This window comes from Nostoc sp. (genome assembly GCF_036919675.1).
GTDB lineage: Bacteria > Cyanobacteriota > Cyanobacteriia > Cyanobacteriales > Nostocaceae > Nostoc.
The window spans coordinates 1-57671 of the sequence record NZ_JBALCP010000022.1 but is presented as its reverse complement, the minus strand read 5'-3'; the positions used below and the strand labels follow the sequence as shown (position 1 = coordinate 57671).

At 41.8% G+C, this 57671-nt stretch carries 55 protein-coding genes and 3 pseudogenes (1 of these 58 running past the window's edge); 31 read left to right on the top strand and 27 right to left on the bottom strand.

What is annotated here, in order from left to right; translation table 11 throughout:
- The 5 genes and pseudogenes from V7K49_RS02270 to V7K49_RS02250 all read left to right on the top strand — a co-directional run.
- Positions 1–80, top strand: the 3' portion of a protein-coding gene (locus V7K49_RS02270) for an SH3 domain-containing protein (RefSeq protein WP_335204353.1). Its footprint begins 460 nt before the window's first position; 80 of the gene's 540 nt are visible here — the last part of the coding sequence; the start codon falls outside the window, past its left edge; its stop codon occupies positions 78–80.
- A gap of 159 nt (positions 81–239) precedes the next feature.
- Positions 240–446: pseudogene (locus V7K49_RS02265) on the top strand (DUF4058 family protein); the annotation flags it as partial.
- 224 nt (positions 447–670) lie between these two features.
- The gene (locus tag V7K49_RS02260; protein ID WP_335204351.1) at positions 671–2737 is read left to right on the top strand and encodes a tetratricopeptide repeat protein; all 2067 of its coding nucleotides are present in this window, start codon (positions 671–673) and stop codon (positions 2735–2737) included.
- A 102-nt stretch (positions 2738–2839) separates the two neighbouring features.
- A complete protein-coding gene (locus V7K49_RS02255) occupies positions 2840–3115 on the top strand; it encodes a hypothetical protein (RefSeq protein WP_335204349.1) in 276 nt (91 codons plus the stop codon).
- 221 nt (positions 3116–3336) lie between these two features.
- Positions 3337–4974 carry a tetratricopeptide repeat protein gene (locus V7K49_RS02250; RefSeq protein ID WP_335204347.1) on the top strand — a complete coding sequence of 546 codons (1638 nt, stop codon included), beginning with the start codon at positions 3337–3339 and terminating at the stop codon, positions 4972–4974.
- Positions 4975–5102: 128 nt separating this feature from the next.
- On the opposite strand, the gene V7K49_RS02245 is transcribed toward V7K49_RS02250, so the two are convergent.
- Positions 5103–7013 carry an acetate--CoA ligase family protein gene (locus tag V7K49_RS02245; RefSeq protein ID WP_335204345.1) on the bottom strand — a complete coding sequence of 637 codons (1911 nt, stop codon included), beginning with the start codon at positions 7011–7013 and terminating at the stop codon, positions 5103–5105.
- Positions 7014–7328: 315 nt separating this feature from the next.
- Between V7K49_RS02245 and V7K49_RS02240 the strand changes: the two genes are divergently transcribed.
- From V7K49_RS02240 to V7K49_RS02230, 3 genes are all read left to right on the top strand, one after another.
- A complete protein-coding gene (locus V7K49_RS02240) occupies positions 7329–7532 on the top strand; it encodes a hypothetical protein (protein WP_334872357.1) in 204 nt (67 codons plus the stop codon).
- A 378-nt stretch (positions 7533–7910) separates the two neighbouring features.
- Positions 7911–8765, top strand: a complete 855-nt coding sequence (locus V7K49_RS02235) for a cyanophycinase (RefSeq protein WP_335204343.1) — start codon at positions 7911–7913, stop codon at positions 8763–8765.
- 527 nt (positions 8766–9292) lie between these two features.
- A complete protein-coding gene (locus V7K49_RS02230; protein ID WP_335204342.1) occupies positions 9293–10372 on the top strand; it encodes a tetratricopeptide repeat protein in 1080 nt (359 codons plus the stop codon).
- Positions 10373–10651: 279 nt separating this feature from the next.
- Here V7K49_RS02230 and V7K49_RS02225 read toward each other — a convergent pair whose 3' ends face one another.
- A complete protein-coding gene (locus V7K49_RS02225) occupies positions 10652–11350 on the bottom strand; it encodes a phosphoribosyltransferase (protein WP_335204340.1) in 699 nt (232 codons plus the stop codon).
- Positions 11351–11538: 188 nt separating this feature from the next.
- On the opposite strand from V7K49_RS02225, the gene V7K49_RS02220 reads away from it, so the two are divergent.
- The 3 genes and pseudogenes from V7K49_RS02220 to V7K49_RS02210 all read left to right on the top strand — a co-directional run bounded on the left by V7K49_RS02220 (position 11539) and on the right by V7K49_RS02210 (position 13475).
- Positions 11539–12219, top strand: coding sequence for a uracil-DNA glycosylase (locus V7K49_RS02220; RefSeq protein ID WP_335204429.1), 681 nt, complete (start codon positions 11539–11541; stop codon positions 12217–12219).
- Between the two features lie 157 nt (positions 12220–12376).
- Positions 12377–12832 (top strand): annotated as a pseudogene (locus V7K49_RS02215) (endonuclease domain-containing protein).
- A gap of 385 nt (positions 12833–13217) precedes the next feature.
- Positions 13218–13475 (top strand): hypothetical protein, encoded by a 258-nt coding sequence (locus V7K49_RS02210; RefSeq protein WP_335204339.1) that lies wholly within the window; start codon positions 13218–13220, stop codon positions 13473–13475.
- A gap of 189 nt (positions 13476–13664) precedes the next feature.
- Here the strand turns inward: V7K49_RS02210 and V7K49_RS02205 are convergent, their stop codons facing one another.
- The 5 genes from V7K49_RS02205 to hetZ form a co-directional block, all read right to left on the bottom strand.
- Entirely contained in the window at positions 13665–14480 is an 816-nt protein-coding gene (locus V7K49_RS02205; RefSeq protein ID WP_335204338.1) for a hypothetical protein, read from the bottom strand.
- Between the two features lie 121 nt (positions 14481–14601).
- Positions 14602–14976, bottom strand: coding sequence for an IS1595 family transposase (locus tag V7K49_RS02200; RefSeq protein WP_335204336.1), 375 nt, complete (start codon positions 14974–14976; stop codon positions 14602–14604).
- A gap of 155 nt (positions 14977–15131) precedes the next feature.
- Positions 15132–17441, bottom strand: coding sequence for a transglutaminase TgpA family protein (locus V7K49_RS02195; RefSeq protein WP_335204334.1), 2310 nt, complete (start codon positions 17439–17441; stop codon positions 15132–15134).
- Positions 17442–17757: 316 nt separating this feature from the next.
- Positions 17758–18735 carry a PatU gene (locus V7K49_RS02190; RefSeq protein WP_335204333.1) on the bottom strand — a complete coding sequence of 326 codons (978 nt, stop codon included), beginning with the start codon at positions 18733–18735 and terminating at the stop codon, positions 17758–17760.
- A complete protein-coding gene (gene hetZ / locus V7K49_RS02185; protein ID WP_334872339.1) occupies positions 18728–19933 on the bottom strand; it encodes a heterocyst differentiation protein HetZ in 1206 nt (401 codons plus the stop codon). The genes V7K49_RS02190 and hetZ overlap by 8 nt, the downstream gene beginning before the upstream one ends.
- Positions 19934–20138: 205 nt before the next feature.
- Here hetZ and V7K49_RS02180 point away from each other — a divergent pair, with 205 nt between their 5' ends.
- Complete coding sequence (locus V7K49_RS02180; RefSeq protein ID WP_334723704.1) at positions 20139–20612, top strand: hypothetical protein; 474 nt, start codon at positions 20139–20141, stop codon at positions 20610–20612.
- Between the two features lie 303 nt (positions 20613–20915).
- On the opposite strand, the gene sds is transcribed toward V7K49_RS02180, so the two are convergent.
- A complete protein-coding gene (gene sds, locus V7K49_RS02175) occupies positions 20916–21887 on the bottom strand; it encodes a solanesyl diphosphate synthase (RefSeq protein WP_334872335.1) in 972 nt (323 codons plus the stop codon).
- Between the two features lie 948 nt (positions 21888–22835).
- On the opposite strand from sds, the gene V7K49_RS02170 reads away from it, so the two are divergent.
- Positions 22836–23033, top strand: coding sequence for a hypothetical protein (locus V7K49_RS02170; protein WP_273768477.1), 198 nt, complete (start codon positions 22836–22838; stop codon positions 23031–23033).
- 327 nt (positions 23034–23360) lie between these two features.
- Here V7K49_RS02170 and murI read toward each other — a convergent pair whose 3' ends face one another.
- The 6 genes from murI to V7K49_RS02140 all read right to left on the bottom strand — a co-directional run bounded on the left by murI (position 23361) and on the right by V7K49_RS02140 (position 31359).
- The gene (gene murI / locus V7K49_RS02165; protein ID WP_334967666.1) at positions 23361–24227 is read right to left on the bottom strand and encodes a glutamate racemase; all 867 of its coding nucleotides are present in this window, start codon (positions 24225–24227) and stop codon (positions 23361–23363) included.
- A gap of 129 nt (positions 24228–24356) precedes the next feature.
- On the bottom strand, positions 24357–26258 hold the full coding sequence (locus tag V7K49_RS02160; RefSeq protein WP_335204332.1) for an N-acetylmuramoyl-L-alanine amidase: 1902 nt from the start codon (positions 26256–26258) through the stop codon (positions 24357–24359).
- Complete coding sequence (locus V7K49_RS02155) at positions 26255–26410, bottom strand: hypothetical protein (protein WP_334793089.1); 156 nt, start codon at positions 26408–26410, stop codon at positions 26255–26257. Before V7K49_RS02155 ends, V7K49_RS02160 begins: the two co-directional genes overlap by 4 nt.
- Before the next feature lie 501 nt (positions 26411–26911).
- Positions 26912–28789 (bottom strand): N-acetylmuramoyl-L-alanine amidase, encoded by a 1878-nt coding sequence (locus V7K49_RS02150; RefSeq protein WP_335204330.1) that lies wholly within the window; start codon positions 28787–28789, stop codon positions 26912–26914.
- 594 nt (positions 28790–29383) lie between these two features.
- Positions 29384–30862: a cation:proton antiporter gene (locus tag V7K49_RS02145; protein WP_335204329.1), complete on the bottom strand. Its 1479-nt coding sequence runs from the start codon at positions 30860–30862 to the stop codon at positions 29384–29386.
- A gap of 83 nt (positions 30863–30945) precedes the next feature.
- The gene (locus tag V7K49_RS02140; RefSeq protein ID WP_335204327.1) at positions 30946–31359 is read right to left on the bottom strand and encodes an EVE domain-containing protein; all 414 of its coding nucleotides are present in this window, start codon (positions 31357–31359) and stop codon (positions 30946–30948) included.
- Positions 31360–31698: 339 nt separating this feature from the next.
- On the opposite strand from V7K49_RS02140, the gene V7K49_RS02135 reads away from it, so the two are divergent.
- Positions 31699–32439 (top strand): SIMPL domain-containing protein, encoded by a 741-nt coding sequence (locus V7K49_RS02135; RefSeq protein ID WP_335204326.1) that lies wholly within the window; start codon positions 31699–31701, stop codon positions 32437–32439.
- A gap of 187 nt (positions 32440–32626) precedes the next feature.
- Here the strand turns inward: V7K49_RS02135 and V7K49_RS02130 are convergent, their stop codons facing one another.
- On the bottom strand, positions 32627–32989 hold the full coding sequence (locus V7K49_RS02130) for a single-stranded DNA-binding protein (protein ID WP_298911815.1): 363 nt from the start codon (positions 32987–32989) through the stop codon (positions 32627–32629).
- Positions 32990–33361: 372 nt separating this feature from the next.
- Between V7K49_RS02130 and V7K49_RS02125 the strand changes: the two genes are divergently transcribed.
- The 4 genes from V7K49_RS02125 to V7K49_RS02110 all read left to right on the top strand — a co-directional run bounded on the left by V7K49_RS02125 (position 33362) and on the right by V7K49_RS02110 (position 36875).
- A complete protein-coding gene (locus tag V7K49_RS02125) occupies positions 33362–34369 on the top strand; it encodes a rod shape-determining protein (RefSeq protein WP_273769527.1) in 1008 nt (335 codons plus the stop codon).
- A 101-nt stretch (positions 34370–34470) separates the two neighbouring features.
- Positions 34471–35280 carry a rod shape-determining protein MreC gene (mreC, locus tag V7K49_RS02120; RefSeq protein ID WP_334872312.1) on the top strand — a complete coding sequence of 270 codons (810 nt, stop codon included), beginning with the start codon at positions 34471–34473 and terminating at the stop codon, positions 35278–35280.
- A gap of 26 nt (positions 35281–35306) precedes the next feature.
- Entirely contained in the window at positions 35307–35924 is a 618-nt protein-coding gene (gene mreD, locus V7K49_RS02115; RefSeq protein WP_334872310.1) for a rod shape-determining protein MreD, read from the top strand.
- 654 nt (positions 35925–36578) lie between these two features.
- Entirely contained in the window at positions 36579–36875 is a 297-nt protein-coding gene (locus V7K49_RS02110) for a hypothetical protein (protein WP_335204325.1), read from the top strand.
- Here V7K49_RS02110 and msrB read toward each other — a convergent pair.
- From msrB to V7K49_RS34480, 4 genes and pseudogenes are all read right to left on the bottom strand, one after another.
- Positions 36862–37356, bottom strand: coding sequence for a peptide-methionine (R)-S-oxide reductase MsrB (gene msrB / locus V7K49_RS02105; RefSeq protein WP_335204324.1), 495 nt, complete (start codon positions 37354–37356; stop codon positions 36862–36864). The two genes, V7K49_RS02110 and msrB, sit on opposite strands and share 14 nt — an antisense overlap.
- 194 nt (positions 37357–37550) lie before the next feature.
- Positions 37551–37820: pseudogene (locus V7K49_RS34490) on the bottom strand (GTP cyclohydrolase I); the annotation flags it as partial.
- A 510-nt stretch (positions 37821–38330) separates the two neighbouring features.
- A complete protein-coding gene (locus V7K49_RS34485; protein ID WP_442948628.1) occupies positions 38331–38732 on the bottom strand; it encodes a hypothetical protein in 402 nt (133 codons plus the stop codon).
- A gap of 157 nt (positions 38733–38889) precedes the next feature.
- Complete coding sequence (locus V7K49_RS34480) at positions 38890–39603, bottom strand: FAD/NAD(P)-binding protein (RefSeq protein WP_442948627.1); 714 nt, start codon at positions 39601–39603, stop codon at positions 38890–38892.
- A 448-nt stretch (positions 39604–40051) separates the two neighbouring features.
- Between V7K49_RS34480 and ssuD the strand changes: the two genes are divergently transcribed.
- From ssuD to ssuE, 3 genes are read left to right on the top strand one after another with little or no spacing between them, the layout of a single operon-like run.
- The gene (gene ssuD / locus V7K49_RS02085; RefSeq protein ID WP_335204323.1) at positions 40052–41212 is read left to right on the top strand and encodes an FMNH2-dependent alkanesulfonate monooxygenase; all 1161 of its coding nucleotides are present in this window, start codon (positions 40052–40054) and stop codon (positions 41210–41212) included.
- A gap of 27 nt (positions 41213–41239) precedes the next feature.
- Positions 41240–41857 (top strand): beta-class carbonic anhydrase, encoded by a 618-nt coding sequence (locus V7K49_RS02080; RefSeq protein ID WP_335204322.1) that lies wholly within the window; start codon positions 41240–41242, stop codon positions 41855–41857.
- A 17-nt stretch (positions 41858–41874) separates the two neighbouring features.
- Positions 41875–42441 (top strand): NADPH-dependent FMN reductase, encoded by a 567-nt coding sequence (gene ssuE, locus V7K49_RS02075; protein ID WP_334872301.1) that lies wholly within the window; start codon positions 41875–41877, stop codon positions 42439–42441.
- A 413-nt stretch (positions 42442–42854) separates the two neighbouring features.
- On the opposite strand, the gene V7K49_RS02070 is transcribed toward ssuE, so the two are convergent.
- Together V7K49_RS02070 and V7K49_RS02065 are read right to left on the bottom strand one after the other, a co-directional pair.
- Positions 42855–43475 carry a TenA family protein gene (locus V7K49_RS02070; RefSeq protein WP_334872298.1) on the bottom strand — a complete coding sequence of 207 codons (621 nt, stop codon included), beginning with the start codon at positions 43473–43475 and terminating at the stop codon, positions 42855–42857.
- Between the two features lie 63 nt (positions 43476–43538).
- Positions 43539–44309: a pentapeptide repeat-containing protein gene (locus tag V7K49_RS02065; RefSeq protein ID WP_273768495.1), complete on the bottom strand. Its 771-nt coding sequence runs from the start codon at positions 44307–44309 to the stop codon at positions 43539–43541.
- 563 nt (positions 44310–44872) lie between these two features.
- Here V7K49_RS02065 and V7K49_RS02060 point away from each other — a divergent pair.
- The gene (locus V7K49_RS02060; protein ID WP_273768496.1) at positions 44873–45139 is read left to right on the top strand and encodes a type II toxin-antitoxin system HicA family toxin; all 267 of its coding nucleotides are present in this window, start codon (positions 44873–44875) and stop codon (positions 45137–45139) included.
- Positions 45123–45335: a type II toxin-antitoxin system HicB family antitoxin gene (locus tag V7K49_RS02055; RefSeq protein ID WP_335204321.1), complete on the top strand. Its 213-nt coding sequence runs from the start codon at positions 45123–45125 to the stop codon at positions 45333–45335. The genes V7K49_RS02060 and V7K49_RS02055 overlap by 17 nt, the downstream gene beginning before the upstream one ends.
- A gap of 303 nt (positions 45336–45638) precedes the next feature.
- Here the strand turns inward: V7K49_RS02055 and V7K49_RS02050 are convergent, their stop codons facing one another.
- Positions 45639–45809 carry an NblA/ycf18 family protein gene (locus V7K49_RS02050; RefSeq protein ID WP_334872289.1) on the bottom strand — a complete coding sequence of 57 codons (171 nt, stop codon included), beginning with the start codon at positions 45807–45809 and terminating at the stop codon, positions 45639–45641.
- Positions 45810–46454: 645 nt separating this feature from the next.
- Between V7K49_RS02050 and V7K49_RS02045 the strand changes: the two genes are divergently transcribed.
- Entirely contained in the window at positions 46455–46655 is a 201-nt protein-coding gene (locus tag V7K49_RS02045) for a hypothetical protein (RefSeq protein WP_442942305.1), read from the top strand.
- Between the two features lie 461 nt (positions 46656–47116).
- On the opposite strand, the gene V7K49_RS02040 is transcribed toward V7K49_RS02045, so the two are convergent.
- Together V7K49_RS02040 and V7K49_RS02035 are read right to left on the bottom strand one after the other, a co-directional pair.
- On the bottom strand, positions 47117–48178 hold the full coding sequence (locus tag V7K49_RS02040; RefSeq protein ID WP_335204319.1) for an L-histidine N(alpha)-methyltransferase: 1062 nt from the start codon (positions 48176–48178) through the stop codon (positions 47117–47119).
- 59 nt (positions 48179–48237) lie between these two features.
- Positions 48238–48774, bottom strand: a complete 537-nt coding sequence (locus V7K49_RS02035) for a pentapeptide repeat-containing protein (RefSeq protein ID WP_334864757.1) — start codon at positions 48772–48774, stop codon at positions 48238–48240.
- A gap of 149 nt (positions 48775–48923) precedes the next feature.
- On the opposite strand from V7K49_RS02035, the gene V7K49_RS02030 reads away from it, so the two are divergent.
- The 4 genes from V7K49_RS02030 to V7K49_RS02015 all read left to right on the top strand — a co-directional run bounded on the left by V7K49_RS02030 (position 48924) and on the right by V7K49_RS02015 (position 53997).
- The gene (locus V7K49_RS02030; protein WP_335204318.1) at positions 48924–50711 is read left to right on the top strand and encodes an ABC transporter ATP-binding protein; all 1788 of its coding nucleotides are present in this window, start codon (positions 48924–48926) and stop codon (positions 50709–50711) included.
- 326 nt (positions 50712–51037) lie between these two features.
- Complete coding sequence (locus V7K49_RS02025; protein WP_335204317.1) at positions 51038–52837, top strand: ABC transporter ATP-binding protein; 1800 nt, start codon at positions 51038–51040, stop codon at positions 52835–52837.
- Between the two features lie 39 nt (positions 52838–52876).
- Entirely contained in the window at positions 52877–53131 is a 255-nt protein-coding gene (locus V7K49_RS02020; protein ID WP_334864750.1) for a TIGR03643 family protein, read from the top strand.
- Between the two features lie 245 nt (positions 53132–53376).
- On the top strand, positions 53377–53997 hold the full coding sequence (locus V7K49_RS02015; RefSeq protein WP_334864748.1) for a dihydrofolate reductase family protein: 621 nt from the start codon (positions 53377–53379) through the stop codon (positions 53995–53997).
- A gap of 144 nt (positions 53998–54141) precedes the next feature.
- On the opposite strand, the gene trxA is transcribed toward V7K49_RS02015, so the two are convergent.
- Both trxA and V7K49_RS02005 read right to left on the bottom strand, forming a co-directional pair.
- Positions 54142–54495 (bottom strand): thioredoxin, encoded by a 354-nt coding sequence (gene trxA / locus V7K49_RS02010; protein ID WP_334864746.1) that lies wholly within the window; start codon positions 54493–54495, stop codon positions 54142–54144.
- Positions 54496–54737: 242 nt separating this feature from the next.
- A complete protein-coding gene (locus V7K49_RS02005) occupies positions 54738–55049 on the bottom strand; it encodes a hypothetical protein (protein WP_335204316.1) in 312 nt (103 codons plus the stop codon).
- Positions 55050–55787: 738 nt separating this feature from the next.
- On the opposite strand from V7K49_RS02005, the gene V7K49_RS02000 reads away from it, so the two are divergent.
- Entirely contained in the window at positions 55788–56000 is a 213-nt protein-coding gene (locus V7K49_RS02000) for a hypothetical protein (RefSeq protein ID WP_334723537.1), read from the top strand.
- Between the two features lie 496 nt (positions 56001–56496).
- On the opposite strand, the gene V7K49_RS01995 is transcribed toward V7K49_RS02000, so the two are convergent.
- Entirely contained in the window at positions 56497–56820 is a 324-nt protein-coding gene (locus V7K49_RS01995) for a hypothetical protein (protein WP_335204315.1), read from the bottom strand.
- A 217-nt stretch (positions 56821–57037) separates the two neighbouring features.
- Between V7K49_RS01995 and V7K49_RS01990 the strand changes: the two genes are divergently transcribed.
- Positions 57038–57295, top strand: a complete 258-nt coding sequence (locus V7K49_RS01990) for a hypothetical protein (RefSeq protein WP_335204314.1) — start codon at positions 57038–57040, stop codon at positions 57293–57295.
- Between the two features lie 62 nt (positions 57296–57357).
- Positions 57358–57600: a transposase gene (locus tag V7K49_RS34475; RefSeq protein WP_442948629.1), complete on the top strand. Its 243-nt coding sequence runs from the start codon at positions 57358–57360 to the stop codon at positions 57598–57600.
- Positions 57601–57671 lie beyond the last annotated feature (71 nt).

Sequence of the window (57671 nt, the reverse complement as noted above, 5' to 3'; positions counted from 1 at the left end):
CGCAGGTAGAATATCAAGGTGTTAAAGGTTGGTTAACAAGGAAAGATCAATGTGGTGCAGCCCTTACCAGTTGTTCTTAGAACCGCACCCCCAACCCCCTAAGAGGTTGTTTGAAAAGTGTTTCGCTGTGACTTTAGGCACTTCTAGATCCCTCTAAATCCCCCTTTTGAAGGGGGATTTAGAGGGATCTAGAACGTTTTGCTACCGACAAGAGGACTTTTAAAACATCCTCTTATACTGACTTATATGCTTTTAATTTACAAGATATAATTCCACCTTTTTCCGTACCTTTGCGTTCTGGAGATACGGAACCAGTTATAGATTTGCAGACATTGTTAAATGATGTATATGATATCTACGGGTATGATTTGGTAGTAAATTATAGTCAACAGCCAGTACCAGCGTTGTCAGAAGTTGATGTAGCTTGGGCGGATGCACTGTTATAGGAAAAGGGTTTACAGTAGTGCGAGTTTTAATTGGAATTTGAGAGTTTTATTACTTAACTGGGAATACTAACTTGAGATTCCTTGTAAGGTAAGACTGGATTCCTAAAAGCATGAACTTGACTACACTACAAAAAGCAAAACAAGCTGTATTTATAAAATTTTATAATGTATTGCAGCACCTCTATAAACTTATACTTTGTATTTTACTCGCATCGATTCTGAGTATGACAGAGATTGTTTTACCTAGTATACTTATAACAAAGTACGGAGTAGCTGAGGCAGTTCCTATAAATAAATATCTATCATCCTTACAGGTAGAAAAGACACTCGCAGTTTTGGAAAAAGCTACAAATTTTATTGCCACAGGGAGTTCTTTTATCCCAGATATTTCTATTTTAAGGGCAACATTGGTGCCAACTATTGCTCCTACTTTCGCACCAACTTTTGCGCCAACTTTTGCGCCAACTTTTGTGCCTACTTTCGCTCCTCTATCTTTAATTGGCAGAGTAGATTTCTTTTTTGAAGTTCAAGAGCTTAACTTAGTTAAGATTAATATAGGTGATAAAAAAGATTCCTTTGTGTCTGCTGCTCTAGAATCTTATAAATTAGGAGTTGAAAAGGCTCAACAAAAAGCAGATTATAAGGCTGCTGTTAAGCATTACAGCGATGCTTTGAGTAAAGATGGTAAATTTGCAGAAGCCCATGCAAGCCGAGGTCGTGCGTATTCAGAGTTAGGAGATCAGCAAAGAGCTATTGCAGATTATACTATGGCAATGAATGTTAGTCCCAAATTTGCTGAAGACAAAGACAGATATGTTGAGCCATTACTAGGACGAGGTACTGTTTACATCAAACTTGGTAATTATCAGGCAGCACTTGATGATTTTAATTTAGCAGTTAAACTAAATCCTGACTTTTATGATGCTTATTTAGGCAGAGCTATTATCTATATTGAACAAAAAGATTATCAACAAGCGATTAAGGATTTAACAGAATCATTAAAGTTAACTGCTGACAATTATCCTGCTGCTTTTCTGAAACGTGGTTCTGTTTGGGCTGAATTGGGTGAATATGAAAAAGCCATTGAAGACTTTACCCAGGCTATTGATAATCAGGCAGACGATGCTAGGACATATTATCCAGATGCCTACTATAAACGCGGACTTATTAATTTAAACTTAGGGGAACCAGAAAAAGCAATTAAGGATTTCAATAATGCTATTAATCTGGATTATAAGTATTATGAAGCATATTATAAACGTGCGATCGCTCACGATAAAATTGGAGAATATGAAGCAGCAAATCAAGATTACATCAATGCCGATTACAGTAAAGGATTATTAACATATAACCTCACAGGACATTCAGGAATGTTTGCTGCGGTTCGCTCAGTAGCTATCAGTCCTGATGGAACAACTTTAGCCAGTGGGAGTGAAGACTCAACTATCAAACTATGGAATTTAAAGACAGGACGAGAAATTAAAACACTTTCTGGAAATTCAGGTTCAGTTCTTGCTGTAACTTTTAGCCCTGATGGTCAAACTATTGCCAGTTCCGGTACTGAAAAAACTATTAAACTTTGGAATGTAAGCACAGGAGAAGAAATCCTTACTTTATCAGGGGATTCTGATTGGATTCTTTCCCTTGGTTCTAGTCCAAGTGGAAGTTATGACAAAACCATATCAGGGCATTCTGGTTGGATTCGTTCCCTTGCTTTTAATCCAGACGGACAGACCATAGCTAGTGGAAGTGATGACAAAACCATTAAATTTTGGAATATAGAAACTGGAGAACAAATTCGCAGCTTCTCTGGTCACTCGGATTATATTCAGTCTTTGAGTTTTAGTCCAAACAATAATATTATCGCCAGTGGAAGCAGCGACAAAACTATCAAACTATGGAATGTACAAACTGGCACAGAAATTAATAGCCTAGAAGGACATCAACAAAGTGTTCGTGCTATTGCTTTTAGTCCAAATGGTCAGACTCTGGCTAGTGGTAGTCAAGACAATAACATCATACTTTGGGATTGGCAAAATAATAGGCAGATACGTACTTTTAAAGGTCACTCTAATGCAGTGACATCCTTGGCTTTTAGCCCTGATGGTCTAATCCTTGTGAGTGGTAGTGATGACAAAACGATTAAACTATGGGATGTGCAAACTGGACTACCAATTATCACTCTTTTTGGGCATGAATCCTATGTGGAGTCAGTAGCTTTTAGTCCAGATGGTAAAAATATTGTTAGTGGTGGTTATGACAAAACTGTTAAAGTGTGGCAAATGCCTTGACAGTAAAATGTAAAGAGTGCGATCGCACTCTTCCCCCAACTTTTCAAAACTCTGGCATAATCAAACATGGCCGCACCTTCAAAACTGATGTAAATCTTGCCAATGTCCAACGATGAATATGACAGCCCTTGGAAAGAAGCTATAGAAACCTATTTTCAGGAATGCATTGAATTTTTCTTTCCTGTTGCTGCGGAGGGAATAGACTGGAAGCGAGGCTATACTTTTTTGGACAAAGAGTTACAGCAAGTCGTTCGGGATGCAGAACTAGGGCAAAGATTCGTTGATAAACAGATACAGAACGTAGAGATATTAAGGGCTATTCTCACTAGTATCAAAACTGTGAATACTCTAGAAGAACTCCGGCAAATCTATCAATAATTTACTACTCATATTCAACCGTAAAAAGTAGCGATGTCAGACGCGAGGCTACTATGTCCTAATACACTCCCTTTGGGCAAAACTAATTTAGTTAAATTAAATTAAGATATAATACATAATATTAAGCAATTTTTGAGAATATCACCCAAGCTAATTAAAAGGTTTACGCCGAATGGATATTTTAATAGAATAATCTCATCAAAAGATTCGCAGAAACATAAATGGACTGGATTACACTACTGCGATCGCTACAGTCTGATTTTATTAAAAGGTTAACATCTGGTTGTCTGCTTCATTGTGAAACAGAAGGTCAATATAGTGAATTAACTATAATCTCTGGAGATAGATTAAAGGCACTACGGGAATTTTGCTGGCTGATGGCTGAGAAATATAAGCGTGTTTCGCCAGTGCGTGACGTTTTTATTAGCTATCTCAAAGGGAAGTTGGGTGAGGAAGTTGTCAAAGAACGTTTAGCTGATTTTATTACCGAAGTCGATTATGAAAAGCGATTCGGCGGCGATGGGAATATAGATTTTACCTTGACTTCTGACCCATCTATTGGTATCGAGGTGAAATCTCGTCATGGGAATATTGATAGAGTTAGATGGTCAATTAGTTCTGAAGAGGTTGAAAAAAATGCAGTTGTAGTTTGCATTTTGATTCAAGAAGATGTGAGTGAAGCACAATCTGAGTATCACCTTTTTTTGGCTGGCTTTCTGCCAACCCAGATGATTAAGTTGAAGACTGGGAAAATTTCATTTGGGATAGAACAATTACTGTATGGTGGTGGTTTATGGTGCTATCTAGAACAGTTACAATCTTCTATAAATAATTCTTCTAAGCAACAACCATCAATTTACAAATATCTCCCGAAGCAGCAAATTGCACCTAAGCCAACTAATAATCAGTTGCTCAAATCTTCCTTTCAACCTGAATTAGAGAATTCTTTACAATATCGTGATGAAGATTTAAATATACTTTATGTAAAATTAGGTGATGAATGTTTTGAAAAAGGAGAATATCCCAATGCGATCACCAACTATAATCAAGCCTTACAAGTTAAATGTAGCGATGTTGATTTATATTATAAACGAGGTTTGGCTCACTATCAAATAGGAGATTATGAAGCGGCGATCGCAGATTATTCTCAGGCAATTCAGATGAATCTACATGATGCTAAATCTTACAATAAACGAGGTTTAGCTCTGTCTCAACTGGGGCGATTAGAAGAAGCAATTAATGATTATACCCAGGCTATCATAATTAATCCTAATGTTGCTGTAGCTTATAAAAACCGGGCTGAAGCTCGTTCTCATGTAGGAGATAATCAGGGAGCTATTGAGGATTATACTCAGGCTATTAAAATTAACCCCGATTATGCTGATGCTTATAAAAACCGTGGGATTGCTCGTTATTTATTAGGCTCTCAACCGGGATTTCCTCAAGCAATCAAGATTAATCCTAAAGATGCGATCGCTTATAAAAAACGTGGTAATGCTCGTTCTGATTTAGGAGATTTTGAAGGAGCAATTGAAGATTATACCCAGGCAATACAGATTAATCGTAATTATGCTGATGCTTATTACAATTGTGGTAATGCTCGTTCTGATTTAGGAGATTTTCAGGGAGCAATTGAAGATTATACTCAAGCGATACAGATTAATTTAAATTATGCAGATGCTTATTACAATCGTGGCAATATCCGTTTAGAAATAGCAGATAAACAGGGAGCAATTGAAGATTTTCAAAAAGCGGCAGACATCTATCGTCAAGAAGGTAAACTAGAAGCACTCAAAGATACACGGGAAAGAATATTAGATTTAGAAATAGAAGAATCATTAGATATTTTAAAGTTCTAGAAAATCCATAAATTCGGAGAAATAGCAATTTTCAGCTACGCTCCACATCCCCGACTTTTTTGAGAAGTCGGGGATCTAACTTTTCAGTTAAATTCAGAAATATTGGTATGAGCGCCTATTTACTTAGCTCACAAAATCGCTCCACTTTCTTTCAAATAAACCCGTGCAAATGGTTCATCTTCAGCCAAACTATAATCCTCAATTAACCCTTTACGACGCACAGAAATGTCGTTGCCTTTTCTAATCACCACAGTAGAACCATCGAAGACATCCCGCACTAGTATCATCTCTGTTTCGGTGGGATTATCCAAAACTACGATATTACTACTCCGGTAAAACATGCCCTCTTCATTTAATATGTCTTCCGCATACTCGGCAATCAGCAAATCAAGTTTTGGATGACGCAGCAAAGTTTGGACGTTGCTGTTGTAATTTTTGCTTAATACTTTTTTCGAGCGATTTACAAAAACTGCATCACGACAAACAGCACCTATTGTCCAGTTGGGATGTTGTAAAAGGATATGGTCAATTGTTGCTTGCAGTTCTTCAACTGAGATTTTATTAAAGGTAATAATTGGTATCCTGGCATCTGTACCCGACTCAAAAAAGGTTTCTAAGATATGGGAAGGCACATCAACGCTTTCACCAACAGAAGGTTTTAGATGCATTAAAACGCCTGGTGCAGCGTTGATTTCCAAGATGGCAAAGTTACTGGACTTCCAAGATTCTGAGAGACTTTTGGTAATCACATCAATACCAAGGCAAGTCAGCCGGAAGTATTGGGCAATATCTTGCGCCAAGATAATATTGTCATCATGAACTGTCTGGGTTGCATCGATGCTTATACCTCCGGCTGAAAGATTGGCGACTTTACGCAGATAAACAGTGCGTCCCTTCTCAATCACGCTGTCTAATGATAAGCGCTGTTCATCTAGGTAGAGTTCCATCGCTTCATCTATCTGAATTTTACTCATCGGCGAGGTGGGTGAGTCTAAACGTGCAGGTTTGCGGTTCTCTTGGCGAATTAATTCTGCAAGCGTTAAATACCCATCACCGACAACCGATGCTGGACGGCGTTCTGTGGCGGCGACGAATCTACCATTGACACACAACAAGCGAAAATCTGATCCGGAAATACTTTTTTCAACAATTATCCGAGTTAGCTGGTCTTCGGGAATCGCTGCCAGTGCTCTATTATAAGCAGATAGCAGTTCTTTTGAGTCTTGTATGTCAGCCGTAACACCAATTCCTTTGTGACCAACCACTGGCTTAACTGCCACTGGGTAACCAATTTGTCTTGCTGCTGCCAAGGCTTCCTTTTCAGAAAAGACGATATTGCCTTCAGGGACTGGGAAACCCAAAGTTTTTAAAAATGCCTTGCAGTCATCTTTGCGGGTGGTAAACTCCGAATCTAGATGACTATCACAGTTAAATGTTGTTGCTACCCCCCGCACTTGTTTTTTTCCCAAGCCGTATTGCATCAATCCTTCTTCCCACAAATAAAAGGCGGGAATACCTTTTTCGTAGGCTGTTCGTAATAGGGCGTAAACTGTGGGGCCACCATAGACAGATGCGCGGAATCTATTTTGCAGCTTCACTAACTGCTCATCAAAGTTAAAGTCTTCGTCTTGGGTAATGGCTTCAAACCAATCCCAAACAAAATAAGCTACTTCTCTAGTTGTGCGTTCATGTAGTGATTGGACGCTAATCCGCACCAAATCTGGATATGGCTTAACACTCCAATGGTTAAGGTGCAAATCCATGTCCAGTTTTCCAACTTCGGATACAACTTGGGCAAATAGATGAGCATAAGATTCATAGGTTTGGCTGCCCAAGTGTGGATAGCGATCGCCAATCCTTGTAATATAATCTTCAATGGGCAAAGGCTTTCTAGACTCAATTAGAGCAAAGTCAAATACTAGTGCCCCTGTATCTAAATAGGGGTTGAGCCCAATATAATGCTTGAAGTTGAAAATATCGAATACATCCGTTCTTCTAGCATTAATGCGGACTAAATCACTGCTTTTTTGTAGAACCATTGATTACGAACCTTTGGCTAAACACCCTGAAATATAGATCCTGAGTTATGGTTACTCAGACTTATTGATTGTAGATTGATTCAGATTAATTTTGAAGAGTGATGGCAAAGCCATTGAGCTAATCAGAACTCACCCTAACTCTATTAGTAAGCATTTTCAACTATCCCAAGGCATAATTAAACCCCCCTTCCTTAGCAAAGATAAAGAACAGTCTATTCATCCTCATGATTAGTCAAAAATATAACCTTTGAAAGGTGCAACACCCACCCAATTTTTTGTAGAATCAAATCTGCGGTATTGAAAAGACAGCAAAGTATGAATAGCACACAAGCTGCTCTAAGAGATGAAATTCGAGAACTTGCTGAGGAAGCTTTTCACCAAAAGCTGATCTCTGGGCATGGTGATGGCCCAGACCTGAATGAGTATCAAATTGTCTACCAAGGCAAACCCAGGCATCTCCCACTAGAACAAGCACGTTTTTTCTTAACTAACTTGCTTTACAGAAGTCGCATTCATTAGGACTTGTTATTAGATATATAATTGCATCCAGCCAGAGTTAATACCAATTACTCACAATTGCACGATCAATTTCCAATCGGCAATTAGCAGAATAGTCAATAATGCCTCTAGAAAATTTCTCTAGAGGCAATTGATGCTGTGGATTTTATTAAGTTAACGAAAATTAACGAGTATAGTTATTTGTCTGTAATTTTTCAAAAAAATCTTTTGGTCTAATTGCGATGTCCAACGACAAGCCGCTTCTCTACGAGACGCTCCGCGAATGCGTCTACGCAAATTTTAATACTACCTTCTATCAGGTAATCTACCAAAGGGATGTTTGTGCAGTTTTAATTGTCATGGTTTAGTGAAATTTATTAACTTAAATCAGGAGGCATCATGGTGCAGAGTAATATCAAACGGCAGTTGGTAATTATTGGGGGGGCTGAAGACAAGGATGGAGATTCCATAATTCTGCGGGACTTTGTGCGACGCTCTGGGGGTATCAAGGCTCACATTGTAATTATCACGGCGGCGACAGAATTACCAAAAGAAGTGGGAGAAAATTATATTAAAGTATTTGAGCGGCTGGGAGCCGAGAATGTTCGCATTCTTGATACAGAAACCCGTGAAGATGCATCTTCATCTACCGCATTGGAAGCAATTAATAAAGCAACTGGGGTATTTTTTACTGGGGGAGACCAAGCTCGCATTACCAGCATCCTCAAGGATACCGAAATTGATGCGGCGATTCACAAACGGTTCTCTGAAGGTGTAGTTATTGCAGGCACCAGCGCGGGTGCCGCCATAATGCCAGATGTAATGATTGTGGAAGGCGACTCAGAAACACATCCAAGGATTGAAACTGTCCAAATGGGTCCTGGTCTAGGCTTTTTACCAGGGGTGGTAATTGACCAGCATTTTTCCCAGCGCGGACGCTTGGGACGCTTAATTTCAGCTTTGATACTACAGCCTGCTGTTTTGGGATTTGGTATTGACGAGAATACCGCTATGGTAGTGACAGATAACCAAATTGAAGTGATTGGCCAAGGCGCTGTCACTATTGTTGATGAATCAGAAGCTACATACAATAATATGGGCGAAATTTTGAAGGATGAATCTTTGGCGATTTGCGGAGCAAAGCTTCATATTTTGCCACATGGCTTCAAATTTGACTTGAAAACCCGTCAACCTATCCTAAATAATAGCTCTGTGGCAAATGTCTCTGTACCTGTTGGTGCAACCAACACTTAACTTTTAGCAAGTGCATTTAAATTGAGTAAGTAATTAATACTTGAAGATTAGTGACATTTATCTCTTGAATATCCTCCCAATTACTCTCAAAAATAGCGGACATAGCCCGCTTTTTCTGGAGGAAAGGGGGGATTAATTATTAATATTCCTTATCTTAACTTCAGCAAACTTCTACAACTAATATAAAACTCCGATTTAATTTTTGAAAACATACTAAGACTGAAAAACCCATTTAATCAGAGTTTTATCTGAAATCTTGTTCAAAAATGAAAGATGAGTCCTATATCATGTGCGCTTGATTACTTATCAAACCCCAAGAACCCCACCCCGCCAAAGCGTAGCATAGTTCTTACTCTTCATGATTGGTAATCTCAAAGCCTCGATCAACGATTCAATAGCGAAGCGATCGCTTCATTGATCAACTCTCACCCCAGCTTAACCTACGCTCTGCTAAACCAACCTGATGAAAGATACCTTCTGGTTTTGGGAACACTAGATTTACCAGCAGACTTAACAGGAAGGGGTTGATGTCTAAAGGCGAATGGAATAACAGATCGAAAAATACAGTTCCCCTGCAATTACCTATAACATACCTAAAATCAGTGAAGCGTAATACAATTACCCATGAATTTGACTCTGGTTCACAAGCAGAAATACTACCTTTACAGGAAAGTGACGACATATCGGAAGCGTCCAAGCTACTACGGCAAGGAATTCAACAGCAGCAAGCTGGTGAATTCCTTACGGCGATGAAATCTTTACAACAATCCTTGGGGCTGTTTCAGGCAATTGGGGATTTGCCAAAACAGGCACAGGTGCTTTGTTTTTTAGGATTGGTAACTTACACCGCCGGAGACTACAAGGCTGCTATCTCTCACTCCCAACAGTGTTTGTCTTTGCTCAACAACACCTCAGATTTAGCATTGCAAATGCAAGCACTTTCCCATTTAGGCAATTCATACCGTCACCTAAATGACCATAGCAAGGCTATTGAGTTTCTGGAAAAGTGTTTGAAAATAACCCAACAGCTGCAAGACAAACGGAGTCAACTGGCAGCACTGAATAATTTGGGATTGGTTTATAAAGCTTTGGGCAACTTTACACAGGCAATTGAGTATCAGCAGCAAAGCCTAGAAATTGTGCGGGAACTCAAAGATAATTGGGGTGAGGAACAGGTACTCAAGAATTTGGGTAATGCTTGGTATGCTTTGGACAATTACCCAAAAGCGATCGCCTACTATGAGCAATGTGTAGTAATAGCACGCTCCTTAAAAAATGTTCGTAGTGCTTCTCAGGTGCTAAAGAATCTAGGTAATGCTTGTTATGCCTTATATGATTATGTCAAAGCCATTAAGTATTATGAAGAGCGGTTGCAATTAGCTAGAGAAATTCAAGACAACCGTAGCGAGGAACAGTCTTTAGGTAGTTTAGGAGTTGCTTGTGAAGCTTTGGGTGACTATAACAAAGCAATTACATATTATGAAGAACGTTTACTGTTAGCTAGGAGTATGAAAGACCGGCGCAGTGAAGAAGAAGCTCTTGCTCGTTTGAAAGCTGCTTGCTATGCCTTGGGCGATTACGCCAAAGCTATGCAATACCCTGGTTGACTGATAAATATGAATGCGTTCCACCCTAACCCGCCCTGCAATAAATTGATTGCTCATAGCTCCAGTCCACTAAAGTGGACTGGATATGCTTTTGAGTCTACTTTAGTAGACTTAAGCTATTAGCTTGGGAATTGATTCCCAAACTGGATGAAAGCGAAAGGACAAGACTTTGAGGACTTTTGTCAGTCAATCAGATGCAATATCAGTAAGGAAAATCTCCAAATAATTAAAAAGGAAGAGAGGGAAACAATTTAAAATTTACTCATTCCAAATTTAAAATTACTCGCACAGATCCATTCCCCCCATTGTCTTTTGTTGCTGGAGATATCCGATAACTTCTAATGTATCTACTTGAGGAAATTGGGCGTAAAAATTACTCACACTCCAGAAGGGTTCCGGTGTTTCCAAGACAATTGTGCGATCGCCCCACTGTTCTAACCAGGGTAGCAATTTTTGTGGCGCTACTGGAGTACATAGCCAAACGGCTGCTGGAGAAAGCGCTTTCATGGCAGTTGCCGCTACCGCTATTGTCATACCTGTGGCAATGCCATCATCAACTAAAATGAGCGTAGCATTCTCGGCATTCACCTGTGGACAAGCAGGAATTAATTGAGCTTCAAGAGACTTAGCTTGGTTGATAGCTTTATTTAAAGCCACTTCCCGCCACCGCGCATCATGTTTAGGGCGAAATAGCTTTTGATCAGTCCAAAGAACATTTCCAGAAGTAGTCACTGCACCAATTGCTAACTCTGGATTTTCTGGATGGCTAATCTTTTTTGCCACAATGATTGTCAACGGACAATCCAAAAGACGGGCTATTGGTGCTGCTACTGGTACACCCCCTCTTGGCAAAGCATAAACAATTGGTACAGGCTTCACCCCAGAATCAATAGCTTGCTGAGTTAAAACATCATAAATCACTCGCGCCAATTGCTCACCCGCATGGGTGCGATCGGCAAAAAGTGGGGTATGTGACATGGTTTCCCCCAGCATCTTAAGACGGCACTACTTTTATCATGACTGAATTTTGTCTCAAATTAACTGATACAATAAGATTTGTATAAATAATAAGTAATCAGCAAAAGTCTATTTATTCTGATAAATCTGCAACAAAAGCGGTATTTAACTCAGATATGACAGGTGCTGATACCAAAATCCTGATTTTCATGAGCAGCGAAACCCAACTCAGCCTCTTCGACGACTCAACCTTTAGCCAGCAAGAACTGATTCCCACGGACGCTAAAATTCCGATCGCTCCGGGAACATATTCTGGCATAACGGAGTTGATACAGCATTGCGATCGCTGTCACCGTTGTGCATTGGGAGACACTCGGACTCATGCTGTTGTCGGACGTGGCAATCTCAAAGCACCAATTATGGTTATAGGGGAAGCACCTGGTCAAAATGAAGATGAAACAGGTTTACCATTTGTCGGCAGATCGGGGCAGTTGTTGGAGAAAATTCTGGCATCCGTGAATCTGACTACTGAGCATGATGTATATATCGCCAATATCAATAAATGCCGCCCACCAGATAATAGAGTTCCCACTCCAACAGAAGTGGCGGCTTGTCTACCTTACTTACTAGAACAAATTCGCCTAGTTGACCCCAAAATAATTCTGTTAACAGGTGCAACTGCTGTCAAAGGGATCACTGGCGATAAGCGAGGGATTACGAAAATTCGCGGCCAGTGGCTGGAGTGGCAAGGGCGTTTATGTATGCCAATTTTTCATCCTTCCTACTTGCTGCGTAACCCTTCTAAGGAAAGAGGTGCGCCTAAATGGTTGATGTGGCAGGATATCCAGGCAGTGCGGGCCAAGTTAGACGAAATTCAAAATAACAGCTAATTTGGTAGACTTGCCCAAAATAAATACAAACTAAAACTGCATTTTTTTCAAGTCTATGTTTGATGATGCCAGAGTTTTGACTGCTAGGGAGGTTTTAAGAGTGCGATCGCTGGGAATAATACATGAAATATTAATTAGCTAACCACCAATCGCGCAAATGACCCAAGATCAAAACCCTAAGCAGTCTCTCACCGACTCTAATTCCCCCTCCTCGCTTGCGGGGAGGGGGTTAGGGGGTGGGGTTCCGGGATACCCTTGGCAAACCGCACACGAACTTTGGAAAAAACTTAAGCCATTGGTGCGACAAATGCGGTGTGAACCAACTCCAGCAGAAAAGTTACTTTGGCAGAAGTTGAGAGACAAACAACTTTTGGGTTTTAAGTTCCGCCGTCAGCAAACAATTGACCGTTTTATCGTCGATTTTTACTGTAATGAAGCGCGGTTAGTGGTGGAAGTGGATGGCGAAATTCATGACCACACCCAACAAGAAGATGCAATACGTTAAGAATTCTTAGAGAGTTTGGGGTTGCAGGTTGTGCGATTTAGAAATGAGGATGTTCTGGAGAGGATGGAGGGGGTATTGCAGGATATTGGTGCTTGGTTGCAGAGATAGAACCCCACCCCCAACCCCCTCCCCGCAAGCGAGGAGGGGGCTAATTATGTGGTTTATGGTGGTGTGTGCGATCGCTTTGCGTCGTAATTTGACAATTATTTTACAGGATAGTGATTTTGAGCGCGTGAGACAAGTGAGGGAGTTATCTTGCGAATCTTGGCTGTAGTTGAATTTGGTGGTGGGAGTGCGATCGCTTTTGGTGAGGAAGTGCGATCGCATTTTGGAGATGGACGATCATTGAAATAGACTAGGCGCAGTATTTGGTTAATACTGTTGCGATCACGGTATAAATAACTTTTAAAGTGTCCTAGTTAGCGGTGTAGACCTTATTAGACACAAATGGATAACATTACTCATGATACTACCATGAAAGAAAACGCCACCAATGACCCATCAATATACTATAGAAAAAATTTTGCAACTTACTAAAAATTTGCTGAAGGAAGTTGACAAAAAATTGGAAAGTTCAAATCATGATGTCAACACTGCTTTACAAAAAGTTGGCAATGCCTTAAGCAATCTTGAACAAAATAAGTTGAGGGCTTTAATTGATTACAAAGATAACATTGATCATCTGATTCAAGACGATGAACCACGAACTTTAATATCTCTAGAGGATTACGGAAAATTAGATAAATCTTAGAGGTTGTTTGAAAAGTGTTTCAGTGTGACTTTAAGCACTTTTAGATACCCCCTAACCCCCTTTAAAAAGGGGGGAACCGGAGTCAAAGTCCCCCTTTTTAAGGGAGATTTAGAGTGAGCTAAAATTTTTGATACCGACAAGAAGACTTTTCAAACATCCTCTTAGTCACATTAATAAATAATATATCCTCTACTTTCTTTGGGAGTTAATTGGTTGATATAGTTCAATTTTCTTTATTAATACTTCGAGGTAGTGAGCAATAATTTCTCTAGACTCTTTTTTAGGAATTTCTGTCCTTAATACTGTATCATTGATAAATTGATTTTTGATATATTTTAGCGCACGTATTTGTTCTTGTTGATTCAGCGCATTCTCTTTGATCCAATCTATTGGAAGGTTCTCTGTATCGTACCTAATGCCGCATATAAGCCAAGCTCTTAAGTATGCATATAGATGTTTAAATTTTTCGTCTTCTGAAGTGTTTATAGATATTTCAATCTCCTCAAGAGCTGTAAAAGCTATTGAATCGAGTAGGTATACATCTTTGCCATTTTTTTTCCTACTAGAAAGCAGTCCATTTAAAGCTTCTTGTGAATTTTTAATTCTTTCTAAATTATTTTTAATTCGAGATTTGAATTGTTGTTGTGTTTCATTTTTACGCAATGATACTTCAGTAATTTTCTCAAGAGCTAATTGCTCGGACACTAAAGATATAAAATGCGTATTGTATTTTACCCCAACTTCATCCCTGTTATATTGTTGCTGTAGGCTCTTCTTTTCCTCGTCTATTACGGTTTTAATTTCCAAATTTATAAAAAGATTAAGCCAAGTTACACCAGTACCAGCAAGACCTAATAAAATAGTTATTTTCTGATTTGCATTTGTAGGTGTTTTACCTAACTCATAACCAACAAAACCAACCAAGGTAGTAAAAATAAAAAAAACAATTAAGATATTAGGGCGCTGAAACATACCCTTAAACATATTTGTCCAAAGTCCAATCATTTAACTACCTCCAAAAAAATACTTAGCAACCTTTTCTAAAAGTAATATTACGTTACTATCAGCATTTGGCTTTACAACAAGCTGACAGAACAAAAAAAGTTAAAAAAGCCTCAGCGATCCTCTAAGACTTATCAGTTCCTACAATCCTCTGTAGTAGTTCCCATTCCTCCGCCATCCGCCTATGAATACGCTCAATCATGTAGCAAGCAGTATTCTTATTGACTCCGATTTCTTTCGCAAGCTGACGCACGCTAACACCCCCTGGCGAATTCAGCACAAGTTCAATTGCTACAAACCACTTTTGTAATTCTACATGAGTCTTGTGAAAAAGTGTACCCACTGTAACACTGTATGAAGTAAAGCATTCGTTACAGTGATACCTGCGTTCATTTTTATATGCAGTAGCATTGGTTGATTCACAGTATGGGCACTTTGGCTTTCCACCCCAGCGAATTTGCTCAAGTAGGGCAAGGCATTCTTCGTGATTTCGTGACATGGTTATTCTCAGAACTCTGAGAATAACCATGTCAAAAATTACTCTTTAATTTTCTAGCAATATGTATCAAACGTTAAGGAAAGGCTAAGGTAATTTTGCGATCGCATCAATTGAGAGGTAACAAACACACATCAGTTGATAACCTGCAACTTGGGTTACTTATCAGTCTTACCAGCCTTTTTCAAACCTTGCCATCTTTCTCGCAATCGCTTCAAGTTAGGAGTATGACCACCGTAACGCCAACTAACATAGGCTTGACTAATCTCATCAATTACCTCAGCTGTTAGTGGGGCATGATGCTCGTATGAGACTCTGGCATACTCTAAAGGTGTTTGTGCTGGATGTTTGCCTAAACCTTTTTGGGTTGTCCATTGCAGCATTTGTTGATAAAGGCTTTCCATTGCTGGCAATTTCTTTAACCATCGACGGTTGCGCCACTCTCGCCACTGACCCCAACCCAGCCAACTGAAGAAAGCTGCTGTGGTTGTCAAGATTAAGCCAGTTAATACACCAAACCAACCTTGAGAAAATAAAGCTAAAAACCAAGCGATCGCTCTAATCACCCACCTAAATATTGTCTCAAATAGATTATTCAACAAACCTGTCACTGGAGAAGGTAACCATCCAGCAACCCAGTGCCACAACTGGCGCAACACACTAAAAGTCTGAGTATCTTCTACTGATGGAGGTATGAGGGGATGATTGGGAATGGGGTCAAAGGCAAACCAGCCATATTTCGGAAAATATACTTCCGTCATCGCATAAGCGTCAGTATTACGGACAACATACAGCCCTGTAAATGGATTAAATTCTCCTGCACTAAACCCTGCCACTAACCGCGCTGGGATACCAATAGAACGTAGCATTACCGTGAGAACTGTTGAGAAGTGGTCTGGATAACCGCCTCTATATTTGAATAAAAAAGCTTCTACTAAGTCATCTTTTTCTCCCAAATAAGGCAAATCTAAGGGATTTTGGGGAATAGAATAGTGTTGCTTCAGGTATTGAGCTAGGTAGAGAGTCTTTTCATAGGGTGAATCTAGGCTTTTAATAGACTTTGCTACCCCTTCTCGATTGTAGTTAGCGAGAATTTCTTCGGTACGTTGTCGGACTTTTTCGGCAATTTCGGGAGGAATTTGGAGATAATGCTTCTTAATCTGTTGTGGATAATTAGTAGAAGCTTCACCTAACAAAGTGCGATCGCGGTATGGTACTCCAGAAATTACTGTGTAGGTGAGTCCTTCTGATAATTCCACAGGCGATCGCAATCCATTTTCTGTATCAACCGCGATTATTGCTGTCGGAAAGTAAATCTCTTTGGGATAAGCCATCGCTGGAATTAGGTTAGGCAAATCCGCCACCACTGTATAAGTTTGTACTATCTCTTGGGTTTTACCTGTAATCAGAGGTAGGTTCAGGAAAATTTGGTAAGACCAAGGCGATCGCTTCATGGTCATAACATCTTCATTACGAGAAACTTCCCATCCCTTACCTGTATAACGGTCAAATCCTAGTACTCGCCAAAAACCCTCAGCTTGCGATCGCACCCGCATCACAACTTTAGGTTTCATCTCGCCCCGCAGGTTTTGGTTAATCTGGCTATTAAAACCGTAATAAAAGTTATTATCTACTTTCCCTGGTTGACCAGTTTGGTTTTGTCCTGTACCACCGCTACCACTACCTTGATTGTTACCTTTACCTTGGCGGACATAACCAGGATTGATGATACTACGTCCAGTGAAACTGCCTTTTACTTGAATAGGAGAACTTACAGGAAAATTCCGTAATTGATAGCCAGGGAATCGGGGTAAAAGAGCAAAAATTGCCAGCCCCAGACCGACAATTAGCAAAAAATTCAGAATTAAAAATTTAAAATTAAGAGTTGAGGAATTCTGATTGAGTTTTTCCTTTTGAGCTTTTAATGGCTGCAAACCCAAGCGTGAGCGATAATCTAATACTAAAGTTGGCAGAGCGATCGCTAAAAATAACAGCAACACAGGTGCAAATGCTAAAGTCTGACTTAGCGTTGCCGCCACACCCAATAAAATCAGTCCTATAACAATCGAATAGCCCAAATTTTTGCGGCGGGGTGTATCAAAGCTGTGCAACACCTGGAGTTGAATTAATAACTCCGCCAAACCCAACCGCGTATCATTCAACTCTCCCACTAACCGCCCAAAGAAAGCACCCAGTGCTACTAACATTCCGATAGCGATGCAAAACTTAACTGCAACATTGGCATCACGGCGACGATAGTAACTCCAAATCCCACCCAATCCACTCAGGGGTAACGCCCAAAAACTGAATGAAGTCTCGGCGGCGATATCCGTCGCCACAATTCCCAAAATAACCAACGCTAGCACCAGCACCCGCAAGGAAATTGAATCTTCTACTTCTATTAAAGGCGACCCCTGCATATTTTGCCGCCAGAAATTACCTACAGGGAGACGCCAAAACCGATTCATCCTGGATAAGTTAAACATTTGAGTCTAAGCGAAGCAATGATGTAGATGCAACGGACACAATCGGGGGGATGTAATTGGTTACCCTACTACTGTGTCAAAGAAATAATCGATAGCGGAAGATGCGGCGAGAGAGACGTAAAGACACGGAGAAATTATCAAATACTTTCTCCGTGTCTTTGTCTCTTTGTAATAACTGCTTCTCGTAGACACCCTAATCACCACTTGTTGAAAAATAGGATAAGCTTCAAAACCAGGAAAATCCTCTTAATATATATCGGTGTTAATCGACGTAATGTGCTAGCGCTGGCAATTTAAACTAAATCGTGGGACTAATCACGAACAACAATGGCTGTTGGTCTATTTCTGGAAACTCAACTTCTAGGGTATAAGTTGGGTTAAGTTGTTCGCAGCCTAACTCTACACCTAAGTATCCCAAAGTCGAAGATGTTGCCATTGCTAAGGTGCCACTTCCGCGAAGTGTCAAAGTTCCTTTAACGGGTAACTCAGCCTGAACAAGTAACCTCGTAAGTTTACCTACAGACTGATACTCTACTCTAATGTTCAAATTACCGACACTGGTTAGCCATTGTCTTTCTACCACTGGACTGGTTGCTGAAAGTGGTAGAGTCAGATTTTCCAGCAGTTGTTTAGCTGCTAGCAACGACAAAGCCATCTGTTGACGTGGTTGTAAATCTGAGTAATCGCTCTGAATATTGGGTATTGTTTCCAGAGTATTTACAGACCGATAGGTGCTTCTTAGCACCAATCCAGCTATGTCGTTTAATGCTTGAGATTCATTGGGAAAAAAGTTCTCCACCACTTGAACTAATTTTGCCCCCAGAGGCACTGAAGATGTCACCAACGCCTGACATTGTTCTAGCAATTGCCGGAAAACTTTCTCCGGCAAGGGACGTGGCAGATTCAGCTTCGACTGTTGTACCATCCACCCCCAGGTAGGAACGAGCGTCATTGACGGCTCATCAACAAAATCGGGATAGTCGATTAATTGTGTTTCCCAGGGAAACAAAGGTGGGTGGTCTTGGACTTGGATTTGTAACCGACGCTTAAGGACGGCTTGGAAACGATCTTGCACAGTAGGAATTTCTCCCAATTGAAAGGCCTGGGGCGTTCCTCCCAATTTTGGCTCACTGCTTTTTGAAGCAGTGGCTTCCTTGAGGAGGTTTTCTACCCCGTCATTTTCCTCACATACCGAGAGTTGCTCGTTATTTTTGACATCATCTGTCAATAACCAATCGAGACACTGGTGTTGTAAGGATTCTGAGTCACTATTCATGAGTAGATGCACCTGATCCGGACACTAATGAGTTACGAATTTCCCAAGCTTGCTCAAGAATCTTAAACCATCGTTTTTGAAGTTGTGCCATTGACAGCCCTAAAGTTTTTGCTATTTTTTCATCGGCTTGTCCTTGTTGCTTCAACTCTAGTAAAGACCGTTGCTTATTGTCCAGCTGTGCTGTGTATACTTGCCATTGCTGGGGAGTTAAGCCCAAATTGGTGTGCAAAGAAGCTTCCAGCCACTCGTGAACTAATTCCCAACGGTGTAACAAAGCAAACCGAATCAAATGATACTTAAAGCGCTGCTGCAAGTAATCTCTCTGACGAGGGGTTAAACCTAAAATTGACTCAATTTCCTGTGCTGATAGATCCTGGAGGCGGAGGGAAAAGTAATCAGCGCAGTCAGATTGTTGCCGTTGTTCGAGATAATTCATTAATTCCGTAACCACAACGGAGCGCAAGGTATCTTCTTCGGGTTCAGGTTCGGCTTGCGTTGCCATTGTGGAGCGCAATTGCTGCACTGCTGGCTCTTCCCAAGAACCATCGGCTTCACTATTGCTGCCTTCTGCGGCTTGTTCTATATCTACGCTGGTTTCTGGGGGCTGCTGTTGGGAAAAAGTTTGCGCCCGCAGGATAATTAGCTGCTGCTGACGGCCTGGTAAGGGAATGCGTCGCTTGCCGTAGCGCTCGGTAAATGCCATGTACTCGGACAATTCTAGAAGCGTCTGAGGGCGATAAGTGGAACCAAGTTGATTTTCTCGCCGGAAAGCGTTTAATGCCTCCAGATAAAAACTCTGCAAGAAATCTTCAATTATAGTCAGCCGCCCTTGATAACTCAATTGCTTCTGAGGCGGATTAATGTATCGATAAATAATTGCACTCAGAGTGCTGTGTAATTCTACCCTGCCCCGATTTGAACCCAACTGATAGTACCTGAGACACTGTTGTAGCCGATGCCGAGCTAGGGTCATCGCCGAGCTTTCTACAGAGCCAGAAGCTTGGATACGTTTGCTTTCATGGCAAATTCGATATACTTCGGTGGTAATACGTGTTGCGACATCGTGGCAATTCTGTTCCGAAGCTTTGGTTGATTGCTGAAACTCCCTGGACAGGAGTTGAAAGATCACCTCCACGCCTTTAGAATTTTCTCCCAGAATAGTTACAGATGGAATAGTTGCGGTTGCGGCTGAATTCATAGTCTCGGTTTTCAAAAGACCCTAACTTACTTAAATACAACCTGTATGACTGTGGGTATTGGTTTTTTCCGTTTTATGTATAAGCTAAACGCAGACCAATCCTACATTTAGGATGTGGCTGATTTTATTATTCCCAACTTTGATGGGATTGTTCACACTTTGATAGATGTTATTGCCATTACCCAGGAGCCGTATACAAGTCATTATGGATTTAGAAGCACAAATTCAATTGCTGATTGACAATGCGCCCCGCGATGGGATGACACCACATCTTGTTGCAGCAATTGCTCCTGCCCTTAGAGCGATCGCTCAAAAATTACGTTACTCCCAGTACTATATTCTCCAAAATTCAGAGGCAAGCTGGGTTTTAACTACATTGAGCAATCGTGCTAATCCAGGATTGGAAAAGCGTGTGATTTACGCTTTTCCTACCATACAGGATGTCTCTCTAATTTCCCCTGCTGGGCTTGACCCTCAAATGCTAGCTAAAATTATTCCTGTCACCCATATTTTGTTCCAATTGGTGGCATTGGAACCCGTAGATAGTATCGTTTTTTTGGAAACGCCGGGTAAGACCACTCATACCGTTGAAATTCGGCGAGCTGACCTAGAAAAACTCATGCAACAACAGTTGCGACAACAGCGATCGCCTAAACAGATACCCCCTGATATTGCATAGAAAAATTTTGGATGTTGGATTGTTTCTATACAATCCAACATCCAAAATTTTAAATCTCAAATTTGTTTGAAAAAGTTTATGATGAAGAAAAATTAATGCCAGTTACTACCCTTTTAGTCTTTTAAACAACCAGGCGATCGGCTTAACTTTCCCTTTAATCTAAAATTGGTTAACAAACAGTTATCAGTGAACATTTTTCAAATTTGAGTTTACCGTTGAGCCAGATTCCCCCACCTAAAAACAGGTGAAAGGTTTAACTTGGGGTCTAAATTATCATTTTGTACCTGTTAACTGATAACTGATTTAATAGAGGCGACTAAGTGTGTACTCAGCTATGTTAATCAATGCCTGGTGGGATTCTGAAGGTGGGAGAACTGCAAGATGTTCAATTGCTAACTTAGCATGATGAGCAGCTAACTCTCGTGCCTGTTGTATACCTTGACTATCTTGAATTAGTTCCAGTGCTTGCTCTAAATCCCCTTGTTGAGCAAACTCTCTCTCAATCAGCACTTCCAAGGATGGTTTTTCCGCCAAAGCAAATAAAACGGGTGCAGTCAGATTACCACTTTTGAGATCCGACCCCACTGGTTTACCCAAGGTATCTGTTGTACTGGTGAAATCTAGAATGTCGTCAACAATTTGAAATGCTATCCCAAAATGACGACCGTAGCTATATATATGCTCAACAGTTTCTTGCGAGACTTCACTCAGTAACCCAGCAGCTTTAGAACTGTTGGCGATTAACGAAGCTGTTTTGTAATAACTCTTCTGGAGGTAAGTTTCAATAGAGATCCCAGTATCAAAACGATTCAGTCCTTGCTGGATCTCCCCAGTAGCCAGATCCATAATGACTTCTGAGAGGAGTTTCACCACCTCCAAATTGTCCAAGTTTGCTAAATACCAGGACGATTGAGCAAAAAGAAAATCTCCTGCTAATATGGCAATGCGATTACCGAACAAACTATGAACGGTAGGAACGCCTCGCCGCACGTCTGATTCATCTACCACATCGTCATGTACCAAGCTTGCTGTGTGAATCATTTCTGTAATCTCAGCTAGGCGGCGGTGACGCGGCGTAATGTCTTGATCTAACATTGTTGCCCGCGATATTAGCAGGACGATTGCTGGTCTGATACGCTTTCCCCCAGCTCCGAATAAATGTTCGGCTGCTGCAAACAGAATGGGGTGACGATTTCCAACTAGCTGTTTTAGGTTATCTGCTAGTAGTCGCAGGTCTGCTTCCACAGGGGTAAACATGGAGGTGGCTGGGGTCATGGATGGGCGGACTCTGACTTAGGTTACGAAAGTTTACATATCCTCTACTCATTTTAAGATAACCCTGTGCCAGCGCAAAGTTTTCATAAAGTAATCCCATATTTATGAGTCTATCGGTGATAATTAGGGTTAGAAATGCATTTGTCAATAAGCAATTATGCTTATTTTGCGGAAGTTTAGGTTTTAACCTAACTTAGAACCGGAATTATCAGTATATGGAAATAAATATCAGCTTAAATTGTATTAAGTAGTTTCCCAGTAGATGTTTCCCGCCACAGAACAAAACACAATTTAAGCAATATTACTTATTGACAAAATAGATGTAATTTAAAATGGTCACCAATAGGTAAGAAGGAATTTTTCTGGACTGAAGTGTAGCTATTCAAAAAATTTGAAATTTAGCACTCAAGTGGGCTTAAAATTCAGGGTGGTTGTGTTAGGCTAAAATATAGGAATTTTAAATTTTTCAGATATTCACACCCCAAAAGTAAGTCACGTACTAGTTGATTTTACTTGCTTGGTGATGTGAGTCTAAAATAATTAGTCGTAGCCTAGATTAAAGGAATAATTCCTTTGATTTTTCCTACGAATCCGCGAAACTCCTGGTTTGGAGCTATGCGATATCCCTTAGGGAAGCCGCTACACGTCTTCAGCGCAGGTTGAGCGCAAGCATTGCTCATTTAGCAGCAGTGGGAGCAAAAATAACGTAGATCAAGTAGACCGCAAAGAATCGTGGTTTTAGATTGCTAAAGGGCAATCCAACTGCTGTGGTATCTATGGTCTGCAAGAAGTCGCATTAGATAATAAATTCTTTGTCCGTAAAGAATTTTATCTCTACAGCTAATTTTACCATAGGGAACTACAGCCATCAAGAATGCACTTGGTTGGCTGAGGTTCTACTAATTTTATGGAATTTTAATATTCGTTTAGAAAGGTGCTGGTAGAACAATGATTTACGGAAGTATACCTATGATGATTTTTATTTTAGCGTCTGGATATTTGTTCACAGTCTACCTGTTATTAGCACTGGCAAAGCGAACGGGTACAAAGACTGTTCCTACAAGTTTCCCTTCATCAGCCGAAGGAAAACACAAGCAGGAGATATCAGTAAGGACAAAGGTGACTCAAGCAGTTAATAGTCAGTAGTTAGGAGTTAGGAGTTAGGAGTTATTAATTCAAAACTTTTAACACTTTATACCGATTACCTAAGCAATTGGACAGAATTAATTACACAATGTCATTGCCAATGGAGCGGACTCCAACTCTACCAGACGCTTTGCGAACAAAGAAGCAAGCTACACAAAGCAGCTGGTAGAGTTGTACAAATGTTGCAATCGCAAGAACTATAAATATTTTTATCCAATTACTTATGAGATTGCTCTAGAACTTGGGGATTTTGCCCTAAGTCTGAGCAAGCTTGATTTTGTGCAGTTTAACAAAGAATTGGTATAACTTCTCATTTTTTAAATAGTTTTATTGGAGTTGGGAAATAGCAGTATCAGTGAAGCAAACCTCTTCAACCATTGGGGTATAGCCTAGCCACTGCACTCCTGACTGGGAAAACTGTTGCGGACAACCGCTGACGGCGAAGCGAGTTGGCAGTGGGAGGTGAGTATTTCTTAAGCCTAGTAAGTCTAGCTCTTGGGCACAAGCTGCGGCAACATGAACAGCCGGGTCAACCAATTGGACTTGAGAGGGGAGGAGCGATCGCAATACTGGTGTAAGGTGAGGATAATGGGTACAGCCGTGAACTAAGGTGTCAATTTCCTGCTCTAGTAAAGGCTTTAGGTAGGCTCGTGCGACTTCAGCAGTGTAGGGGTCGTGAATGCGGTTTTGCTCGATGAGTGGCACAAACTCTGGACATCCGACTTGCCAGACTTGGACATCAGGAGCAATTTCGAGTATAGCGTGCTTATAAGCATTACTCTTAGCTGTAGCTGGAGTGGCAATCACACCAATCCGCTTTCCTTGCTGCACCGCTGCTTTCGCACCCGGTAGGATCACTCCCAAAATGGGTATGCTGAATTCATGACGCACCGTTTCTAGTGCTAAGGCAGAACTGGTGTTGCAAGCCATAATCACCATTTTTACCCGCTGCTGTTGTAGCCAGGTAAGAATTTCCCGCGTAAATTGTAAAATTTCTGCTTGTGAACGAATTCCGTAAGGAAGTCGAGCCGTATCCCCAAAGTAAACAATTGATTCATTGGGGAGTTGCCGATATAGTTGTCGCAGTACCGTCAGTCCACCCACACCACTATCAAAGATGCCAATTGGGGCCCGTTGGGGTTCAAGAGCCGAAAAATCGTCAAGATTCCCTTCAAAGATGGAAGATGAATACACAGGCAGATATTGATTTAGGTTTTTGGATTTAAAATACAGAATTTAGCAGACAATCTGCAAATTGACTACTAAATTCTGCACGTAAAAGAAGTTTAAATACCACCTCTTTAATTAGTAATTTGTACTATATTACCTCTGCTGTAAGTATTTGAGGATGCCACGAGCGATCGCTTCTGCCATCCGATTTTGATACTCTGGTGTTCCTAATCTGGGATTATCCTCGTAACCAGTCATATAGCCTGTTTCCACTAAAATCGAGGGCATAGAGCTTTTCCTAAGAACGTAGAATCTGGCTTTGCGAGTTCCTCGGTTTTTGATAGTACCGATGTTCTGGAGGATAGTATTGCGAACTACTTCAGCCAGAGCATAACCGCTGTCGTAATAATATACTTCTAACCCATTCACATCAGGGCGATTATCAACGGAATTAGCGTGAATGCTGACAAACGCAGTCGCATTAACTCGCTCGGCAATTTCTACCCGTCCCTGAAGTTCTACAAAAAAGTCAGCATCCCGCGTTAATACCGCTTGTACACCATTTTGCTCTAAAATTGCTGCTACCCTTTTACCAATAGGCAGGATTACATCCTTTTCTAAAAGTCCGCCCAGACCTGGGGCACCTGAGTCTTTTCCACCATGTCCTGGGTCAATAACTACGAGCAATTTCCCTTTGGGAACCGAGGCGTGTGGCCGTGGCTGCGAAATTGTCCGGGGAATATCTGTAGGGTTTGGGAATTGACCTTGGTTTGGCGATGGCAGAGGAGGTAAAGCAATGGGCGCTGTGACGCTACCAGAGCGTTGTAATTCTAGAGCCAAAAGCTCGTCACCAACCTGGTTGAGTTCCCCAATTTGCACTCCGGCTGCTGGTTGAACTAAGACGATGACAGTATTTGAATCTTGTGGTTGCAGGCGGACTCGCAAGATAGGGCTGTTAGGATTAAAAGTCGGGCCTGTGACTTTGGGAGCTAACCGAGCATTGTTGATAGTTATGCGGAACAGACCAGAGCTTCTATCCCAGCCTCCTGTAGCAGATAAAGCTTGGTCGGCTCTAATCAGCAATTGTGTGCCATTATTAGCCAGTTGCACAGACTCAATAGTAGCAGGTGAGGTGTTAGTAGATGGTATAGGGCGTGGATTGTTACCTCCAGGCAACTGGGCAATGCCACGACTGGGCAGAACGACAAAACCACCAAGACTGCTAGTGGTTGCTCGCCAATTGGGACTATTTTCGTCTACTTGTAAAGTCAGGCGAACAACAGATGGGCTTGTTTGCAGTTGGCTGAACTGAATCCGGCTGACACCATAGCGATTAATCGACAAATCCCGCTGCTTTAGAATTGGTGATAAAGTTGCGCCAGCAATATCGATGTTAATTGCCCTCTGATCGTTGCTACGATTAACCTGAATCTGAGGATTACCACCATTGGTACCGATGAAAAAACCATCGCCTGTGACTTGTAACTTCTCTATTTGAGTAACCCTGGCGACAAGCATTCCGTTTTTAGGTGGATTGACAGGACCTGTTGTCACCACGTTGTAAATATCTCTTTGGGAGAACACTGGTGGAGATGTTCTCGGTGAAGTTTCTGTTGCTATAGCTTGTTCTTGTTGCCCCACAGTATTTCTTAAGGGTACATTTTCGGCTTCTGGCGTAGGTAATTGCACTGTCCAGCGATCGCCAGTTCTGCCAACAAATTGTACTCGTTTGGGGTCTAAAGTATAACCAGGAGTAACTTCAACAACTATGCGTGTTGTTTGTTCATCAAACTGCCCAACCCGGATCGAACGAATTGCACCACCCACCTGTTGGGTTAGCTGCGGACGCCCAAATGTGGTTCCTGGCAAATCAATTACCAAACGAGTCGGGTTAAAAATTAATTGTGCTTGTGGTTGAACATCCCCTAAAGTATTAATTTCCAGCCTGTTTTTATTGGCATCAAAACGCCAAGATTCAAGTTTCGCGGCCATTGCTGGCGACGATAGCATGAAGATAGTTCCAATAGTACTGGATAGTAACCAGTGTAATTTCACAGTCCTTTCTCCTGATTCACATTCATGGGAGCCGTCAACATCTCAACATATTGGCAAATCCTCACACCATCACCGCGCCCACTTGAGTTTTGCGCTGTTATTAAGACACAGCTAATGGGGTAAAATATAGCACGCTCTTGTGAATTTGCCATGCCATTAGCTCAGATAAATTTGACTGTCAATTTTAGATTTTAGATTCCCAATTTTAGATTTTTTGATTTTTGATTCATGCCAGACTAACGTCTTGCTACACTAACACCCCTTGTGACCTGAAATAATTCCATTATCCAAAATTAAAAATTCTCAAGCCCCATCCGTTTATCAGTGGGGTCAATCCCTTCGGCTTGGTGCAGTCGCTCATGGGGAGCCGCTGCGGTGGACGCATTAAGAGGCATAAACCAAGTAGCGTGGAAACCCCTAAGACCGCGCTGCTTCACCAAAATCCAAAATCGTTCGACTGAGCGAACGCAAGAGCGTCTCTAAGAGTTGCCGAAGTCCAAAATCCAAAATTGGGTGGCTTGCAAAGCATCAGATGACAATAATAAAGAAGCTACTCCTGTCCCACCGCAAGAATACTTAAATTGTTTTACTACTAAATTGGATAAAAATGGTAAAGATTAGATGTATTTACTCAATAATTTCGACTAAATTACTTATCTTCTCTTTAGATACTGAAGAACGCCACGAGCGATCGCTTCTGCCATTTTATTTTGGTAAGCTGAGGTTCTCAGCCTAGCCATATCCTCTCGACCAGTCATATAACCCGTTTCCACGAGAATGGAGGGCATAGAACTTTTTCTGAGAACATAAAATCTGGCTCGCCGCACTCCTCTGTCTTTGATAGTCCCAATACTTTGGAGAATGCTACTGCGGACAATGCGAGCTAAACCCAGACCGCTGTCGTAATAATAAACTTCCAAGCCATTAACATCGGGACGACTCGCACCTGCTGAATTAGCGTGGATGCTAACAAACACATCAGCATTAGCTCGCTCTGATAATTGCACCCGTCCCGGAAGGGTAACAAAATAGTCAGAATCCCTGGTCATAATTACTTGTACACCATTTTGCTGCAAAATCTCTGCCAGCCTTCTACCGATAGGCAAGATAACATCCTTTTCGCGTGCCCCCCCAATGCCAAGCGCTCCAGAGTCTTTGCCACCATGTCCGGGGTCAATAATGACTACCACTCGCCCATTGGTAACTCGGCGCTGTGGTTGTGATCGGAACTGGGGATTTGGATTGTTTGGGTCTGGGAATGGCCCCCGGTTTGGCGGTGGTAGCCCAGGTAAGGCAAAGGGGGGTCTTCCGGGGAGTGCGACAACCCGACGAGAACTTTGTATTGATACCAAAAGCTGGTCGCCAATTTGCCTGGGTTGCCCAAGTTGCACTCCGGCTGCTGGTTGAACTAAAACAACGACTGTGTTGGGTGCTTGCGGTTGCAGCCGGACCCTGAGAATGGGGCTATTGGCAGCAAAAGTAGGGCCTGTAACTCTGGCAGCTAGCTTGGCATTGGTAATTGTGACGCGGAACACACCTGAGGATCTATCCCAGATTTCTGTAGCAGATAAAGTTTGGTCGGCTCTAATTAGCAGTTGTGTACCATTATTAGCCAGTTGTACAGACTCAATTGTTGCTGGTGAGTTGTTAGCAGATAGTCTGCTGGGAAAAGAAACGCGTTCTGACTGATTGTCCGAATTATTACTTCCAGACAATCTGACAACACGACTAGGTAGAACCACCAAACCACCGCTGTTACTATTAGTTGCTTGCCAGTCTGGGCTATTTTTATCTACCCGCAAAGTTAAACGGACACCAGGAGGTTGGGTTTGTAATCGGGTGAATTCGACGCGGCTAACACCATATTTATTAACGGGTATATTATTCTGTTGCGTCAGACGTGGTGATAAAGATGCGTCAGAGATATCCATGAAGATGGTAGCGCGATCGCGGCTGCGAATTACCCGAATCGGGGGATTACCACCACTGGTACGAATGAACAACCCATCGCCTGTTACTTGTAAAGTCTCAAGTTGAGTCGCCCCTTGTGTAGTAGTGGCAACCCTTGAAATACCAGGTTGAGGCTCAGAGTCTGGGGTAACAACACTGTAAGCACTTCTAGGAGATGAGGCAACTTTATCCACTTCTGGCTTAGGTAATTGTACTGTCCAGCGATCGCCAGTTGTGCCCACAAATTGTACTCGCTTAGGGTCTAAAGTATAACCAGGAGTCAGTTCGACAACTATCCGCGTCGTTTCTCCATCAAACTGCCCAACACGGATCGAGCGAATTCCACCGCCCACCTGTTGGGTTAGCTGCGGACGACCAAATGTAGTTCCTGGCAAGTCAATTACTAGCCGAGTCGGGTTAAAAATTAGTTGCGCTTGGGGTTGAACTGCTCCCACAGTATTAATTTCCAGCCTGTTTTGATTGGCATCAAAGCGCCAAGATTCAAGTCTCGCAGCCATTGCCGGCGACGATAGCATGAAGATAGTTCCAATAGTGCTGGGTAGTAACCAGTGTAATTTCACAGTCCTTTCTCCTAATTCACGTTCATGGGAGCCGTCAATATCTCAACTCATTGGTAAATCATCACATCGTCACCACCTAAACTTGACCTCTGATGCCTTTTTTGATTTTTTAAGCTGGTATAAAAACACGCTTAAATCAGTTATCAGGTTTCATATTGGGTCTAAATCCCCATGTGAAACCTTCCACCTTTAGAGGTGGGGGACTCTGACTCCCAAGGAAGCTAAAAAACTAAAAACTGATAACTGTTAACTGATAACTGTTTTTTGTTTGTTGCCATCAATGCACTAAGTAAATAATTCCCATTACTGTGAGATGATCTAGCAAGATTTATGGATGTTACTCCCAATTACCTGGAAAATATTCAGATAAAGGCTCACAAACCAAGGGAGACTGGAAATAAATAACATTTCGAATGCTGGTAGAAATTAGAAACAAACGATTATTCTACAATCACACGGGACGGAAATTTGGGGAAAGAAGTTTCTACTGCACAATCGTAAAATCTTCAAAGCCCGGTGATAGTAATGAATTCAGAGTCCTGAGTTCTGAGCAAAATCACTCAGAACTCAGTCAGAATTTACCCAAGACTTTGATTAGCGATCGCCAGATTCTGAATTTACTTCCAAATTGCCACTATCATTTGATGCTGGCATCCTCGACGCAGGTGGTTCAATTACCAACGATGTTCCAGAGGAACCGTCTAAAATCAGTTGCTCTGAGCCTGCATCCACAGTTTTTGGATCTGGAAATACAAATCGTAACAAAGGAGGAGCTAAAAAGGTTGTCAAGATAACCATCATGATAATTGCTGCTCCTAATGGTTTCGAGAGAGCGCCACTGGCTGCGCCGACACCAGCAAACACTAAACCAACTTCCCCTCTGGGAATCATCCCCACACCGATAGCTAAACGGTTGATTTCCGGTTGACCAAACACGCTTAAGCCTGTGATTACTTTACCGAGAATGGCTACTGTGATCAGGAAAGTTGCCATAATTAGACCTTCCCGATTGTCGGGAATTGCTGGGTTTAAAACTCCCAAATCGGTTTTTGCCCCAACAGTCACAAAGAAAATTGGCACTAACATATCGGCAATGGGTATGACTTGCGTTTGCAGTTCTTTGCGTTTATCTGTCTCCTCCAGGACTAAACCAGCCGCAAAAGCTCCCAGAATTGCTTCTAAGTGGATGACGGCAGCAAGGTATGCCATCGCAAAGGCGAAGATGAATGCTGGGATTACCAGTCCACCGCGTGTTTTGAGTTTATCAGCGATCGCCACAAAGGATTTATTGAAAACATTGCCCAGTAATATTGCTCCCAAAATAAAACCAGTGGCGCTGATAATCAAATAAATGACTTTGTTTACATCTACCACGCCATCTTTAGCTAGGCTGGCAACTACCGCTAAAACGATGATTCCCAGTACATCGTCAATTACAGCAGCACCCAAAATAATCTGCCCTTCTTTAGAATTGAGTCGCCCCAATTCTGACAACACCTTGGAAGTCATCCCAATACTAGTGGCAGTTAAAGCCGCCCCGGCAAAAATTGCAGGTACAGTATCGATACCAAACAAAGTCATCAGTCCCACAGTACCAGCGGCAAAGGGTACTACTACCCCCACTACTGCTACGACAGTGGCTTGGATACCAACTGCCATTAAATCTTTTAAGTTCGACTCCAAGCCGATTTCAAACAGCAGGATGATCACACCCAATTCTGCCAAAACAGAAACGACCTCAGACTGCGCTGCAAACACCGCTGGAGTGGCTTCAGGAGTTAAACCAGCAGTAGTTTGAAGGAAGGACATGATCAAAGAGCTAGAACTGTCTGTGCCGCCTTCTGGAAAGACTAAAAGGTGGAAAACAGAGATGCCCACTACCACACCACCTACTAGTTCGCCTAAGACAGGCGGCAAACCCACTTGGTTTGATAACTCTCCACCAACTTTGCTGGCGAGATAAATGACTACTAAGCTTAGTAGCACTGCTGCTACTACCATTGAACTATCTGCGGCTTGTGTTGCGCTGGCCAGCAGAGGAAAAGAGTAGCTGATTGGATCTAACAAATGCATGGGTTCTGTGAAAATCCTTCTCTTTGATTTTGACGCGTTTCTGAAAAACATCCTATGAAGATGCAATTGGCAGCTGACACAAATTAATTTGCACCACCTGTCAACTCGATCAAGTATTGCCAGTAGACTTCCCAAACTGGGACAACAGAAAGTCTAGGAAGTCGCAGCAAGTCAAAATCTGTGAATTTACCATCCTGTTTTATTTGGGCTAGGGTGACGGGTTGGTGTACTCTTTGTAATGCCTGGACATCCACAACTGCCCGTTTGCTGTCATTGAGTGCTGGATCGATATAGGGTTGACTAACTATCTCTGCTAAACCTATGACTTGCCGTTCTTTGCCTGTGTGATAAATGAACGCCAAGTCACCAAGAAGCATGGTACGTAGATGTTTAAGCGCTAGGGAATTGTTGACTCCATCCCAAACTGTACTGCCGTCCCGTTCCAAATCGAAGTAGGAATAATTTTCTGGTTCAGTTTTCAGCAGCCAATACGCCACGACAAGTCTCCAAAAAGGCTAGTACCGCAAGGCGGAAGTCAAAAGTCAAAAGTCAAAAGTCAAAAGTCAAAAGAAATACAGCGTAAACGTTTCGTTGATTTGAAATGGGTTGTTTATTTCTGCCGCGCTGTACTAGTGTAATTTTTTTAGTATCCAAAAATGTAACCATTTCAGCTTTTGATTATGGCAGTGTCAAAGTAAGAACATACAAATCGGATCTAGCGATCGCACTTAAGTTGTGAAAAACTTGTGGTGACTGTTGACTTTTTACAGCCACCAGAAGATTGCTACATACGCTTATTAAAAACATCTGTGGATACTTTGAGGAGTGCAAATCTTATGACTAGAGCCGCTTTACCTGGTTCTCAGTTTCCAAGTGGGAACTTGTGGAAAATACTGCCTTTAGCTTTATTCCTATGTACAACTTTTGTATTACCTGCGTTAGCACAAGAAAAGGATAAATTGTGGCGAACCCTTAGTGTGACTGGTCGCGGAGTGGAAACAACTCCTGCAACCTTGGCACAAGTTAGTTTAGGAGTAGAAATTCAGGGGAAAACAGCACAGGAGGTACAGCAAGAAGCCGCTCGGAGGTCATCGGCTGTAGTTGCGTTCCTCAAGAGCCAAAATGTTGAAAAATTACAAACCACTGGTATTCAACTTAACCCAGTTTACAGCTACACTAATAATGTGCAGCGGATTACAGGCTATGCTGCCACTAACACCGTGAGTTTTCGCATTCCCACTGAGAAAGCTGGTACATTATTGGATGATGCAGTGAAAGCGGGTGCGACACAAATTAACGGCATTAGTTTTGTTGCGAATGATCAAGCGATCGCGGCTGCTCAAAAACAAGCATTAAAAGAAGCTACCCAAGACGCCCAGCAGCAAGCTGATGCTGTTTTCAGTGCCTTGGGTTTCAAACCCAAAGAAGTGGTGAGTGTTCAAGTTAATAATGCCAGTCCACCTCCACCACCCATGTTTTTACGGGCTGAGGCTGCCAAGGTAGCTGATGCTTCCACCCCTGTCGTTGGTGGTGAGCAGCAAGTAGAAGCATCAGTAACGCTGCAAATTAGTTATTAATAGGACTTACGCCCACTCTACGAATTCTTCTCTACCAGACTTGAGGTGTTGGCAAAGCCTCTCCAAGAGTTGGCAGTAGCCTGCGGCAAGCCACTACGTATCTACGTTTTTGGCTATTTCTTGCCTAAGTCCTGATTAACTATCATTTGTCCTTTGTGATTTATCAAAACAAAGGACAAATGACTAATTAAAAATGTTCTGAAGACATATTTTCTGTACCGCCTTCTCCATCTCGCTTAGAGCCTAATAAATCCAGTTGGTCTACTTGGATAACAGGTGATGATCGGTTTGCTCCTGTTTGGCGATCGCTCCATGTGTCAAACTTCAAGGAACCTTTGACGGCAATTTGTTTGCCTTTACGTACATAATTACCTGCTACCTCCGCCGTTTTTCCCCATAGTTCTAAATTAAACCAGTCGGTATGTTCGCCTTCTTTAGTGCGGCGATTAACAGCTAGTGTCAATCTACACTTAACACTACCAGACTCAAAATACTTAATCTCTGGGTCGCCGCCTACGCGACCAATGAGGGTGACAACATTTATACTCATGTGTGTTACCTTTTAGGACATACGTACTTAGTAATTCCGACTTTCATCATAGCGAATTGTGAAACTCTTGAAAATAATGTGTTAAACAGTTAACAATATAGTTGAATTAAAAAATTATACATACTAGTTGGAGAAACACATAAAAGTATACGAATATACTAAGTTAATCAAAAAATATCAAAAAATAGAGGACTGAGACATAGTAAATATTCCTGGGAATCAGATAAAAATATAGACTAGTTTACTCAACTCAGGATATAAACGTAATCAAATTCAGCACAATTAATTCTTACCGTTGTAGTCAAAAAGTATCGCACATAGGGGGCTTAGAGACGCGTGGGTATTTTTAGGAACTTTCGCACATCATGGGATATGGGTATCGACCTCGGTACCGCTAACACTCTCGTTTATGTATCTGGTAAAGGTATTGTACTGCAAGAGCCTTCTGTAGTTGCGATCGATGTCAACCAAAAGGTAGCACTGGCAGTAGGAGAAGAAGCTAAAAAAATGCTCGGTCGCACACCTGGAAATGTGATTGCCCTCCGCCCTTTGCGAGATGGTGTAATCGCTGATTTCGATATAGCCGAGCTAATGCTGAAAAGCTTTATTCAGCGTGTAAATGAAGGTAGGTCTTTAATTTTACCCCGGATTGTTATTGGTATTCCCAGTGGCGTCACAGGAGTAGAAAGGCGAGCTGTGATGGATGCAGCTCATCAAGCAGGAGCAAGAAAAGTATATTTAATCGATGAACCTGTAGCTGCGGCCATTGGTGCAGGACTACCTGTTGCCGAACCCACTGGCAACATGATCATCGATATTGGTGGTGGTACAACAGAAGTTGCAGTGCTGAGTCTTCAGGGTACGGTGATTAGCGAATCAGTACGCATTGCTGGAGATGAACTGACTGAAGCGATCATTCAGTATATTAAGAAAGTTCATAACTTAGTGATTGGTGAACGGACTGCCGAGGACATCAAGATTCGGATTGGTTCTGCCTATCCTACTAATGATGATAATGACGCGATTATGGAAGTCCGAGGCTTACACCTACTTTCTGGTCTACCGCGAACTGTAACGATCAAAGGCCCAGAAATCCGTGAAAGCATGTTGGAACCGCTATCAGTAATTATAGAAGCTGTGAAGCGGACACTGGAACGTACACCTCCAGAACTAGCAGCAGACATTATTGACAGAGGTATTATGTTAGCTGGCGGCGGTGCTTTGCTCAAAGGCATAGATACTCTCATTAGCCATGAAACCGGGATTGTAACTCACATTGCCGCCGATCCTCTCTGCTGTGTTGTGCTGGGAACAGGTCGTGTGTTAGAAAACTTCAAACAGTTGGAACGAGTTGTCACAGAAAGCTCTCGCAATATGTAGCAAAAAAAATATCAGACTTGAGTTCTATTTGAGTTCTATTTGGGTTTTATATAAATAGAATCCAAGTAGAACTTAATTTATATAAATATGTAAAGGTATATATGGTGACAATACGACGTTGGTGGGATCGTAAAGGGTTACAAATCGGGTTGTTAACTCTAGTAGTTGGTAGTGCTTGCATATTGCGACAAACTCAAGGTGAATTGGTGCTTGAGACATACCAAGCAATTACCCGTCCGTTAGAGATGTTGCAGTCAGGGCCAACTCCAGAAGAACGTCTTAGAGATGCCCGGATATTGGAATTGCAAACCCGTATAGTAGATTTGGAAAGTCAAAAGACAGAGCTACAAGATTTATTAGGCTATGTAGAAAAAGAGCCACTGGCATCACGGCCAATTCCAGCACGGGTCGTAGGACGTAGTGCCGACCAATGGTGGCAACAAGTATTTCTAAATCGTGGTGCGAATGCAGGGATTCAGGAAGGCTTCATAGTCAAGGCAGATGGCGGATTGGTCGGTCTGGTGGAGAGTGTAACTCCTAATACTAGCCGCGTGTTGTTAATCAGTGACCTCAAAAGTCAAGTGGGTGTATCAGTTAGCCGCACGGCAGCTAAAGGCGTTTTGCGAGGAGATTCTTCGGCAGAAGCTGTGCTGGAGTTTTATGAAAAAGTCCCAAATGTCAAGGTAGGAGATTTAGTTTCCACATCTACTTATAGCCAGAAATTTCCATCTGGCTTGGCAGTAGGACGGATAAAGTCGCTGGATTTAAAGAAACTTCCGGCATCAGTGGCGAAAATTGAGCTTTTTCCGCCAATCCGCTCTCTCGATTGGGTAGCTGTTTATCCAAAGCCAGAAAACCAAGAGTTGGAAACCCAAAAGTCGGTAAATCAAGTGCCGCAAAAGTCTAAGTAAATTCTCCCTTGAAAATCCATAGAAAAATGAAGATTCCTGCATTTGGTGGCAGCAGGCAGAAAAAGCCAAAATCCTCAGAGCGAAAATCGAAATTCCAAATCCAGCCGCTTTCTCGTTGGCATCCCGGTATCCGTCAGTTGTTGGGTTGGATAGTGACGGCTGGATCTGTAGTGTTATGTTTACTATTATTGCCAACCCGCTTGCCAGGTATGGAATTATTAGGAATTGGCCCTAACTGGCTGTTAATTTGGGTGGTAGCTTGGAGTGTGAAGCGCACAGTGTTTTCCGGGGCATTGGCAGGTATAGTTCTAGGGCTACTTCAAGATTCCATGACATCACCTAACCCTACTCATGCCCTCAGTTTAGGTATAGTGGGAATTTTAACTGGTCTGCTCCAGAAACAGCGTTTTATCGAAGAAGATTTTATTTCGATTGCTGTAATTGTCTTTGGTATGGCAGTTTTGGCAGAAACTATCTTTGGATTGCAATTAACTTTGATCGGCGATGAGCGCAAAGTAACAGATATTTGGACATATTACCAGCGTGTCGCTCTAGCCTCTGCCATTCTTAGTAGTCTGTGGGCACCTGTGGTCTATTATCCCCTGAATCGTTGGTGGCAGCGAATGAAATTGTTGGAACAATAGTAAAGGAAGTTAGGAGTTAAGAAGGGGATAGCTTACAGGTGAGAGGAAAGAAAATTATCCTCTGTAAGTAAGTCGGCGTGAATAATTATATTGGCTTGTAGTAAGTAGCTCCAGCCCTTACTACAAGCCAATATAATTAATTTTACATTGCGTAACATAGTTTGATTTATTCCTACCCATTTACTTACCCTGTAATCTTTATGAAATTTGGGCAACCTCTGGCAATATGGATTCAAGGTACAGTGAATCAAACAACACCGGATCATGGCAGTTAGTAGTATTGATGTCTGATAGTTTCTTTTTTGCCTTAAAAGAATATCAGGTAAGTCATCTCCTGATTTCCTGACGGCAGAATGTGGAGTAATTATTCACTTCCTCGCCTGCAAAAGTGCCGAAACCCCTGATTTATCGTTGAAAGGTGGGGGGGAGTGTGAAAGGTTACAATGTGGAAGCTTTCACTGATTAACCTAGTTGGAGAACGCTGATGTCGAAGGAAAGAAAAAGTAATAAAGAAGTTAAAAAACCTAAAAAAGATCCTAAAGACAAAAAGGAGAAAAAAGACCCAAACAAATAGGACTATTTAGCAACTGAACTACTAATAGTACCTCGAAGGAAGTTCTGGTAGTTCTCAAGAATGCCAGAAGCCTACACTGCTTGTGGCGGTGTAGGCAGTTAGTGTTGGCAGTAGGTGCGATGTCTACGATGGTCACTGAGCGGCTGGTGAGCATCTCGGCTTTGCTCGATGCAACCGCAGTCGAAGTATGTCGAAGTGCGGGCTATGACGCTCTCTTACGAGACGCTCTTGCTAGCTTGCTTCCCCGTAGGGGTACGAATACTCGCTCTAAGCGTTGGCGCAGCCTCTCTAAGAGTTGCCATGCCGCAGGCTTTACGCAACTCTACCAGACGCTCTTGCGTTCGCTATCGGCGTCGCAACTTATCAAGCAGGAGTAAACTTCAGCGAAACACCATTCATGCAATAGCGCTGACCAGTGGGTGCAGGACCGTCATTAAAAACATGACCCAGATGACCACCACAGCGACTACAATGTACTTCAGTTCTGGTCATAAACAACGACTTATCTTCAGTAATAGCGATCGCACCTTCAATTGGATTAAAAAAGCTGGGCCAGCCAGTACCACTGTTAAATTTGGCATCAGATGTAAACAGTGGCTGTTCACACGCAGCACAATAATAAGTACCGTTGTCGTATTCCTTATCCAATGGGCTGGTGTGAGGGCGTTCAGTCCCATGTTTACGCAATACATTAAACTGTTCTGGCGTTAAAATCGTGCGCCACTCTTGCTCAGGTTTGGTAACTTCAAATCCACTCTTAGAAGTTGTCATCTCTTTTGACCCCCAATTGATATACCTTGATAACAATGCTGTGCCGACTATTACTGCACTAGCCTGTAAAAAATACCGTTTGTCCATATATCTATTATTTTCTATTTTCCGGTTAACTGGCCAATCAACTCCAGTACGGGATTCCCTACATTAATGACTATAATCACCGATGTCTGACGACAAGCCGCAACTATTGGAGACGCTGCGCGAAGGCAAACGCGTCTACTCTCTGAATTAGCCCTGATAAATTAAAATTTAGGATAGATTTGCACAGCCGTAAAAAAACAACTTCTCGCGCGAGTGTGACAAGCAATATCGCCAACTTGCTCAATTTTTAGCAAGAGTGGATCTCCGTTATAGTCGTAAAAAAGCTCTTTTACCTTTTGAATATGTCCAGATATTGCACCTTTCACCTTACCATTGGGAATATAGGCAACATGAGCGCGGCCAATAATTGGCAGGATATGATGCTCACAGGAACTAAAAATATCGATGTCCTGGATTAATAGCATTTGATCAGCATCTTCTGTAAATACTGCACCATTTAGCAGTTAATCTTGGTTTTTAAAGTACTGTTTTGGAGTTTATAAGGGACTTCCAAGAAATAAATTATCCAAATAAACGTAGACGCGCAGCGGCTTGCCGCAGGCTACCACAGAGACACAGAGAAGCCAGCGTTGGGCGGGTTCCCCGACTTGTACTCCTACGGAGAAGCAACTGGCGCAACACAGAGAGAGGAGAAATGAGAGGGTTTTTGCATCAGTTTTGGGACATTTTTTATTTGGAAGTCCCTAACTGATTGTAGGTTACAGTTATTTTCAGGTAAATAGACCACGCGGTAGGGGCGCAAGGCCTTGCGCCCCTACAACAGATGTGGTTCAAATACTTGAATTCTGCTGTAAGTAAACAGAAGATATGAGCATCATCCAGTACGTTATTGGATGGTTGCAATGGAAAATGGTTGAGCGATGAAATTCACGTTCCTCAAGAAGCGACGTTGCTGATTGAGAAAAATTCTTCCACTCCCTATTCCTGGCGTGGGTTTAGTATAGGGTCTTTGGTCAGCCTGCTTGTACTTCGTTGAGCTTATGGGAAAGAGCTATACTTGGCTTGACAATAGCTGGGACAATTTTCTCACAAGCCATTCTTGCGCCCGATAAATTCCGTGCTGTTGGCCCGACGAGCATTGCAGCCAAGCCACCCATGATAAATAATTCACAACCAGGCCAACGCAGATAAGTATCTAAAACAGGCAAACCTTTAACAATCTTGATAGGGTAAGTCTCTAAAATATTTTTTAACAAGGGTTCAGTGGTGGCATCGAATTTAGTGCCAGTCGATAGCCAAATATAATCGCACTCATGTTGATTACCATCGCTACATTCCACGTACCAATTTTCACCTAACCATTGGGCTTTTACTACTTGACAGTTTTCATCAATTCTGATTTTACCATGACGCACTTGTTTCCGTAGTTGTGTGGCGATGTCTACGACGGGCTACGCCTACGCAGGTGTCATGAAACCGCCATTTCTAGCTTGCTGAATCATCATTACCCGTTGCTCCCAATTTGATTGGGCAAAAAATCCCTTTAGGTACTTTGGCCCTAACCAACCTGGTTCAGCATCGAATAATTTTTCTGATAACTGACGCCGAATCTATCAAATGAACCTCTGCACCGCGAGAAATAGCACCCACTGCCAAATGTCCACTCGTCAAGCCACCACCCACAATCAAAACTCTCTTACCCATCAACTGCAATTTTCGTAAATCAATTGTTTGTGAGTGGCAAAGTCTATCTTGTGGGTAGGCTGTCTGAATCTGGTTTACCCAATCAGGTATTTGAATTTGAGCGCTACTCGTTGCCAATACTACCCGCCGTGCAATGACTTCTTGTCCGTCTTGCAAGCAAAGGCAAAACCGGAGACGCAAATGATCTCTTAAGGGTTCAATACTTTTGACTGCTAACGGAATAACTTGCTCTTGCAACTGCCGAACTCGGATTGCATCCTGACAAAAATTCTCAAATAATTGCGTTCCTGGTAAATCATAAGGGGGAAATAACTCATCAGGACGAGATTGGGCAAACTTCCTTAAAGCAAAAGGGTTTGGGTGGGGATGGTAGACGGTAGGGGAGCGTAAATGAGGGATTTCCAAAGCTTTAAATTGGTGTTCCCATTGACTCATCCACCTGCCACTGGGGTCAAATACTAAAAACTTCCCTCTGATTCTTTGCCGTTTTTGCAGCAGATGGGTAGTCAAAGTCAGAGCATGAGGCCCAGCACCAATAATCGCCAGGTCAATTGTTGCAGGAACAGTGGTCGTAAATTGCATTGCTGGAGAAACAATCTAGCTTTTATGATAATAGTTATCATTCTATATTAGTTAGACCAGCAAAGTGATTCTGAAAATAGGGCATTGGGAGGAGACAAGGTAGAGACTTATTCAATAATTCCGCCTTGTCTGTCCCTTTGAGGTTCGCAACGCTGGCTCCTGCTTGCGACTTCTGTGCGCTTGTCCACATTCCGTGATTACATCAACATCAGAGCGACTTCTTTGGCAAAGTAAGTCAAAATCAAGTCAGCACCAGATCGTTTCCCCAATCCCCAATTTTTTCGATCGCCAGCTTATTGAACACGGCTTAATATACATTGGTCTGATCGGAATACCGGAGTTATCTGAAAAATTCTTGCTTGGTTAAATGGAATATGTGATACTCTAAAAATTATAAAAAAAGCACGGTATTTATATCGAATTACCGTAGTTTAAAAGGACAGGACTCATGCAGCTACTATGGTTCATCCCAACCCACGGCGACGGACGTTACCTTGCAACTGCTACAGGCGGACGAGCAGTAAGTTTTTCTTATCTGCGGCAGATAGCCCAAGCGGTTGATGACCTTGGTTATACAGGGGCATTGCTGCCTACAGGACGTTCTTGCGAAGATGCTTGGATTGTAGCGTCAACGCTGGTATCACTGACGCGACAGATGCGTTTTTTGGTAGCCATCCGTCCCGGCTTGGTATCACCTGGGGTGGCAGCGCGGATGGCGGCGACCTTTGATCGCCTCTCTGGTGGACGGTTGCTGATTAATGTCGTGACAGGAGGCGATCCCGTAGAGTTAGCGGGAGATGGCTTGCATTTGAGTCACGATCAGCGCTATGAATTAACAGATGAATTTTTGACAGTATGGCGAGCGATCGTCAGTGGTGAACAAGTTAATCTTCAGGGCGACTATCTCAACATTCAGGATGGTAAGCTGCTGTTTCCACCCGTCCAGAAGCCATATCCGCCCTTGTGGTTTGGCGGTTCCTCTGCGATCGCCCAAAAAATCGCTGCCAAGCATGTAGATGTCTATCTAACTTGGGGCGAACCACCGGCGCAAGTAGCCGAGAAGATTGCATCGGCTCGCGGACTTGCTTTATCAGAAGGCCGGACTTTGCGGTTTGGTATTCGCCTACATGTGATTGTGCGCGAAACCGAGAGTGAAGCTTGGGATGCGGCGAATCAATTGATTAAGTATGTAGATGACGAGGCGATCGCTAAAGCCCAAAAAGCTTATGCTCGGATGGATTCAGTTGGACAACGCCGGATGAGCCAATTACACCACGGTAATCGTGAGGCATTAGAGATTAGCCCGAACCTGTGGGCAGGAGTCGGTTTGGTACGAGGTGGTGCGGGAACAGCCTTAGTAGGCGATCCTCAAACTGTAGCTGCCAGAATTTTGGAATATGCAGATTTAGGCATTGAGTCCTTTATCCTCTCTGGCTATCCCCACCTAGAGGAAGCTTATCGAGTCGCAGAACTTCTATTTCCTCATTTGCCTTTAGAGAATCTGCCAGCAGTGGAGAAGCAACATGTCTTGAGTCCATTTGGTGAGATTGTGGCAAATGAAGATTTCCCTAAGCAACAGCCTCAGCAAAGAGCTACGTCCATATCCTAGTAGATAAGAACTAGGAAATTACCAGCAATGTTGCACCAACAAATTGACCAAAAAATCTCAGAAAAAGAAGCGTGGGCATTGCGTCGTCAGCTGGGGATACCTAACAATAAACGCTTGTGGGTGCTAACTTGCATGGACGAACGTTTACCTGTGGAGAAAGCATTAGGAATTGGTGAAGGAGATGCTCATATTTTCCGTAATGCCGGGGGGTTAGTTACAGATGATGCTATTCGGTCAGCGATGTTAACTACACATTTTTTTGGCACAAAAGAAATCATCGTCATTAACCATACCGAATGTGGCATGATGACAGCATCAGGAGACTTTCTCAGTGAGGTATTGCGAAACCAAGGTATTGACGTGGATCAAGTTACGATCGATCCTGCTTTGCCAGAGTTGAAGCTACCAAAAGGCGTTTTTTCCAAATGGATCAAAACGTTTACCGATGTGGACAAAATCTGCACACAGCAGGTGGAATTGCTGCGTAATTCTCCTTTAATTCCCCAGGATGTAGTTATTCATGGTTACATCTGGGAAGTAGAAAGTATGAGTTTGCGCCGTCCCTACAAACGTCTGAGTGAAAAGGTCAACACAGCAGAAGCTATGAAGACCAAAACCACAAAAGACACTGAACCCGTTTTATAAATTGGGAGTTCAATTGAATGGCAAATATTTTAGCGATCGCTGGTAGTCCAACTCATCCCTCTAGAACCTATGGTGTTGTCGAATACACTGCCAAGCTTTTACAACAAGAAGGCTTGCATGTAGACATTATCTCAGTTCGGGATTTGCCTGCTGAAGATTTAGTTTTTGGACGATACGACAGCCCTGCTTTGGAGCAGCCAAAAGCTTTGCTAGCAAAGGCAGATGGTGTGATTATTGCCACCCCAATCTACAAAGCTGCTTACACAGGAGTGCTCAAAACGTTTCTAGATTTGCTGCCACAAAAATCATTGACAGGTAAACCTGTGTTACCAATTGCCCTTGGTGGGACGCTGGCTCACTTATTGGCAATTGAATATGCTCTTAAACCTGTTTTATCTGAATTAGGAGCGCGGCATATCCTAGCTACTATTTATGCGGTAGACAAACAAATTCAACGACAAGCTGATAACAGTGTGGTGTTAGATGAGGAAATTGAGCAAAGACTCAAAGACGTTCTCAAGGAATTTGTTAAAGCTGTAGAATATGATGCCGCAGCGCCTCAAGAGTTGGCTCATGCCAATTAACTAATCAAGTTTATACCTCCGTTTACTTGTAGCAGATGGGTAATTTTTACCCATCTGCTACCTTTATTTAAAAGTTAATTAGAGCAACATAAATTTACTCTCAAAAATTACACTTTTATAACGATATTCAAATGAATAGACTACGCCTAGACTTTACTTCCATTCCTTTCTAGTCTATTCAACTAACACCACTATAATTTTTGATTTTTCCCATATATAGCGATTCTCATTTGAATGAGATCCAAGATAGGACATGGCAATGCCGTGTCTTACCTCGTATCTGTATTCATCTGTGGTTAATTATTTTTTCTATACCTTACCCATGCGGCAACCCCATAGCGGCAGAACGTTCCTCTGGAAGAGTTGCGAGGAATTTGTCTAGGCTATTTTTGAGCAAATGATAACAGCAGTTTTTAACACTCCCACGCGGCCTGAAAAAAGTCGCGTTCGCAAAACATAGCATAACGATAGGTTGAATGCACAACAGAATTAGTAGTGGCATAATTGTCAACCAAACTTTCTAATTGTTGTGTTGGTTGTTGAAAGTCTGCGCTGCTATAAGTACGAATCCAGTCTGCATATTGATGATTAGGAATGCCGTTATGAGCTAACTGTTCTCCCAAAAAGGTATACAAACGCATACACGGAGACATCGCCGCAGCAGTTAAACCCACATCTTTACCCCAAGCAGTTGCTAACAAAAAGTCAGTATAGCGGCGGGTGGTGGCTCCTGGTTCCACAGAATCCAAATTAATTCCCCACTGGGAAGCATAGCCACTATGCATCCGCAGTTCTTCTAAAGCTTCACTAGCTAGGTTATGAAATGTGGTGAAACCTAACCGGTCTGGTGCTTTAGCTGCGGCGATACTGTACGCACGGGCAAAAGCTTCTAAGAAAAAAGCATCTTGCCCTACGTAGTAAGCAAATTTCGCCTGCTCAAGAGTACCATCGCCAATGCCTTGAACGAAAGGATGCTTTAGGCAAGCTTGGGCTAAGTCTTGATTTGCTGCCCATAATTCGTTAGATAAAGTCATTTGTCATTTGTTATTTGTCATTTGTCATCTGTTATTATCCCTCTGTTCTGTGAACTCTCCCCCTCAAAAAGGTAAGAATTGAAGCAAGACTGAGCCAAGACTTCCCAAAAAGTCAACAAAACTGGGGCTACCAGCGCTTACCTTCTCATTTACGGGTGTTTGCAGTTCTTTAATAAAAGCCTGGGCTGTTTGCGTTCCAGCGGTATTGTTTTGCGATGTAAACAATTTTTCAGCAACTTGGGCATCTTTGAATGCACCTTGTCTATCCAATATTTGGTAGCAGGCTACACCACGAGCTAAATAAGCACCCGCATATTCTGGTTTAATAGCGATCGCCTGATTAAAATAACTGATTGCTTGCTGTTGGTTACCTTTTTGTGCTTCTGCTACACCCAAAGCATAAAATTCTTCTGGTGAAGCAATTTGTGATGGTATACCAACTGCGCCTTGGAAGTTGGCGCCATTTAGGTAAGCACCAGTCAATTCTGCATTTGCTAGATAGGTATTTCTTAAATCAGCACCCGCCAAATTTGCCCCACTAAACTTAGTTTGGCTTAGGTTAACACCAAATAAACTCGCGCCACTCAAGTTTGCACCCCGCAAATCAGCACCGCTCAAGTTTGCCCGGCTGAGGTTAGCACCTGTGAGATTAGCACCACTCAAATTGGCTCCAGATAAGTCAGCCATCACTAAACCTGCACTGGTTAAATCACAGTTTTGACATTGTTTGGTTGCCAATAACTGTCTAACGTGTTCAGAATTTGCTGCTTGTACGGTTGTTGTCAAACTAATTGTGGTTAAAAAGGCAGCTATGACTAGAATTTGGTTTTTCATAATTGCGTAATATTTGTTACTCCATAGGTAAAATTAACTGAGACGGATTTATACCTCAGCCTATGATATGAGCAATCTGAACAGTTTGCCCTCTGTAGTTGCCTATATCACTTGTAAATTTGAGTAAACACTCACTGGTTGTGCAAGTTCACTATCTTCTAATTATTTATGCCTAGCTATAGCAGTCCTAAATCATTTGTAAAAATAAATTAACCGCAGAGGCTAAAGAGAGCGCAGAGAAAGGAATCGGAGATTTTTACGACCCATTCAGGATTGCTATACTTATTTGTTATTTAGGGGTCAGACCTTGACGTTGCTGTAATACTTTTTGATAATTAGACATAAAATTTACACTTCTACTTCTTTGAACTTTAAGTCAAATATACACAGATTACATTTCTTGATTTTACAAAGAAGTGATGTTTAACGACAGACAAGCCTCTATGCGTCTGTGCCTAGTGCTAATGTCATCTCACTCAGGAGTAAAAACAGAGATTTGCTCGTGTATGCCCTGATTTTAAATAAATATGAGACTATAGAAACATTAAGACAGTCAGAAAAACGTGAGTCAGCAAGACAAACTCTTAGAAAAAATCCTCTCTGGGACTTCTGATACAGACATCCCTTTCGCACAACTGTGGCAACTCTTATATACACTAGGCTTTGATGAACGGATTCGTGGCGATCATCGGATTTTTGTCAAAGCCGATGTTGAGGAAATATTGAACCTGCAACATAAGAGAGGAAAAGCCAAAAGCTATCAAATTAAACAAGTTCGTGCAGTAATTATCAAGTATAAGCTAGGAAGTAAAAATGATATTTCGTTATGAAATTATTCTCTACTGGAGTGAATTAGATCAAGCCTTTATTGCTGAAGTACCAGAATTATTAGGCTGTACTGCTGACGGCGAGACTTATCAAGAAGCCCTGCACAATGTAGAAGTAGTTGTGCATGAATGGATAGAAACAGCTAAGGATTTAGGGCGTCCAGTTCCTGAACCTAGACCGCATTTGATGTATATCTAATTGATACACAAGCTAAGTCAAACTGATTTTTTAGCATTATCATAAATGTAGGACTCCTATTTGATTTTTGAACAAGACTACGAGATAATACGTAGAAAAATAAGTGATGCAATTGGGTTAATTGTCCATCTTGGCATATGCGTAAAACCATTTGAGTGAAGCGGTGTTACCAGCAGATACAAAGCTACGACAACAATTAAAAGCAGATTTAGATGGACTGACAAAAATTCCAGATTACTCTGAAAGACATTAAAGCCAGACAGTACACCCTTTTTTTAGCCCTGCTCCCTCTACTCTCTTTCTTCACCACCTAGACTTGAGCAATTGCTGGTACATTACTTCCCGAATGAGCATTTCCTTATACAGCATAAGTAAAGACCGCTTGGCTTCTTCACAAGACAACGTCTGCACTTTGTCGGCAAAGCTTCGGATCGTAAATTCTTGCTCTAAAGATAATTTAAATGATTGATTCATTATTGGCTCCTATGCCTAATTGAGTCGAGAACTATAAGGTTAATGAGAATAGGCTTGTTACATTTGTTGTAGTAAAAAATTATTCGACCGAATCATACAGATGTTGTTCATAATCTTCATGTATTTACTAAAATTTTTACTCCTATTACTGAGTGATATGATGCTACTATCTGATTACTAAATCGCAGGGAAGCGAAATGGTGCAAGGGTATCAAGCCCCACAAAAAAACTTTCCTCCTGCCTCCCAAGAATCCCGTACTCTCTTTTTTGATAAAAAATCCGTAGTTTCAAAACAGGCTAGACAAGTGGGTAGGTCCAATAAAAAGCTTTGTTCTTGTAATATGACAGAGCCTTATTTGATTTACTAATTTAGTGATTAACTACGACATAAAATGTAAATAACCTTTTAATCTGTAGTAATGTACCATTACAGATATTTGCTTAAGCTCAAGTTTGAGCTAAGGTTTGAGATGTATAAGATGAGTATATAAGTGGTTGATTTTTCCAAAAATTAGTAAATTTAGAGTAAATTCTGACATTTTGTATAGCTCTTGGTGAACAACATAGTAATTGCATATAATAGATGAAAATTAATAAATAGTAATAAAACTTTAATACCTGAGATTAAAAGCGGGTTTTTGTCTGATGGTCAAGCGATCGCTTCAGGTATCACTCGCCAGGATTCAAGGAGTTAAAAAAGCTTTCGCTCATAAGGGGTGGACACAAAAAAATTTGGCTTTTGAAGTCAACTTGAAGACTCACCAACCAATTTGGCGGTTTTTTAGTGGGCGTCCGGTTGAGCGTCATATCTTTATAGAAATTTGTTCTGTGTTGCCGTTGAATTAGTGAGAGATTGCTACCAATCCGCCGACAGAATTCTTGGAACTAGAAGAATACACCCAGCCCTCTGTCCTAGATATTGACACCTTAGATGATTTCTGATAAAAAAATACCTATGTTAACGAGTTTCGACTTCGCTCAACTCTCGATCACTCAGTTGGTTGAGCGACTTGTGCCGAGTTTAGCCTGAGCGGCGTCGTTGGCGCAGCCTCTCGTAGAGAAGGGCGGAGCCGAGGTAAGTCGAAACCAATGGCTATGGTAAATTTATTACTAGAATTCACCTTAGTACAACAGGTGAAATCGCAACGCTTTGAAAAAATTTAAGACCAGTGCAGCACCTTGCAGTTATTAGATATTAGCTACCCCGTTAGAATCGATAGCAGTCCTAAATCATTCGTGAAAAGTTAGATATCCGACAACTTTTACGAAGTCGGGGATCTGGACAGCGCAAAATCTAATTAAAAAGGTTAGTTACTGGCAACTTTACAAATCACCATAATATGTGATTTGTATTTGTCAGTATTATAGTGAAGAAGTTGTAGTCCAGAACGTTCTATTTCTTGCAAAAGTTTAGGAATTTCATACTTGTGATGTCGCCAAATTGTAATTTCTTCACCTTCAGGGATTTCAATTTTCTTATCTATACTCATCCAACTGAAATTTATAGTGTAATTATGACGAAATTTCATATTAGCAACTATACTATCTGTTTTTAAATCATACTTTCTCACCAATTCACAATCTTCAGATTTAATCCCAATATTATTTTTAACCCATCCATATATTTCTTCTACGTGATACTTGCAGCCACCTCTGACGTTTCCATCCCATTGAGAGTTAGAACCAGTTTCATTAGTGAACACCAGAAAATCATTTTTTCCCATGCTATCTCTAAAGTTTTTGAGTACCTCATCTCTATTTTGATGATTCCCAATGGTAACACCTAAGTGGAAAAATATTTTTGCTGTGTCATCAATTTCAGGGCTAGCTTGATTTTGAAATAAAATTTTGGGTATGCTACTATTTTCTATGTCAATCGTCGAACTGATAAATTCAATGAGAGGAAACCATTTTCTAAAATTATTTTTGGATAAATGAAGTAATTCCTCGCTAATATCTAAGGCAATATATTTATTAACCTTTCCCAATTTATTAAGTTTTTGAATAAAATTTTTAACTGGATATGAATTTCCTGCACCAACGTCTACAATATTTACTTTTTCACCACTTTTAATATTCTCATTAAAGTATTTAAAGTTATTCTTTAAAAGGTCAACTTCTACACTTGATGTCCGATACCATGTAGGAAGAATATATTTTAGATAAAAATCATCCCAGATTTTTGCGCCTCTACCTTTATAAGAATACTTTAGAGGTATTTGTCGTCTGATTTCTAATGCATGAATTATCCCTAAAAGTTCTTCTTCAGAAAAAAGAGAGTAGAACTCAGAACTTGGCTTTGCTGTGCGACTGAAAGCAGTTAATATATGCGATGGAAGTTGGGAATTGCTAGGAAAATTTTGAGCCATTATTCTTGTTATTTGGTTTTCTTAATTTATTATCCCAAACCCAATTTACACCAGATGTGTCAACCATATCTGGGACCGACCACAGTACTTCCATCTGGCATAATAGTGTACCAGTAAAAAGCGTTGTAAATACTGTTAAATCTCCAACTCTCACACAGGATATACGAAATCTTAGCTCCTTCAAAGTTAGTTCCGATCAAAATAGTACTTTGCATATTTCCAGTGATTCCGAATTCAGCATTATTCAACCAGGCATCCGTCAAATTAGCTCCCTCCAAGTTAGCATCACTCAGATTAGCTTCTCTCAAGCCAGTACCCCACATCAAAGCACGTCTGAGATCGACACCTTGCAGGTTAGCCCGAATCAGATTAGCACCACTCAAGTCGGTTCCTTTCAAGTTGGCATTCCTGAGATCAGCGTCCCTCAAGGCAGAACAATTCAAGTTGGCACCAGTCAGGTTGACGCCTCTCAAGTTAGCACCTATGAGGCTAATACGAGTCAACTCAGCTTCTCTTAAATCAACACTACTCAAATCAACCCCAGCAAAATTTCTCTCCCCAGCAGCATACCTTCTCAACAACTCCTCAGCATCCATACCCTAACTCCTGAATCAATTACTACTTAGAATGGTTATTTTAACGACTTTAGTCAATTTGGCGACCTGAGTTAGACCATTATCAAGCGCGATCGCTTATACCATAAAAAATAGGAGATAATTTTTCAAAGATACAGGGGTAAATACCATTGGTTCAGCAACCAGAACTCCAGGAAACTTCGTCGATACAGTCAATCCAGCGGGTGCTTGAGAGTTTAAGCACTTACCGATGGACTTCGCTGGGAGCATTGGCCAGCCTGTTGCTGTTGACGATCGCAAACGCAGTTACCCCACAACTATTTCGGTGGGGAATTGATCAGGGCATCATCAAACAAAACCTCCAAATTGTGCTATATAGTGCCGGCTGGATGGTACTCGCCGCGATCGCTCGTGGTTTATTTAACTTTGGACAAAGCTATTTGGCAGAAGCGATGTCTCAGGGTGTGGCCTATGACCTGCGAAACAAAATTTTTAGCAAAATTCAAAATCTCAGTTTCAGTTATCATGACCAGGCGCAGACTTCCCAACTGCTAACCCGTGTCACCAGCGATATTGAGCAGATCCGCACCTTTGTTGGTACCAGCTTAATTCAGGTCATCGGTTCAGTTGTGACATTGGTGAGTATTTCGGTGATTTTGCTGGTGATGAACTGGCGATTAGCAATGATTACGCTGACAGTAGTGCCCCTATCTGGATGGGTGATGGCGCAATTTATTACCCGGAATGATAAACTTTTTCGGCAAGTACAAGAGCAACTGAGCGACCTCAATGCTGTATTGCAAGAAAACTTACTAGGAATACGGGTAGTGAAAGCCTTTGTGCGGGAGTCAACTGAAAGGTCGCGTTACACGACCCTGAATGATGGTCTAGTCAGGGCAAACATGAAGACCATTAGCGCCATCCGTAATACCTTTCCGTTGATATTTTTATTGAGTAATTTGGTCACACTGGCAGTTTTCGGCTACGGAGGAGCGCAGGTAATTGGGCGCAGATTTTCCATTGGCGAACTGGTGGCGTTTAACTCCTACCTAGCGTTGATTCTCCAACCTATTTTGTTGATTGGATTTGCTGCACCTGCGATCGCTCAATCAGCTGCTTCCGCCGAACGAGTCTACGAAGTTGTAGATGCAGAGGTAGAAATACGCGATCGCCCCGGTGCTGTCCCATTTGACACCTGCGGTGGGAGAATCACCTTTGAAAATGTTTCCTTTCGCTATCCAGGAGCGACAACCGAAACTCTCAAAGAAGTTTCCTTTGAAACCAAACCTAACGAGCTGATCGCCGTTCTAGGGATGACTGGTTCCGGAAAAAGTACAATTATGAACTTAATTCCCCGCTTTTACGATGTCACAGGGGGAGCAGTTCGCATTGACGGACGAGATGTAAAAAGTTTCACGCTCAAAAGCCTTAGATCGTGTATTGGCATTGTATTTCAGGAAACCACTCTATTCTCTGGCACAATCCGTGAAAATATTGCCTACGCAAAACCCAATGCAACCCTAGAGCAGGTAATTGAGGTTGCAAAAACCGCACAAATGCACGATTTTATTACCAGTCTACCCGATAGCTACGAGACGATCGTGGGTGAACGGGGCGTGGGCTTGTCTGGTGGACAAAAACAACGAATTGCGATCGCTCGGACCTTACTTACCGATTACAGCATTCTGATTTTGGACGATAGTACCTCCGCTGTAGATGCGAGGACTGCTGCCCAGATTCAAGCCGAACTGGATAAGTTAATCCACCAAAAAGCTTGTACAACTTTTGTAGTAGCTCAACGGATTAGCACCGTCAAGAATGCTGATCGCATTTTTCTCATGGATAAAGGACGATTGGTGGCACAAGGCACCCATGAGGAATTGATGCAAACCAGCCCGCTCTACGGTGTGATTTTGGAATCTCAGGTTAAGGTGAAGAAACAAATGATCCTAAATTAGCACAAGTAGTCCAATACAGTTCAGTTAAGCATTTCTTGCTTCTCTTCCTTCTCTACGAGACGCTACGCGAATGCGTTCTTCTCTACCAGACCAGAGGCGAATGCGTCCTTCTGGTGCGGACGCTGCGCGTACCCCTACGGGGAAGCAAGCTACAGGTAGTGTCTCGTAGAGATGGCAGTAGCCTGAGCGTCTACGTTAAAAAAATTGACGAGGAGGAAGAGTTAAGCCTTAACCCAACCGTATTGATAAATAGTCTTGCTTAAGATTTTTATAACAGCGAATAAAGACAAAGACTTTTAATCCAAAATCTAAAATCCCAAATTGGTATGAGAGGCACAGTTACCGTTGTTGCATCTGAGCAGGCGAGTCAGCAATTTTCCACCCTGCGGCGCTTTTTGCAATACCTGCGACTTTATCGCAAAGATATTCCCATCGCCTTGACATTAGTCTTTATTGGTGCTGTAACCCAGGCAATTGGGCCGTTTTTCATCGGTTGGTCGATTGATCACCTAATTGCCCAAGGGAATTTGCAAGGACTGCTGGTGTTATTAGGGCTACTAGCGCTGAACTATGGACTTGGTGTCTTGGCAATTCGAGGTCAAATTATTCGAGTTGGCTGGATTATGCAGCGATTGCTGGCTCAACTGAGGCAAGATATTTTCACTAAAATCCAAAGTCTGCCACTCAGCTTTTTTGATCGCAGCGAAGCAGGCGATTTAATGAGCCGCCTGCTGAATGATGTTAATACTGTAAATCAGGCATTTGGACTGACGATCGCCCAAATGCTGGGCAACACTTTCAGTTTGGTCGGCATAATCATTGCTATGCTCTCAATCAACCTGCAACTCGGTTTGTTGAGCAATTTGGTTGTGCCACTGATGATTTTTACCACAAACTTGTTTGCGCGTTGGGCAAGAGCCAGGTTTCGTGTTACGCGACAGACGATTGGGGAGCTTTCCGCCAAGTTGGAAGAAGATATTGTCAGCGTGCGAGAAGCACAGGCATTTAATCGTGTACAGATGAACATCGCAGAATTTGACATTCTCAACGCTGCCAATCGTGATGCTAACGTCGATGCTGTAGCAATTACTTCGGCCTTTTTGCCCTCGATCGATTTTCTCAACACACTAGCAACCGCAGCCGTGCTGGCCTATGGTGGCTATCTTGCAGTCACTGGAGCTGCAACAGTGGGTGTGGTGACATCTTTTTTACTTTATGTCCAGCAATTCTTCCGCCCGATCCAAATTCTCAGCCAGTTTTACACCCAAGCTCAATCTGCCTTCGCCGGATTAGAGCGAATCTTTCTATTGCTAGATGAACCGTCAGAACTCAAAGACGCACCCGATGCAACAGAAATGCTGCCTATTCAGGGTGAAGTGACATTTGAAAATGTCAAGTTTGGCTACAACCCAGGTCAATTAGTTCTCAAAGGGGTGAATTTGCACGCCTATCCAGGGCAGATGGTTGCGTTAGTAGGGCCGACAGGTTCGGGAAAAAGTACGTTCATTAACTTGATTTCGCGCTTCTACGATGTATCTGGCGGTGCAGTGAAAATTGATGATGTTGATGTGCGTAGCGTGACTCAAGCAAGTCTGCGGCGTCAAATTGGCATCGTCCTACAAGACAATATTCTGTTCAGCGGCACCGTTGCCGAAAACATTGCCTTTGGCGCTCCTTACGCCACCCAAGCTGATATCGAAGAGGCTGCACAACTAGCAAATGTGCATGAGTTCATTACCTCACTGCCACAGGGTTATACAACTCAATTGGGTGAACGGGGCGCTCCCTTGAGCCAAGGACAGCGACAACTGATCAGTATTGCGCGTGCGGTGTTGATTAATCCCCGAATTCTGATTCTCGATGAAGCTACTAGCAGCATCGATACCCGCACAGAAGCGTTAGTACAAACTGCGATCGCCCGCTTGCTGCAAGGTCGTACCAGCTTCGTGATTGCTCACCGCCTCAGTACAGTTACTCTGGCAGATCAGGTATTAGTAATTCAGCAGGGACAAATTGTAGAGCAGGGTACTCACGCCGAACTCATCGATCAGCAGGGTGTCTATGCCAACCTCTATGCCCTGCAACTGGGTGCAGCAGACACAATGGTTCTTCAAAATGAAAAGTAAAATATATATAGCTCGAATTTCTCAATTGCCAATAAAGGAATGAACCTACCTAACCTCGATTCACAAACCATCGATCGCATTATTGAAATGGCATGGGAAGATAGAACATCTTTTGATGCCATTGAGGCTCAGTTTGGGCTGCTGGAGAAACAGGTAATTGCCTTAATGAGGCGCGAAATGAAGGAATCTAGTTTCCAGATGTGGCGCGAGCGAGTCACCAAACGCAATACAAAGCATTTATCTAAGCGAGAATTTATTGCAGGTCGGTTTAAATCGTCCAATCAAAAAACGTAAGTAATTGGGTCATATAACCCCACACCTCAAGGCTTGTCATTGCCCACATTCTGACAATCCCTGCTTCGTTGCTATCCCGCCTCGGAATAGCATTCCAAGGCAATAGCTAAAGTCCACTCAAGTGGACTCAGATTCTTCTTTAGTCCTCTTGAGAGGACAGTAACTCTGAGCCGCTGAACTTAAATTCTGGGCGGGATGTGAGTCAGTGCAATACTTTAACTGTTACAAAATGTGGGTAATGACAAGTGTCTAAAGCCAGGGGCTTCCTCTCTCTGAGACGCTACGCCTACGGCACGGAGGTTCTGCTGAAAACTACCAAATTCAGAAGCACAATGACGAAAGTTACACTTTACATCGCAGCTAGTTTGGATGGCTACATTGCTCGTAGCGATGGCGGAATTGATTGGCTATCAATCCTTGATACAGAAGGAGAAGACTACGGTTACGCTGCTTTCTACGAATCGATTGATGCTATTGTCTTAGGCAGCAATACGTATGAAATAGGGCTTAGTTTTGATGAGTGGCCTTATCCGGGGAAAAAATCCTTCGTTTTCACCCAGCGCCATCTCCAATCTGACCGCGAGGATGTTGTGTTTGTTTCGGACACAGTGAAGCACGTCTTAGCAAATATGGAGGCTCAAGGTTTGGAAAATATCTGGCTAGTTGGTGGCGGAGCATTAATCAATTCGTTTCTTCAGCACAGCTTGATTGACGAATATATTATTTCAACTATTCCAATTATCTTAGGTGGTGGTATACACCTTTTCCCACCAGCTAGCCCTGAAGAAATATTGGAGCTGATTGACTCAAAACAATATCCTAGTGGTTTACTCCAATCACATTATAGGCAAAAAGGAAAGGGTTAAAAATTTATAATTGTGTTTCAAGTGGTGAGAAGTCCGAGGGTCGGCTTGCGAGGCTCGGAACTTCGGGGAATTTAAACTCCACCTGAAACGTGACTGCCGTTATTAGGCATCAGGTATAAACCCTTTTTAATTATCAATTACCAATTACGTCGAAACAACCTCAAGAAGCTTCTGAACAGCGTTGCTGAAGTCTTCGTAAGGAGAAACTCCCACGATGGTTTCTGCTAAATTACCATCTTTGAAAATTAAAACTGCTGGAATACTGCGAAGACCAAATTTTTTGAAAATCGGCTTGTTGTTGTCAACGTCTACCTTAACGACTTTGGCACGACCTTTGTATTCCTGGGCAAGTTGATCCATTAACGGACTGATCAGGCGACAGGGGCCACACCAAGTAGCAGTAAAATCAACAACAACGACTTTCTCTTCACTTCCAGTTAAAACAGTATCAAATTCACTTTCTTCAACGTAAGCAACTATGTCAGTATCAGTAGACATTTTTTAATTCCTTAGTGTCAAACTAAAAATTTCAGCAAAAAGCTAACTATACAAACTATACTCCCTTCTGGCTGTCAGATTTACCAGTCACCTAGATTAGGAAACCCCCGCAACTGACTTTTGCTTGGTAGCGTGGATTTAATAACCTACAACTTTCTTACGTAGGGTGCGTTAGCGATCGCATAACGCACCCTAACAACCTACCTAATCCAAAAATCTCATCCCTTCAAGGCGTGGAGGTTTCAATAGTCATCCTGCTGATCAAACAGTTCTAACAACCCAATTGTGCCTACAAAAAAAGTATAAGTAGCATATTTTATTGGCATCTTTTTTCTTGAAGGTGCATAAAAAGCTGCTATGATGCTTTCTATAAAATGGCTCGTCATGGCAAAACGCTCAATCCAAAAAATTGGATTAAGACTGCTTGGTAAATGACTATTAGTTATTACTGCATAAATATTCCACGATTCCAATCCAATTGCGCTTGTTATAAGCACTGTAGATATAATTTTTACAAAGGTAAAAATGTTTCTCTTTATAAACTTTAAGTTCATTCTGTTCACAAAAAAATGTTTAACATATCTACAAGACTCGGTGAAGTAACAGATAAGTTAATGCGTGTTATCTAAAAATTCTCCCTAAATCAACCAATCTTATATCATAATTTACATTTTTGTAAAAGTCTGTAAAAATCTTGATATGGTGTATTAAGCCAATATTCCCAAACTATTGAGAATGGATTTGTGGAAAAAACTATGCAATTTTGTCGTTTGAGGATTTCTCGTTAAAAGTCGGGAGCATTCCAAATGTGTAAAAACATAATTTGTCATTGCAAGCAAAACGCAGTGTTCGCGGAGCGTCTTGTAGAGTTGGAGTAGGCTTCATTCACAATTGACAAGTAACGATTTTGGTAAATTTGCTTGCTATTGGGATGCTCCCTAAAAGTCTCCTCCTTGGGAGAATATAGCGGTTCCCACATGGGTAAGGTACAGAAAAAATAATTAACCACAGATGAACACAGATACAAGATAGGACACAGCAATGCCGTGTCCCTAGCCGTGTACCTCATTAAAATGAAAATCGCTATAAAGCAAAATGGCATTGAGCGTCCGATTCAATGCCCTGAAGACCTTTAAAAAATCAACTACTCAGACAAGAAGAAATGCCATACCCCTAAACACTAGGAGTCAAAAGATTAAATCACCAGATATTTAAAAAATCATAAAAGTGTGGAACAATACATAGGTGGTAAATTTAATTGCACTCTATAGATTGATAAGAAATATAAAGCTATGATTGCTCAACATTACAATAATTCAATTCATGTTGAAAACAACTTGCTTAAACAAATCAAAATTAAAGAAAATCAGCTAAAAATTGCACAAGAATCTAATCTGCTCTATGTAGCAGAAGGATTACAAAATGAATTATTAAAGTTACAGTGTCAATTATCAGAGCCGCAAGACGCTGAAATCCAAGCGTTGATGAGTTTACTAGACGATTAAGATTGTAAATTTGTGTTGCAAAGTTTATTTAAAACACAAAAACTCTGTTGGTAGGAAGCAGAGCATAGTGATTGTGATGCCTGGGGGTGTGGTTTAGGCAAACGTTTTTTAACAGTCGATCCCTTGGGATTAGTACTGCGAGTTTTGGTTATTGCTACCAGTATGGGTGAGCGGGTTCGCGCTAGCGTCCCGTAGGGAAGGGGTGATTTTCTGTCAAGGTTTGAACAGTGTTAGGACTTACGCAAAAATCACTCTTAAGCCTAATTTATCGAACCGCCTTCTCTACAAGAGGCTCCGCGAACGCCAACGCGCAGCGTCTCGCAGAGAAGCCGCCAAAAACGTTAAGAAGTTGTAGAGTCTATAGCTGTTTTTTCTTTCTTTTGAAGTGGATGGAAAAAGTGATTTATTCAACACACTACTTTCGATTTCTGCACTCTTCAGATGTACGGAGTTTTTTCAAAAATCAAATAGGAGTCGTATAAAAGAATGATAATTATTACTTAGATAAGATGTTAGGATTTTGCTGGGTCTGTGGTATTTTTATCTGCGGTACTAAATCAATCTTAAGAACAGGTTTAATTGAGCGCAGTTGCCTTTGCCTAAGAATTTGAATTTCTCTCTCAAGAGAATCTTTTCCTTGCCTAAAAAAGTCTTGAGAATTATATGGAACCAAGTCACGGGATAAATGTTGAGCTTGTACTGGAGTCAAACTAGGGAAGGGTTGTTGAGCATTGGCAGAAGTTTGTACAACCAGTAACAAAGCTATTGAAACCACCAAGGATTTTATTTTTATACATTCGGTCAATATCAGGTTCAACATGATTGATACATTTATTGCGTGAATGCTGCTTAAAACCAATTTGTGTTGGTCGGATTATAAACAAAGTACACTTATTCACTTGTTAATTACCTCCTACAAATGGGTGAATTAATCAGCTAAAGACCTAGTACAGCACGGCGTAAATCCAGCTACCATCTCAATTAACTAGATATATTAGATCCCTTAGAGACCAATAACGTTCAGGGAGGATTGATTGATGGAAGACAAAATAATTGCCGTTACAAAAGAGCGTGCTTTAATGCTTGCTAGATTAGCATTAATTCAAGATAAAGTTTTAATTATTGAAGACTCACTTAATGCTACTTATAGAGAGCGTAAGCTAGGACTTGGGGATCAAAATAGAGGATGGACTGTATGTGCTAAACTTGACTTAGTTGGACATTGGGATCCAGATTTAGTATTTGTGAGCGTGTCTGATCCTGATGAAAAAGTAAAAATCCAACCAATACTTTGACAATCTAGCAAGTAGGGTGCGTTAGCCATAGCGTAACGCGCCATTATTGAGTTAGCAGGGCAATACCCACGAAATCAAAAACTATCAAACAAAAACATCTGTGTCGATACATTTCCATTGAACCTCTAATTAAAGGTATTGGTGCAAATGTTCTTAATTTGTCACCCTACTCCCCAGATTTTAATCCAATTGAACTTTGGTGGTCGCAACTTAAGTCTTTTTTACGTCAGTTCTCTCCAAGCACAACAAAAATGGTTGATACTTTAATTGCTACTGCCCTCGATTTAGGGACTTCCAAGGAATAAATTACTCAAAAAAAATTATAAGCTGACATTTAAAAAATAATGATAATCATTATGAAGGGGTGAGAGGTGGT

Excerpts from the sequence above, each read along its gene's own strand:
- V7K49_RS02225 (WP_335204340.1), bottom strand. The coding sequence starts at position 11,350 with ATGTCACATACCCCACTTTTTGCCGATCGCACCCATGCGGGTGAGCAA.
- V7K49_RS02080 (WP_335204322.1), top strand. The coding sequence starts at position 41,240 with ATGTTGCACCAACAAATTGACCAAAAAATCTCAGAAAAAGAAGCGTGG.
- V7K49_RS02250 (WP_335204347.1), top strand. The coding sequence starts at position 3,337 with ATGGACTGGATTACACTACTGCGATCGCTACAGTCTGATTTTATTAAA.
- mreD (WP_334872310.1), top strand. The coding sequence starts at position 35,307 with ATGAAGATTCCTGCATTTGGTGGCAGCAGGCAGAAAAAGCCAAAATCC.
- V7K49_RS02025 (WP_335204317.1), top strand. The coding sequence starts at position 51,038 with ATGAGAGGCACAGTTACCGTTGTTGCATCTGAGCAGGCGAGTCAGCAA.
- V7K49_RS01990 (WP_335204314.1), top strand. The coding sequence starts at position 57,038 with ATGGAAGACAAAATAATTGCCGTTACAAAAGAGCGTGCTTTAATGCTT.
- V7K49_RS02200 (WP_335204336.1), bottom strand. The coding sequence starts at position 14,976 with ATGTCACGAAATCACGAAGAATGCCTTGCCCTACTTGAGCAAATTCGC.
- V7K49_RS02040 (WP_335204319.1), bottom strand. The coding sequence starts at position 48,178 with ATGGCTCAAAATTTTCCTAGCAATTCCCAACTTCCATCGCATATATTA.
- V7K49_RS02145 (WP_335204329.1), bottom strand. The coding sequence starts at position 30,862 with ATGCATTTGTTAGATCCAATCAGCTACTCTTTTCCTCTGCTGGCCAGC.
- V7K49_RS02180 (WP_334723704.1), top strand. The coding sequence starts at position 20,139 with ATGGATTTAGAAGCACAAATTCAATTGCTGATTGACAATGCGCCCCGC.
- V7K49_RS02155 (WP_334793089.1), bottom strand. The coding sequence starts at position 26,410 with ATGGCAAATTCACAAGAGCGTGCTATATTTTACCCCATTAGCTGTGTC.
- ssuD (WP_335204323.1), top strand. The coding sequence starts at position 40,052 with ATGCAGCTACTATGGTTCATCCCAACCCACGGCGACGGACGTTACCTT.
- V7K49_RS02190 (WP_335204333.1), bottom strand. The coding sequence starts at position 18,735 with ATGAATAGTGACTCAGAATCCTTACAACACCAGTGTCTCGATTGGTTA.
- V7K49_RS34480 (WP_442948627.1), bottom strand. The coding sequence starts at position 39,603 with ATGCAATTTACGACCACTGTTCCTGCAACAATTGACCTGGCGATTATT.
- mreC (WP_334872312.1), top strand. The coding sequence starts at position 34,471 with ATGGTGACAATACGACGTTGGTGGGATCGTAAAGGGTTACAAATCGGG.
- V7K49_RS01995 (WP_335204315.1), bottom strand. The coding sequence starts at position 56,820 with ATGTTGAACCTGATATTGACCGAATGTATAAAAATAAAATCCTTGGTG.
- ssuE (WP_334872301.1), top strand. The coding sequence starts at position 41,875 with ATGGCAAATATTTTAGCGATCGCTGGTAGTCCAACTCATCCCTCTAGA.
- trxA (WP_334864746.1), bottom strand. The coding sequence starts at position 54,495 with ATGTCTACTGATACTGACATAGTTGCTTACGTTGAAGAAAGTGAATTT.
- V7K49_RS02125 (WP_273769527.1), top strand. The coding sequence starts at position 33,362 with ATGGGTATCGACCTCGGTACCGCTAACACTCTCGTTTATGTATCTGGT.
- V7K49_RS02045 (WP_442942305.1), top strand. The coding sequence starts at position 46,455 with ATGGTCAAGCGATCGCTTCAGGTATCACTCGCCAGGATTCAAGGAGTT.
- V7K49_RS02245 (WP_335204345.1), bottom strand. The coding sequence starts at position 7,013 with ATGGTTCTACAAAAAAGCAGTGATTTAGTCCGCATTAATGCTAGAAGA.
- sds (WP_334872335.1), bottom strand. The coding sequence starts at position 21,887 with ATGACCCCAGCCACCTCCATGTTTACCCCTGTGGAAGCAGACCTGCGA.
- V7K49_RS02070 (WP_334872298.1), bottom strand. The coding sequence starts at position 43,475 with ATGACTTTATCTAACGAATTATGGGCAGCAAATCAAGACTTAGCCCAA.
- V7K49_RS02260 (WP_335204351.1), top strand. The coding sequence starts at position 671 with ATGACAGAGATTGTTTTACCTAGTATACTTATAACAAAGTACGGAGTA.
- V7K49_RS02230 (WP_335204342.1), top strand. The coding sequence starts at position 9,293 with ATGTCTAAAGGCGAATGGAATAACAGATCGAAAAATACAGTTCCCCTG.
- msrB (WP_335204324.1), bottom strand. The coding sequence starts at position 37,356 with ATGGACAAACGGTATTTTTTACAGGCTAGTGCAGTAATAGTCGGCACA.
- V7K49_RS02220 (WP_335204429.1), top strand. The coding sequence starts at position 11,539 with ATGAGCAGCGAAACCCAACTCAGCCTCTTCGACGACTCAACCTTTAGC.
- hetZ (WP_334872339.1), bottom strand. The coding sequence starts at position 19,933 with ATGAATTCAGCCGCAACCGCAACTATTCCATCTGTAACTATTCTGGGA.
- V7K49_RS02035 (WP_334864757.1), bottom strand. The coding sequence starts at position 48,774 with ATGGATGCTGAGGAGTTGTTGAGAAGGTATGCTGCTGGGGAGAGAAAT.
- V7K49_RS02005 (WP_335204316.1), bottom strand. The coding sequence starts at position 55,049 with ATGAACTTAAAGTTTATAAAGAGAAACATTTTTACCTTTGTAAAAATT.
- V7K49_RS02130 (WP_298911815.1), bottom strand. The coding sequence starts at position 32,989 with ATGAGTATAAATGTTGTCACCCTCATTGGTCGCGTAGGCGGCGACCCA.
- V7K49_RS02205 (WP_335204338.1), bottom strand. The coding sequence starts at position 14,480 with ATGATTGGACTTTGGACAAATATGTTTAAGGGTATGTTTCAGCGCCCT.
- V7K49_RS02240 (WP_334872357.1), top strand. The coding sequence starts at position 7,329 with ATGAATAGCACACAAGCTGCTCTAAGAGATGAAATTCGAGAACTTGCT.
- V7K49_RS02210 (WP_335204339.1), top strand. The coding sequence starts at position 13,218 with ATGACCCATCAATATACTATAGAAAAAATTTTGCAACTTACTAAAAAT.
- V7K49_RS02050 (WP_334872289.1), bottom strand. The coding sequence starts at position 45,809 with ATGAATCAATCATTTAAATTATCTTTAGAGCAAGAATTTACGATCCGA.
- V7K49_RS02055 (WP_335204321.1), top strand. The coding sequence starts at position 45,123 with ATGATATTTCGTTATGAAATTATTCTCTACTGGAGTGAATTAGATCAA.
- V7K49_RS02255 (WP_335204349.1), top strand. The coding sequence starts at position 2,840 with ATGTCCAACGATGAATATGACAGCCCTTGGAAAGAAGCTATAGAAACC.
- V7K49_RS02195 (WP_335204334.1), bottom strand. The coding sequence starts at position 17,441 with ATGAATCGGTTTTGGCGTCTCCCTGTAGGTAATTTCTGGCGGCAAAAT.
- V7K49_RS02000 (WP_334723537.1), top strand. The coding sequence starts at position 55,788 with ATGATTGCTCAACATTACAATAATTCAATTCATGTTGAAAACAACTTG.
- V7K49_RS02135 (WP_335204326.1), top strand. The coding sequence starts at position 31,699 with ATGACTAGAGCCGCTTTACCTGGTTCTCAGTTTCCAAGTGGGAACTTG.
- V7K49_RS02020 (WP_334864750.1), top strand. The coding sequence starts at position 52,877 with ATGAACCTACCTAACCTCGATTCACAAACCATCGATCGCATTATTGAA.
- V7K49_RS02170 (WP_273768477.1), top strand. The coding sequence starts at position 22,836 with ATGATTTACGGAAGTATACCTATGATGATTTTTATTTTAGCGTCTGGA.
- V7K49_RS02065 (WP_273768495.1), bottom strand. The coding sequence starts at position 44,309 with ATGAAAAACCAAATTCTAGTCATAGCTGCCTTTTTAACCACAATTAGT.
- V7K49_RS02235 (WP_335204343.1), top strand. The coding sequence starts at position 7,911 with ATGGTGCAGAGTAATATCAAACGGCAGTTGGTAATTATTGGGGGGGCT.